At 74.4% G+C, this 57,128-nt stretch carries 51 protein-coding genes and 3 tRNA genes (1 of these 54 running past the window's edge); 33 read left to right on the forward strand and 21 right to left on the reverse strand.

Annotated features, from left to right (window positions below; genetic code table 11):
- Window positions 1-108: 108 nt before the first annotated feature.
- Complete coding sequence (locus AB0442_RS24915) at window positions 109-1,611, reverse strand: glycosyltransferase family 39 protein (protein ID WP_366165509.1); 1,503 nt, start codon at window positions 1,609-1,611, stop codon at window positions 109-111.
- A 198-nt stretch (window positions 1,612-1,809) separates the two neighbouring features.
- On the opposite strand from AB0442_RS24915, the gene AB0442_RS24920 reads away from it, so the two are divergent.
- Window positions 1,810-1,882: transfer RNA gene (locus tag AB0442_RS24920), tRNA-Arg, on the forward strand.
- A 209-nt stretch (window positions 1,883-2,091) separates the two neighbouring features.
- Here AB0442_RS24920 and AB0442_RS24925 read toward each other — a convergent pair.
- The 5 genes from AB0442_RS24925 to AB0442_RS24945 all read right to left on the reverse strand — a co-directional run bounded on the left by AB0442_RS24925 (window position 2,092) and on the right by AB0442_RS24945 (window position 9,350).
- Window positions 2,092-3,321, reverse strand: coding sequence for a serine hydrolase domain-containing protein (locus tag AB0442_RS24925; RefSeq protein ID WP_366165437.1), 1,230 nt, complete (start codon window positions 3,319-3,321; stop codon window positions 2,092-2,094).
- A 163-nt stretch (window positions 3,322-3,484) separates the two neighbouring features.
- A complete protein-coding gene (locus AB0442_RS24930; protein WP_366165439.1) occupies window positions 3,485-4,018 on the reverse strand; it encodes a hypothetical protein in 534 nt (177 codons plus the stop codon).
- A complete protein-coding gene (locus AB0442_RS24935) occupies window positions 4,015-5,670 on the reverse strand; it encodes an N-acetylmuramoyl-L-alanine amidase (protein WP_366165440.1) in 1,656 nt (551 codons plus the stop codon). The genes AB0442_RS24930 and AB0442_RS24935 overlap by 4 nt, the downstream gene beginning before the upstream one ends.
- A 433-nt stretch (window positions 5,671-6,103) precedes the next feature.
- On the reverse strand, window positions 6,104-8,116 hold the full coding sequence (murJ, locus tag AB0442_RS24940; RefSeq protein ID WP_366165441.1) for a murein biosynthesis integral membrane protein MurJ: 2,013 nt from the start codon (window positions 8,114-8,116) through the stop codon (window positions 6,104-6,106).
- A gap of 307 nt (window positions 8,117-8,423) precedes the next feature.
- The gene (locus tag AB0442_RS24945) at window positions 8,424-9,350 is read right to left on the reverse strand and encodes a phosphatase PAP2 family protein (protein ID WP_366165443.1); all 927 of its coding nucleotides are present in this window, start codon (window positions 9,348-9,350) and stop codon (window positions 8,424-8,426) included.
- A 453-nt stretch (window positions 9,351-9,803) separates the two neighbouring features.
- Here AB0442_RS24945 and AB0442_RS24950 point away from each other — a divergent pair, with 453 nt between their 5' ends.
- Window positions 9,804-10,685 (forward strand): sigma-70 family RNA polymerase sigma factor, encoded by an 882-nt coding sequence (locus tag AB0442_RS24950; protein ID WP_344625982.1) that lies wholly within the window; start codon window positions 9,804-9,806, stop codon window positions 10,683-10,685.
- 108 nt (window positions 10,686-10,793) lie between these two features.
- A complete protein-coding gene (locus AB0442_RS24955; RefSeq protein WP_366165445.1) occupies window positions 10,794-11,030 on the forward strand; it encodes a hypothetical protein in 237 nt (78 codons plus the stop codon).
- Window positions 11,031-11,083: 53 nt separating this feature from the next.
- Here the strand turns inward: AB0442_RS24955 and mscL are convergent, their stop codons facing one another.
- The 5 genes from mscL to AB0442_RS24980 form a co-directional block, all read right to left on the reverse strand.
- Window positions 11,084-11,500: a large conductance mechanosensitive channel protein MscL gene (gene mscL / locus AB0442_RS24960; protein WP_363548382.1), complete on the reverse strand. Its 417-nt coding sequence runs from the start codon at window positions 11,498-11,500 to the stop codon at window positions 11,084-11,086.
- A 77-nt stretch (window positions 11,501-11,577) separates the two neighbouring features.
- Entirely contained in the window at window positions 11,578-11,859 is a 282-nt protein-coding gene (locus AB0442_RS24965) for a hypothetical protein (RefSeq protein ID WP_366165447.1), read from the reverse strand.
- A gap of 305 nt (window positions 11,860-12,164) precedes the next feature.
- Entirely contained in the window at window positions 12,165-12,473 is a 309-nt protein-coding gene (locus tag AB0442_RS24970; RefSeq protein ID WP_363548384.1) for an FmdB family zinc ribbon protein, read from the reverse strand.
- A 119-nt stretch (window positions 12,474-12,592) separates the two neighbouring features.
- Window positions 12,593-13,915, reverse strand: coding sequence for an MFS transporter (locus tag AB0442_RS24975; protein ID WP_366165511.1), 1,323 nt, complete (start codon window positions 13,913-13,915; stop codon window positions 12,593-12,595).
- Window positions 13,916-14,331: 416 nt separating this feature from the next.
- Window positions 14,332-15,816 carry a potassium/proton antiporter gene (locus AB0442_RS24980; RefSeq protein WP_366165449.1) on the reverse strand — a complete coding sequence of 495 codons (1,485 nt, stop codon included), beginning with the start codon at window positions 15,814-15,816 and terminating at the stop codon, window positions 14,332-14,334.
- 221 nt (window positions 15,817-16,037) lie between these two features.
- Here AB0442_RS24980 and AB0442_RS24985 point away from each other — a divergent pair, with 221 nt between their 5' ends.
- The gene (locus AB0442_RS24985) at window positions 16,038-18,785 is read left to right on the forward strand and encodes a penicillin acylase family protein (protein WP_366165451.1); all 2,748 of its coding nucleotides are present in this window, start codon (window positions 16,038-16,040) and stop codon (window positions 18,783-18,785) included.
- A 26-nt stretch (window positions 18,786-18,811) separates the two neighbouring features.
- Here the strand turns inward: AB0442_RS24985 and AB0442_RS24990 are convergent, their stop codons facing one another.
- Window positions 18,812-19,417, reverse strand: a complete 606-nt coding sequence (locus tag AB0442_RS24990; protein WP_366165453.1) for a 5-formyltetrahydrofolate cyclo-ligase — start codon at window positions 19,415-19,417, stop codon at window positions 18,812-18,814.
- Window positions 19,418-19,475: 58 nt separating this feature from the next.
- Between AB0442_RS24990 and AB0442_RS24995 the strand changes: the two genes are divergently transcribed.
- The 8 genes from AB0442_RS24995 to AB0442_RS25030 all read left to right on the forward strand — a co-directional run bounded on the left by AB0442_RS24995 (window position 19,476) and on the right by AB0442_RS25030 (window position 25,912).
- Entirely contained in the window at window positions 19,476-20,414 is a 939-nt protein-coding gene (locus tag AB0442_RS24995; protein WP_366165455.1) for a GGDEF domain-containing protein, read from the forward strand.
- Between the two features lie 55 nt (window positions 20,415-20,469).
- A complete protein-coding gene (gene galU / locus AB0442_RS25000; RefSeq protein ID WP_366165456.1) occupies window positions 20,470-21,390 on the forward strand; it encodes a UTP--glucose-1-phosphate uridylyltransferase GalU in 921 nt (306 codons plus the stop codon).
- A 24-nt stretch (window positions 21,391-21,414) separates the two neighbouring features.
- Entirely contained in the window at window positions 21,415-22,737 is a 1,323-nt protein-coding gene (gene glp / locus AB0442_RS25005) for a gephyrin-like molybdotransferase Glp (protein WP_366165458.1), read from the forward strand.
- Window positions 22,738-22,791: 54 nt separating this feature from the next.
- Entirely contained in the window at window positions 22,792-23,289 is a 498-nt protein-coding gene (gene moaC / locus AB0442_RS25010) for a cyclic pyranopterin monophosphate synthase MoaC (protein WP_030270697.1), read from the forward strand.
- Window positions 23,286-23,822 (forward strand): MogA/MoaB family molybdenum cofactor biosynthesis protein, encoded by a 537-nt coding sequence (locus tag AB0442_RS25015; protein WP_363548395.1) that lies wholly within the window; start codon window positions 23,286-23,288, stop codon window positions 23,820-23,822. The genes moaC and AB0442_RS25015 overlap by 4 nt, the downstream gene beginning before the upstream one ends.
- Entirely contained in the window at window positions 23,819-24,436 is a 618-nt protein-coding gene (locus AB0442_RS25020; protein ID WP_366165512.1) for a GNAT family protein, read from the forward strand. The genes AB0442_RS25015 and AB0442_RS25020 overlap by 4 nt, the downstream gene beginning before the upstream one ends.
- A 160-nt stretch (window positions 24,437-24,596) precedes the next feature.
- Window positions 24,597-25,712, forward strand: coding sequence for a gephyrin-like molybdotransferase receptor GlpR (gene glpR, locus AB0442_RS25025; RefSeq protein ID WP_366165460.1), 1,116 nt, complete (start codon window positions 24,597-24,599; stop codon window positions 25,710-25,712).
- A gap of 123 nt (window positions 25,713-25,835) precedes the next feature.
- A tRNA-Ala gene (locus AB0442_RS25030) sits at window positions 25,836-25,912 on the forward strand.
- 71 nt (window positions 25,913-25,983) lie between these two features.
- On the opposite strand, the gene AB0442_RS25035 is transcribed toward AB0442_RS25030, so the two are convergent.
- Together AB0442_RS25035 and AB0442_RS25040 are read right to left on the reverse strand one after the other, a co-directional pair.
- A complete protein-coding gene (locus AB0442_RS25035) occupies window positions 25,984-26,394 on the reverse strand; it encodes a heme-binding protein (RefSeq protein ID WP_366165461.1) in 411 nt (136 codons plus the stop codon).
- Window positions 26,395-26,468: 74 nt separating this feature from the next.
- Entirely contained in the window at window positions 26,469-27,698 is a 1,230-nt protein-coding gene (locus AB0442_RS25040; protein ID WP_366165463.1) for an MFS transporter, read from the reverse strand.
- Between the two features lie 139 nt (window positions 27,699-27,837).
- Here AB0442_RS25040 and AB0442_RS25045 point away from each other — a divergent pair, with 139 nt between their 5' ends.
- Window positions 27,838-28,356 (forward strand): MarR family transcriptional regulator, encoded by a 519-nt coding sequence (locus tag AB0442_RS25045; RefSeq protein ID WP_366165465.1) that lies wholly within the window; start codon window positions 27,838-27,840, stop codon window positions 28,354-28,356.
- 92 nt (window positions 28,357-28,448) lie between these two features.
- Here AB0442_RS25045 and AB0442_RS25050 read toward each other — a convergent pair whose 3' ends face one another.
- Together AB0442_RS25050 and AB0442_RS25055 are read right to left on the reverse strand one after the other, a co-directional pair.
- Window positions 28,449-29,414, reverse strand: a complete 966-nt coding sequence (locus AB0442_RS25050) for a peptidase (RefSeq protein ID WP_366165466.1) — start codon at window positions 29,412-29,414, stop codon at window positions 28,449-28,451.
- Between the two features lie 2 nt (window positions 29,415-29,416).
- Complete coding sequence (locus AB0442_RS25055; protein ID WP_366165468.1) at window positions 29,417-30,736, reverse strand: VWA domain-containing protein; 1,320 nt, start codon at window positions 30,734-30,736, stop codon at window positions 29,417-29,419.
- Window positions 30,737-30,872: 136 nt separating this feature from the next.
- On the opposite strand from AB0442_RS25055, the gene AB0442_RS25060 reads away from it, so the two are divergent.
- From AB0442_RS25060 to AB0442_RS25090, 7 genes are all read left to right on the forward strand, one after another.
- The gene (locus AB0442_RS25060; RefSeq protein ID WP_366165469.1) at window positions 30,873-31,787 is read left to right on the forward strand and encodes an ATP-binding cassette domain-containing protein; all 915 of its coding nucleotides are present in this window, start codon (window positions 30,873-30,875) and stop codon (window positions 31,785-31,787) included.
- Entirely contained in the window at window positions 31,784-32,446 is a 663-nt protein-coding gene (locus AB0442_RS25065; protein WP_366165470.1) for an ABC transporter, read from the forward strand. The genes AB0442_RS25060 and AB0442_RS25065 overlap by 4 nt, the downstream gene beginning before the upstream one ends.
- A 144-nt stretch (window positions 32,447-32,590) precedes the next feature.
- Window positions 32,591-33,094, forward strand: a complete 504-nt coding sequence (locus AB0442_RS25070; RefSeq protein ID WP_363541422.1) for a DUF1269 domain-containing protein — start codon at window positions 32,591-32,593, stop codon at window positions 33,092-33,094.
- 55 nt (window positions 33,095-33,149) lie between these two features.
- Window positions 33,150-34,502 carry an FtsW/RodA/SpoVE family cell cycle protein gene (locus tag AB0442_RS25075; protein WP_366165471.1) on the forward strand — a complete coding sequence of 451 codons (1,353 nt, stop codon included), beginning with the start codon at window positions 33,150-33,152 and terminating at the stop codon, window positions 34,500-34,502.
- The gene (locus tag AB0442_RS25080) at window positions 34,502-35,998 is read left to right on the forward strand and encodes a penicillin-binding transpeptidase domain-containing protein (protein ID WP_366165472.1); all 1,497 of its coding nucleotides are present in this window, start codon (window positions 34,502-34,504) and stop codon (window positions 35,996-35,998) included. The genes AB0442_RS25075 and AB0442_RS25080 overlap by 1 nt, the downstream gene beginning before the upstream one ends.
- A gap of 180 nt (window positions 35,999-36,178) precedes the next feature.
- The gene (locus AB0442_RS25085) at window positions 36,179-37,516 is read left to right on the forward strand and encodes a hypothetical protein (protein WP_366165473.1); all 1,338 of its coding nucleotides are present in this window, start codon (window positions 36,179-36,181) and stop codon (window positions 37,514-37,516) included.
- Between the two features lie 113 nt (window positions 37,517-37,629).
- Complete coding sequence (locus AB0442_RS25090; RefSeq protein WP_366165474.1) at window positions 37,630-39,198, forward strand: N,N-dimethylformamidase beta subunit family domain-containing protein; 1,569 nt, start codon at window positions 37,630-37,632, stop codon at window positions 39,196-39,198.
- Between the two features lie 97 nt (window positions 39,199-39,295).
- Here the strand turns inward: AB0442_RS25090 and AB0442_RS25095 are convergent, their stop codons facing one another.
- Together AB0442_RS25095 and AB0442_RS25100 are read right to left on the reverse strand one after the other, a co-directional pair.
- Window positions 39,296-40,969: a penicillin-binding transpeptidase domain-containing protein gene (locus AB0442_RS25095; protein ID WP_366165475.1), complete on the reverse strand. Its 1,674-nt coding sequence runs from the start codon at window positions 40,967-40,969 to the stop codon at window positions 39,296-39,298.
- Between the two features lie 107 nt (window positions 40,970-41,076).
- A complete protein-coding gene (locus AB0442_RS25100) occupies window positions 41,077-42,954 on the reverse strand; it encodes a phospholipid carrier-dependent glycosyltransferase (protein WP_366165477.1) in 1,878 nt (625 codons plus the stop codon).
- Between the two features lie 132 nt (window positions 42,955-43,086).
- On the opposite strand from AB0442_RS25100, the gene rsmI reads away from it, so the two are divergent.
- From rsmI to AB0442_RS25130, 6 genes are all read left to right on the forward strand, one after another.
- Entirely contained in the window at window positions 43,087-43,932 is an 846-nt protein-coding gene (gene rsmI / locus AB0442_RS25105; RefSeq protein WP_366165479.1) for a 16S rRNA (cytidine(1402)-2'-O)-methyltransferase, read from the forward strand.
- Between the two features lie 200 nt (window positions 43,933-44,132).
- Window positions 44,133-44,576 carry a hypothetical protein gene (locus AB0442_RS25110; RefSeq protein ID WP_344622025.1) on the forward strand — a complete coding sequence of 148 codons (444 nt, stop codon included), beginning with the start codon at window positions 44,133-44,135 and terminating at the stop codon, window positions 44,574-44,576.
- Between the two features lie 98 nt (window positions 44,577-44,674).
- Window positions 44,675-46,294 carry a methionine--tRNA ligase gene (metG, locus tag AB0442_RS25115; RefSeq protein ID WP_366165480.1) on the forward strand — a complete coding sequence of 540 codons (1,620 nt, stop codon included), beginning with the start codon at window positions 44,675-44,677 and terminating at the stop codon, window positions 46,292-46,294.
- The gene (locus AB0442_RS25120; RefSeq protein ID WP_366165482.1) at window positions 46,294-47,172 is read left to right on the forward strand and encodes a TatD family hydrolase; all 879 of its coding nucleotides are present in this window, start codon (window positions 46,294-46,296) and stop codon (window positions 47,170-47,172) included. The genes metG and AB0442_RS25120 overlap by 1 nt, the downstream gene beginning before the upstream one ends.
- A gap of 57 nt (window positions 47,173-47,229) precedes the next feature.
- Entirely contained in the window at window positions 47,230-48,114 is an 885-nt protein-coding gene (rsmA, locus tag AB0442_RS25125; protein WP_344622021.1) for a 16S rRNA (adenine(1518)-N(6)/adenine(1519)-N(6))-dimethyltransferase RsmA, read from the forward strand.
- The gene (locus tag AB0442_RS25130) at window positions 48,111-49,037 is read left to right on the forward strand and encodes a 4-(cytidine 5'-diphospho)-2-C-methyl-D-erythritol kinase (RefSeq protein WP_366165484.1); all 927 of its coding nucleotides are present in this window, start codon (window positions 48,111-48,113) and stop codon (window positions 49,035-49,037) included. Before rsmA ends, AB0442_RS25130 begins: the two co-directional genes overlap by 4 nt.
- Here AB0442_RS25130 and AB0442_RS25135 read toward each other — a convergent pair.
- A complete protein-coding gene (locus AB0442_RS25135; protein WP_366165486.1) occupies window positions 49,018-49,596 on the reverse strand; it encodes a Uma2 family endonuclease in 579 nt (192 codons plus the stop codon). The genes AB0442_RS25130 and AB0442_RS25135 overlap by 20 nt on opposite strands.
- Window positions 49,597-49,736: 140 nt before the next feature.
- On the opposite strand from AB0442_RS25135, the gene AB0442_RS25140 reads away from it, so the two are divergent.
- Window positions 49,737-51,536, forward strand: a complete 1,800-nt coding sequence (locus AB0442_RS25140; RefSeq protein ID WP_366165488.1) for an ABC-F family ATP-binding cassette domain-containing protein — start codon at window positions 49,737-49,739, stop codon at window positions 51,534-51,536.
- Window positions 51,537-51,588: 52 nt separating this feature from the next.
- On the opposite strand, the gene AB0442_RS25145 is transcribed toward AB0442_RS25140, so the two are convergent.
- Window positions 51,589-51,786: a hypothetical protein gene (locus AB0442_RS25145; RefSeq protein WP_344622017.1), complete on the reverse strand. Its 198-nt coding sequence runs from the start codon at window positions 51,784-51,786 to the stop codon at window positions 51,589-51,591.
- Between the two features lie 144 nt (window positions 51,787-51,930).
- Between AB0442_RS25145 and AB0442_RS25150 the strand changes: the two genes are divergently transcribed.
- On the forward strand, window positions 51,931-53,268 hold the full coding sequence (locus tag AB0442_RS25150) for an MFS transporter (protein WP_366165490.1): 1,338 nt from the start codon (window positions 51,931-51,933) through the stop codon (window positions 53,266-53,268).
- Window positions 53,269-53,291: 23 nt separating this feature from the next.
- Here the strand turns inward: AB0442_RS25150 and AB0442_RS25155 are convergent, their stop codons facing one another.
- A complete protein-coding gene (locus AB0442_RS25155) occupies window positions 53,292-53,891 on the reverse strand; it encodes a flavodoxin family protein (RefSeq protein WP_344622015.1) in 600 nt (199 codons plus the stop codon).
- A 144-nt stretch (window positions 53,892-54,035) separates the two neighbouring features.
- On the opposite strand from AB0442_RS25155, the gene AB0442_RS25160 reads away from it, so the two are divergent.
- From AB0442_RS25160 to galE, 5 genes are all read left to right on the forward strand, one after another.
- Complete coding sequence (locus AB0442_RS25160) at window positions 54,036-54,485, forward strand: helix-turn-helix domain-containing protein (RefSeq protein ID WP_366165492.1); 450 nt, start codon at window positions 54,036-54,038, stop codon at window positions 54,483-54,485.
- Window positions 54,486-54,589: 104 nt separating this feature from the next.
- Window positions 54,590-54,665: transfer RNA gene (locus AB0442_RS25165), tRNA-Thr, on the forward strand.
- Between the two features lie 222 nt (window positions 54,666-54,887).
- Window positions 54,888-55,562: a LuxR C-terminal-related transcriptional regulator gene (locus AB0442_RS25170; protein ID WP_366165494.1), complete on the forward strand. Its 675-nt coding sequence runs from the start codon at window positions 54,888-54,890 to the stop codon at window positions 55,560-55,562.
- A gap of 84 nt (window positions 55,563-55,646) precedes the next feature.
- Window positions 55,647-56,750, forward strand: coding sequence for a galactose-1-phosphate uridylyltransferase (galT, locus tag AB0442_RS25175; protein ID WP_366165496.1), 1,104 nt, complete (start codon window positions 55,647-55,649; stop codon window positions 56,748-56,750).
- On the forward strand, window positions 56,747-57,128 hold the start of the coding sequence (galE, locus tag AB0442_RS25180) for a UDP-glucose 4-epimerase GalE (RefSeq protein WP_366165498.1). Its footprint extends 581 nt past the window's final position; 382 of the gene's 963 nt are visible here — the first part of the coding sequence; it begins with the start codon at window positions 56,747-56,749; its stop codon lies off the right edge, out of view. The genes galT and galE overlap by 4 nt, the downstream gene beginning before the upstream one ends.

A 57,128-nucleotide genomic window follows, 5' to 3' on the forward strand; every position in this document is an offset into this window, starting at 1 on the left:
GTTCTCGGCCTCGTTGTAGGTCGGGATGATCACCAGCACCCTGCCGAGATCGGCGAAGGTGGTCTCCTCAGGGGCAGTCACGGCACAGCCTTTCGGGTCGGCGGCGGGTCACGGACGGCCCGGCGCGGGTGCCGCACCGGCCGCCGGGCGGCGGACCAGGAGCGACACCGTCAGCCCGGGGACGTGCCGGACCTCGGCCGGGACGAACGCCGTCCGCAGGGCCCGGGCCTGGTCGCCCGGGAGTCGCTCGTACGGATCGTCGCCCGTGCCGATGGTAACGACCCAGACACGCCTCTCGTCACCGACGCAGGTCACGGGCACCGGGCACTCGACCGCGAAGAGGTCGTGGGCGGCCGCCGCGCTCTCCCGGACGAAGAGCTGCCGGGGGCGGACCCCGGCGGGCAGGTAGTAGGAGACGGCCGGGCCGACCATCATCCAGTTCAGGTCGCCGCCGACCGCGACCAGTGCGTCGCCCGGCGCGTACCCGGCCGCCACCAGCCGGGCCGCCCCGCGGTAGTCGGTGTCGGTGTGCGAGGCGGCCGTCCGCAGCACCCGCTGGTGGTCCAGGCCGAGCCAGGCCGGGACGGCGGCCGCCGCGGCCACCAGCAGCACCGCCGCCGCGGCCGACACCGCGGCCGGCGCCCGGCGGACGGGGACGGGCCGGTCGAGCAGCGCGGCCAGGGCGCCGATCCCGCCGCCGGCGAGGGCCGCCCAGAGCGGCACCGTGAAGAGCAGGTAGCGCGCCAGGAAGAAGGAGGTGCTGCCGAGCCGCGACACCACCCACACCGCGCCGACCGGGAGCGAGGCCGCGAGCAGCAGCAGCGCGGCCGGGCGCCGGGAGCCGCGCAGCAGCAGGGCCGGCAGCGCCATGGCCAGGAACGCGTACAGCACCTGGTGCGAGCCGAACAGGTCCTGCCAGACGAACCGCAGGTCGCGGACGGTCGGCGCGGCCAACCAGGACAGCTGGCGGCCCGACTGCAGCCGGCCGAGCGCCATCACCGGCAGGACGGGGGCCACCCCGGCGGCCACCGCGAGCGGCCACTGCCGGAGCACCCGGCGGGCGTCCGGCCGCAGGGCGGCGGCCGCCACCATCGGCAGCTGGCCGACCAGGCAGGCCAGCGAGACGAGGTGGAAGACCCCGGCCACGCCGGTCGCCAGCGCGTACCAGGCCCAGCGGTCGGCGGTCGGCCGCTCCAGTGCCCGCAGCAGCAGCCAGGTCGCGGCGGCCACCGCACAGGCCACCACCGCGTAGGCGCGGGCCTCCTGGGCGTAGCGGGAGATCTGCGGCACGGTCGCCAGCAGCAGGCCGCCGGCGAGTCCGGCGAGCGGCGAGGCGAACATCCGCCGGGCGATCAGCGCGGTGAAGCAGGCGGCGCCGGCGACCGCCAGGGCGGACGGCAGCCGCAGGGCTGCGGGCGAGTCGCCGAACAGGCCCGTCCAGGCGTGCAGCAGGACGTACGAAGCGCCGTTGCTGGCATCGACGTTGGCCAGCATCGCGAACAGTCCGCGCAGCGGTCGCCCGGCGGCGCTCCAACTCGACACCTCGTCGCGCCACAGCTCGGGCACGCCGATCCCGGCGAGGCCCACGGCGAGGGCGACCAGACCAGGCACCAACCAGAAAAGCTCTTGTCGGATTATCTGTACGTATCTACTCATCAGCTGCCAACCCGGACATAGCGGCCGGGCCAGAATAGCCAGTTCCCGTCCCCGGCACCTGCCACCGCACACGATCTCCGAGCGCCGGATCCGCTAGTCTGTCTGCCGTCGGCCGAACACCGCCCGCCCCACCGCAGGCAGTCGGCAGGCCCCGCCTCAGTAGCTCAGGGGATAGAGCACGGCTCTCCTAAAGCCGGTGTCGCAGGTTCGAATCCTGCCTGGGGCACAGCACCAGGAACACGAAAAGGCCCAGGCCAGAGGGTGAAGCCCTCCCACCTGGGCCTTCGCCGTTCCGCGCCGCTGGTCCCGCCGTGCCCCTCCCGTGCCCGTCGTCGGCGGCGCCGGGCTCGATGTGGTGGGCCGGGTACGTCCCGATCGGAAGGGGCGTCACGGGGTGCGGGAGCGGGTCGGTCTCGGCGCATCGGCCTCGGCGGGTCAGTGGGGCGGGACGGCGCCGGCGTAGACGTTGTCCGGGGTGACGATCGCGGTGATCGCCCGGGCGAGGAGGGTGGAGGGTTCCTGGCCCTGGCTGAGGACGTCGGTGTTGATCATGACGACCAGGGTGGCGCGCTGCGAGGGCAGGTAGACGGTCACCGTCTCGTAGCCGGGGATCGAACCGTTGTGGCCGATCCAGCCGTTCGCCTTGAAGATGCCGAGGCCGTAACCGGTGCCCGGGAAGCCCGTCGGCAGGGTCTTCAGCCGTTCCGCCTGGGTTCCGGGGCTGAGCAGCCGTCCGGTGGCGACGACCTCGGCCCAGCGGCGCAGGTCCTGCAGGTCGGAGATCATCGCCCCGGCCGCCCAGGCCCAGCTGGGGTTCCAGTCCGTGACGTCCTCGACCGCCCCGCTCAACGTCTGGTCGGTGTACCCGCGCGGGTGCGGCTCGGGGAACTCGGCGCCCCGCGGGAACAGCGTGCGGCGCAGGTGGGCCGGGCGGAGCACCCGCCGCTGGACGAAGTCGGCGAGCCGCTGCCCGCTGACCTTCTCGACGACCAGGCCGAGCAGGACGAGGTTGGTGTTGGAGTACTCGAAGGCCGCGCCCGGATCGAAGGTGTTGTCGTGCTCGAACCCGTACGCGAGCACCTCCCGCGGGCTGAACCGCCGGTGCGGGTCGCTCTGCAGGGCGTGGACGAAGTCCGGGTCGGAGGTGTACGGGAACAAGCCGCTGCGCATCTCGGCGAGCTGACGCAGGGTGATCCGCCCGCCGTCCGGCACGCCGTCGACGTAGGCGGAGATCGGGTCGTCCAGGCCGACCCGGTGCTGGTCGACGAGTTCGAGCAGCGCGGTGACCGTGAAGGTCTTGGTCTCGCTGCCGATCCGGACGTACGAGTCGACGGCCATCGGCCTGCCGGTGGCGGTGTCGGCGACACCGGTCGCGCGGACGTAGCTCCCCCTGCCCGGCATCCACAGCCCGACCACGACGCCCGGGATGCCCGCCTGCCGGCGGACGTCCTCGATCGTGCTGTCCAGACGGGCGGTCAGCTCGGGGCCGAGACCGTCCGGTGGGCACTCGTCCGGGTCGTACCGCCCCACGCCCGCGGCGCGGCCGGTCGGTGCGTGGAGGGTCGTGGCGTGGACGGTCGTGGCGGGGGCAGTTGTCATGGGAGCCAGCACGGACGCCGCGAACAGCGTTGCGGCGAACAGCCGGTGGTGGGGAGTGCGTCGCACGGCGCCTCTTCCGGATCACGGGTTCGAACGGCAACATCACCACCCCGGTCCGCTGCACCTCTCGCCCCACCGGCACCCGCCGCGGCGAGTCCACTCGTTCGGAGTCGGAGCAGGCGCCCCGGTGGCGCAGCCGGGGCGGAGGCCGGTCCGGGGCCCGCGGAGGTCACCGTCGGTGGCGCCGGTGCCCTCCGGGTGCACGCGGGTCGCCGGTGACGGTGCCTGCGGTGCCGGTGCGGCCGGTGCCGGGGTCGGGCAGGCGCTTCGGCGCCACCGGGGCGGAACCGCCCGCGGCCGTGGCCGCGGTGACCGCGACGACGTCGGTCGACCTCAGGAACGCCAGCCGGTGGTCGTACCGGATCGGGTAGTAGAGGTCGCGGCCGACGACCAGGGTGCGGTCGTCCGGTGCGTCGCCGTCGATGTTCCGCGCGTAGTAGTAGTCGCCGTGCACCGGCCGGTCCCCCGCCGCGAGGTAGCCCTGTCCGGCCGGGATCGCCGCGGTGTAGGGCGTCGGCGCGAGGCCGGCCGGGTCGAAGACCGCGGCGACGGCCGGGTACGGGGCGTAGGCGGCGCGCTCGGGGTACGCCCTGCCGTACACCGGAACGGAGGTCCGGCCGGCCCTGGGCACCAGGACCGTCCGTCCCGGCCGGTCGTCCGCGGCGGCGCTCCGGCCGTGCGGGTTGTCGAACCAGCCCTTCACACCCCGTACCAGATCGCCGTCCAGTCGCCCCGCCGGTCCGCGACCACGTAGCCGGTGCCGGCGACCGCCTTGGCCCGCCAGTCGGAGGCCCGGGTGGTGCCGCCGCCGATCAGAGGGGCGGTCGCGCTCGGGGCGGTGCGCAGGTAGACGAAGTTCTCCGGGCGGGCCGGGGCGCCGTCCACCGGGGGCGTGTTGCCGGAGTCGAAGGCAGGGGCGATCGTGACCGTGCCGCCGACCACGACCGGACCGCCGGTGCCGGCCCGCACGGGCGCGCCGACCAGGTCCATGTAGTGGTTCCAGTCCCAGAAGGTGCCGGGGTCCCAGTGCATGCCGGGGACGTCCTGCTGGCGCGGGCCCGGGACGTCGTCGTGCCCGATGACGTGCTGCCGGTCGAGCGGTACGCCGAACCGGTCCGCCAGGTACCGGGTCAGCGAGGCCGAGGACCGGTACAACTGCTCCGAGTACCAGGTCGCCTTGTCCGCCGGGAACGCGTACCCCTCGTGCTCGATGCCGATGCTGTGCATGTTGACGGTCTTGTTGCCGGCGTGCCACGCGACGTTCCCGGTGCTCACCAGCTGTGTGACGTGGCCGTCCGAGGACCGCACGATGTAGTGCGCGCTGGCCTGCGTGGCCGGCTGCCGGAACGCCGCGATCGAGCCCTCGAAGCCGCCCTCGGTGTCGTGGACGACGATGCGGTCGATCCGCTGGCCGTCGGCGGGGCGGTCGGCGACCGAGTAGTTGCCGAAGGAGGACGGGTCCGAGGCGTTGGTCAGTGCGTAGGCGGCGGGCCGGAAGTCGCAGCCGAGGCCGGCCGGGCACTCGACCCGGCCGGGTGCGTTCTCGTTCGACGGACCCTTGCGCCCGGCGCCGCCCTGCTCGGTGGAGGTCCCGGCGGACGGCCCGGTGGATGGCGCGGCGGAAGGTTCGGCGGGGCGCCCGGCGACCGGGGGAGCGGCGGCCACGGCCGGGGCGGCGGACAGCGTGACCACCTGCCCGTCGGAGGTGACCCGGGAGGCTCCTGCCCTCACCGTGCCGAGTACGCGGTCGGCGAAGTCGTCGCCGCCCTGCCCGGCCGGGGACCCGCTGAAGCGGGACACCGCCGCGAACCAGGCCGCCGGATCGCCCGACAGCGGCCTGCCCGCCTCCCGCTGGTACGCCACCAGCAGGGCCGCCGCCCCGCGGATGCTCTGCAACGGCTCCGTCCGCAGCCGCTCCGCGGGCTCGTGCAGGAGCTCCGCCGCCCGCTCCAGGGTGTGCAGGGCCGGGCCGTCCTCGACCCGGACCCCGGGCGCGGCCCGCCGCACGGGGGAGTCGTCGCCGCGGAGGTCCGCCTCGGGACCCGGCCCGGCGGCGAGGGCCCGGGTGACCGCGGCGGGGTCCACCCGGGTCAGGCCCATCACGTTGTAGTTGCCGGTGGTGCTCGGCTCGCCGTGGTGCGACTCCCAACGGGTCTGCTGGTACGACAACGCCAGCAGGACGCTCCGCGGCACCCCGAACTCGGCGGCCGCGTCGGCGAACCGGCGCTGCAGGACGCCGGACCCCGCTGCCGCCGTGACCGGCGCGGCGGCAGCAGCGGCAGGCGCGGCATCCGCACTGCCCCGCGCGGCTGCCGCACCGGCCGGCAGGGCCAGGCCGGCGGCGGAGACCGCCACCGCCGCGGTGATCGCCAGCGGCAGCCGCCGGCCGTGCCTGCGGCGGTGTGCGGTCCCGGCGGGCCCTCGACCGGCCCTGCGTGCGGCAGTCAACGGAGTCAGCGGCCTTCCCGTTCCCGTCCCGGCCGTGGGGGCCGGACCCGTCCGGAGCCCGCCGCGGCAGCACCCGTCGGGAGGTCCCGGTCGGGACTCCGCCGGTGCCGACGCGGGGCGGGCGACGCGGAACCGGGGCCCAGTGGGGTGTCCACCGGCCACCGGGGACCGCACCCGTCCAACGGGGCGGGCAGGGGCTCCGCAACGGGCATCCACCCGCCGGGGCGAACCGCCCTGCTCCGAACGGGAGACGGGCGTACGGCGACGGCCCGGCGCAGGAGTGCTGCGCCGGGCCGTCGGACCGGACGAGGACCCCGGCGCCGCCGGGATCGACAGGGCCTCAGCGGCGGTGCTTGCCGTTGCCCGTGGCGGCGGCCGGCTCCGGGTACGGGATGCGGAGTTTGCGGGCGAACGGGGCCACCGCCGCGCCCGCGCCGAGCGGACGGGCCAGGGCGAACAGCGAGACCAGGACGGCCAGCGAACCGGCGGCCAGGCCGACGACGCTGCTCAGCATCCCGCCGCCGGTGGCGTCCGAGATCCGGCCGGACAGCCACACCGCGGCCGCCGCGCCCGGCAGGCAGGCCGCCGTGATGGCCAGGTGCAGGGCGACGACCGAACCGCCGTCCAGTCCGCTGCGAGGCTTGCCGTTGCGGCGCAGGCCCAGCACCATCGTCGCGTCCGGGCCGGCCGGGGCCGAGGCGGGGACGGCGGACGGAACGGGCTTGCGCAGCCGGCGGCCGAGGGCCCAGCCGGTCAGGCCGACACCGACCAGGCAGGCGATGCTCTGCGCACCCGCCATGCCGATGATGATCCAGCGCGGGCTGAGCAGCCAGTACGCGACCGCCGACAGGCCCGAGTTGACCGTGGTCGACACCACCGTCAGCCAGAACGGGGTCTTGGCGTCACCCATCGCGTAGAAGCCGCGGGACAGCGCGTACTGCGCGCAGAAGGCCGGCAGTCCGATCGCGAAGGCGATCAGCGTCTGGGCGATCACCCACGAGTCGGCCGAGGTGACCTTGCCGTGCCCGTAGGCGATGTCGGCGATCTGCGGGGCCAGCGCGATGAACAGCACGGTGGCCGTGACGATCATGGCGGCCGAGGAGCGCAGCATGCCGGCCAGGTCCGAGCCGATCTTCGTCAGCTCGCCCCGGGTCGCGGCCCGGGACATGCCGGGCAGCAGCGCCGTCACCAGGGAGATGGTGATGACGCCCTGCGGGACGACGAACAGCTGGTACGCGTTGGTGTAGGCGAAGTTGCCGAGGCCCATCGTCAGACCGTCCTTCGCCGCACGGACGCCGGCGCCCGTGCTCAGCCGGCTGATCACGGCGAAGGACAGCTGGGTGACCACGACCAGCAGCAGCGCCCAGCTCGCCGCGCGGATCGGCTTGGTCAGACCGGCACCGCGCCAGTCGAAGCGCGGCCGGAAGCGGAAGCCGGAGGAGCGCAGCGAGGGCAGCAGGCCGACCGCCTGGACGACGATGCCCAGGGTGCTGCCGAGGCCCAGCAGCATGGTCTGGCCGGTCGTCATCTGCTCGGCCGTGTCCGCGTCGTTGCCGACCAGGATGTAGAGGCCGAAGACGGCGATCGCGACCACGTTGTTCAGCACCGGCGTCCACATCATCGCGCCGAAGCGGTCGCGCGAGTTGAGCACCTGGCCGAGCAGGGTGAAGACGCCGTAGAAGAAGATCTGCGGCAGGCAGTACCGGGCGAAGGCGATGGTCAGGTCGCGCTGCGCGCCGTCGAAGTTCGAGTAGAGGTCGACGATCGTCGGGGCCAGCAGCCAGGCGCCCACCGTCAGCACGACCAGGATGACGCCGCAGAGGGTGAGCAGCCGGTCGGTGTAGGCGACGCCGCCGTCCTTGTGCGTCTGCGCGGCGTGCACCAGCTCGGGGACGAAGACGGAGGCCAGCACACCGCCCATGAGCATCATGTAGACGACGTTCGGCAGCGAGTTGGCGACGTTGAAGGAGTCGCCGAGGCCGGCGGCGCCGAGCGCGGCGATGATCATCGCGCTGCGGACGAAGCCGAGGGCGCGCGAGGAGAGCGTGCCGAGGGCCATGATCAGCCCGCTGCGGCCGACCGAGGCGGCGGGCGCGGCCGGGGCCTCACCCTCGGCCTGGCGCTGCGCGGGGACGGTGGCGGGGGCCTGCGGCGGTACGCCGGGCTGCTGGAAGGCACCCGGCTGCGGCGGCACGCCCGGCTGGGCGGGGACCCCCGGGTACCCGGCGCCCGCGGCCTGCGACGGATCGCCGGTGTACCCGGCCTCCGGAGGCTGCGGCGGGATCTTGCGCAGGGCCATGGTGGGCGGGTCCGGGTGGGCGTACGAGTCGGGGGACTCACCCGTGGTGTTCATGGTCATCGGATCCCCGTCACTCGGTGCCTGGGCGGTGGGGCTGTGGGGCCTCCGCACAGGTGCACCCAACCGGAGCAGTCTGCCAAACCGCGGCACTCCCTGGGGAGGTCGGTGTCGCGGGCGGCAGCCCTGCGCCCACGGAGGATATCGGGGGCCGGAACGGCCCGGTGGCGTGAAGGGTGATGAATTGTGGCTCTATGTCCGGTTATGTCGGCGAGGCTTGCAATCCGTTCGGAGTGATCGGCCGTCATCGTCGTCCCTTCACCGCCGGGGTGGCGCCCGATCGTGTGAGCTTTATCACTGCACGTCAGCTGCGCCGGCGGGGTGCCGGGGCCTCGTCCGCGGCGCCGCGGGGGGCGTCGCGGCCACCGGGGTCGTCGAGGTCGTCCCCGTCGTCCCTGCTGTTCCTGTCGCCGCGTGCACGTCGGGCCGACCCGCCGCCGCTGCCGTCGCCGGAGTCGTCACCGTCCTCGTCGCCGGCCCCGTCCGCGTTCCCGGTGGGCGTGCCGCGGGCGAGCACGCGCTGCACGCGGGGCCTGGTCCGCCGGTCGACGCGGCGGAAGTCCCGGGCCAGCGCACCGGGCCGCCACAGCTCCACGGCGACCGTCGCCCAGCCCAGCAGGGCCGCGGCGGCGAGCCATCCGGCCAGGACGTCGCTCGGCCAGTGGACGCCCAGGGCGATCCGGCTCCAGCCGACCGCCAGGACCGCCGCGGCGGCCGCTCCGACGGCCCAGATCCGGCCCGCCCGCCCGGCCAGCGGCCAGACCAGGGCGACCAGGGCGGCGCAGGTGATGCCGGAGGCCATGGCGTGTCCGGAGGGGAAGGCCGCGCCGTCGGCGTGCGCGACCGGGTCGGCGAAGTGCGGGCGGTCCCGGCCCACGGCGTCCGCGAGGCCGATCGCCAGTGCCCAGCCGAGGGCGCCCTGGACGGCGGCCCAGGAGGCGAGGGTGCGGGCCCTGATCGCCCACAGCCAGACCGCGGCACCGAACAGCAGCACCCGCATGGTGACCGGCCCGTCGATGTCGCCCAGCGTCTGCATCGAGGCCGTCCACGCGGTGTGGCGGCGGGCATAGCCGTGCAGGGCGCCGGCCCAGTGCTGGTCGAGCCGGGACAGCGGCCCCCAGCCGCCCGCCACCAGCCCGAGCAGCGCCCCGAACAACAGAGTGTCACCGAGCGCCCACAGGGCGTGTCGGGCGACGGGCCGACGGGCGGCGGGAACGGCGGACGGGTGCATGGCAGACACCTTCCCAGTGGCGGTGTGCGGAGCGGACCCGGCGCGATCGCGATTCGGCATCTTTTGTGCGGAGAAGGTGCGATCGGGAGGTGTTGTTCGTTGGAAGGGGCGATAGCGCCCGCGACCGTTGCGCATGGTGGCCGCTCGATGGCGCAGCGTCGATCGCCTCGATGAAAATCGGCAGGATACTGCATGAGGCGCGAAAATCTGAGTGAGTTGGGAATGTTGTCCCATTTCTGCGCGTTGGATCGTTACGTGTGAGCCTCCAGGAGGCCCGCACTTGTATGAGCAGCGCAGCCCCGCGCGAGCCGCGCCGCCAGACCCGGTAGCCGCCAGACCCGGCAATCCAGCAAGGGAGCAAGCATGGCCACTCGTGCCGTCGTTCGCGACAGGGCCGACCGGACTCGCTCGGCCCGGCCGACCAACCTTGAGGCCGACCGCGACCTCGTCGGCATGTACCTCGACGAGATCGCCAGGACGCCGCTGCTCGACGCCGCCGAGGAGGTCCAGCTCTCGTTGCGCATCGAGGCCGGGGTGTACGCCCAGCACCTGCTGGACGAGGGCGCCCTGCCCGAGGGTGCGAGGCGCGAGGAGCTGGAGGCGATAGCCGAGGACGCGGAGCGCGCCAAGGACGTCTTCATCAGGTCCAACCTCCGGTTGGTCGTCGCCGTGGCCCGCCGGTACCCGCGCAGCGGCCTGCCCCTGCTGGACCTCATCCAGGAGGGCAACGCGGGCCTCGTCAGGGCGGTCGAGAAGTTCGACTACGCCAAGGGCTTCAAGTTCTCCACGTACGCGACGTGGTGGATCCGGCAGGCGATCACCCGGTCGATCGCCGACCAGTCGCGCACCATCCGGCTGCCCGTGCACCTCGTCGAGGAGCTCGGCCGGATCCGTCGGGTGCAGCGCGAGAAGTCCAAGGAGCTGGGCCGTGAGGCCGATCCCGCGGAGATCGCGGCCGAGCTGGACACCACCGAGGAGCGGATCAAGGACGTGCTCGACTGGGCGCGGGACCCGGTCAGCCTGAACATGTCGGTCGACGACGAGGGCGAGACCCAGTTCGGCGACCTCGTCGAGGACACCGGTGCCGTCTCGCCGGAGGACGCCGTCATGGTGATGCTCCGGCGCGAGGAGCTGGACGACCTGATCGGGCGGCTGGACGACCGGACGGCGTCGATCATCCGGTCCCGGTACGGCATGGAGGACGGCCGGGAGCGGACGCTGACCGAGGTCGGCAAGCAGCACGGGCTCACCCGTGAGCGGATCCGCCAGATCGAGAAGCACGCGCTGGCCGAGCTGAAGAAGATCGCCGACCATGCGGGCTTCGAGGCGGCCTGACCGCGGGAGCGGCGTTCGCGGGCCCCGGTCCGGGCAGTGCCCCGGGCCGGGGCCCGCGGCCGTCCGGCACCACCTAGGCTGGTGGAGAGGAGAGCGGGAGGCAGGACGATGGGCGAGCGGACCGTCGAGCAGGACGGGCAGCCGGGCGAGGAGCCGGGCGGGAAGCCCGGTACGAAGAAGCCGGGGCGGCAGGGGCCGTCCGCGGCGCGGCTGGTGTTCGGCGACCCGCTGGACCGGCAGACCGCCGACGACACCGACGCCGGCTGGGGCGAGCGCCCCGGCGGTGGTTCGGCCCGCGGGCTCGACTGGTACCTGAGCCAGCGGCCCCCGCACCACGGCGACTAGCCCCCGCGGGTGCTGCGGCCCGGCGCGGGCCCGTCCGGCGGCCATGCGGTCGGTCAGCCCCGGCGGACGAGGGCGTCGCGGATCTCGGTGAGCAGGACGACCTCCTTCTCCTCCGCCTCCAGGACCTCCTCCTCCGCGGTCTTCCGCTTCGCCATGAAGTGCAGCATCGGCAGGATGAAGACGAAGTAGACCACCGCGGCCGTGATCAGGAACTGCACCACCGCACTGAGCACCTCGCCCCACAGGATGAAGACGCCGGACGAGACGGACCCGTCCGCGGCGAGGGTGCACGGGCCTTTCAGGCAGGAGCGGTAGGATGCCAGGTCCTTGGTGCCGAACAGGCCGATGATCGGATTGATGATGCCTTTCACGAACGCATTGATGATGTTCGTGAAGGCCGCGCCGATCACCACCGCGACCGCGAGATCGACGACGTTTCCGCGGAGCAGGAATTCCTTGAAACCCTTCATCCCGCCACGACACCACAGCGGATCGGCGGGTCAGGAAATCGGCATGCCGGATGTCGGGGAGCACTCCCGCCCGCCGCTCAGTGCGGGGGCGGGGCGGTGCCCGTGCAGCGCGGTGCGGCCCCCGGCTCGGTGGTCGCCGTGGAGGCGGCCGCCATCGGCGGCGGGCCCGGCCGGAAGGGCCCGGCGGCGAGCGCGGTAGCGGCGGCGAGCAGCCCGGCGGCCACCACCCCGGGGCGGTGGCGCACCGCCTGCTGCAGTCGGTGGCGGCCGCCGGAGCCGCGGCGGATCGGCGGGAAGTCGGGCACGCTCCGGCGGGGCGGGACGGAGCACGGCGGCGGGGGAGCGAGGTGGGTGGTCACGGTGTCGGCGGCCTCCGGTCGGCTGTCCGCGGACCCGGCCGGGCCCGCGGACAGCAGAATGCGCCGAGCTCGGCACCTCCGGAATTGCCGACCGATTTCCTGTGGAAAACCCCGGCCTGTGGAAAACCCGCCTCACCCGAACGGCGCAATCAATTGCCGCACGCCTGCTCAGTCGCACACCGGGCACAGGCAGGACCCCTGGCACAGGTAGGACTCCTGGCGCAGCCGGAACCCCCGGCGCACGCGCAAAGGCCCGGTGCCGCTCTCCACGGGGGAGTGCGGCACCGGGCCTCCGGTGCGAAGACTCAGCTCGCGGCCGGCGCCGAGGCCGTCGACCCCGAGGACGCGGCAGCCGGTGCGGAGGACGTCGAGCCCGAGGACGAGCCGGTGGACGACGAGGTCGAGGACGACCCCGAGCTCACCGAGCTGCTGGAGGAGGAGCGGCTGTCCGTGCGGTAGAAGCCCGAGCCCTTGAACACGACGCCGACGGCCGAGAAGACCTTGCGGAGCTTCCCCTGGCAGTCGGGGCACGTGGTCAGCGCCTCGTCGGTGAACTTCTGCACCGCCTCCAGGCCGTTGCCGCACTCGGTGCACTGGTACTGGTACGTGGGCACTTGCTTCCTCCTGGCACTCTCGCCTGATGAGTGCTAACGATCGTCAATGATGCGGTATTCCGCTGGAACAGTCCAGCGATGCCGGGTGTGAGATGGGTCCGGGCCGCCGGGCCCGGGCCTCAGCGCCCGGTTCCCGCACCCACGAGCTGCCGCGGCCCGGTGCCGTCGGCGGCCCGGGAGGCCGTGTCGGCCGGGGCCGGCCGGCCCGCCCGGAGACCGTCGTCCGCGGCCTGCGCCCCGGACGCGGAGCGGGCCGGAGCGACCGCGGCGGCGTCCCGCGGAGCGACCAGCAGCCCCCGCAGGGCGAGCAGCGCGACCAGGCCGAGGCCCGCGCCGACGACCGGCACGAGGAATCCGGCGGACGGCCCGCCCGAGTCGATGAGCCGACCCGCGGCGGTGGAGCCGACCGCGAGGCCGAGGCCGATGGCGCCGGTCAGCCAGGTGAAGGCCTCGGTCTTGGCGCCGTCCGGGACGAGCGTCTCGACCAGGGTGTAGCCGGTGATCAGGGTCGGCGCGATGGCCAGGCCGCAGAAGAGTCCGGCGACGGAGAGCGCGGTGAGGTTCGGCATCGCCCAGAGGGTCGAGCAGCCGAGCACCAGCAGGGCGTAGCAGCCGAGCATCCGGCTGCGGGCCGAGCGGCGCCAGGCGACCAGGCCGTAGAGCACGCCGGCGAGCATCGAGCCGCCGGCGAAGATGCCGTACACGGTGCCGCTGGCGCCGGCGCTGCCGACCGACTCGGCGAACGCGGTCACCGAGACCTGCATGGCGCCGAAGACGGTGCCCACCCCGAGGAAGGCGCCGGCCAGCAGCCGGACGCCGGGGGAGGAGAGCGCGGAGGGTCCGCGGCCGCCGGCGGTGCGCGGGTGGCGGGCCGGGGCGGTGCGGCGCTGGGCCGCGAAGGCTAGGCCGCCGGCGACCGTCAGCGCGGCCTCGGCGATCAGCGCGGCGGAGGGGGTGACCGTGGTGGCGACGGCGGTGGCCAGCACCGGGCCGACCACGAAGGTGAACTCGTCGGTGACCGACTCGAAGGCGAACGCGGTGTTCAGCGTGGCCGGGGAGTCCGACAGCCGGGAGACCCAGCGGGCCCGGGCCATGGCGCCGATCTGCGGCACCGAGGCACCCGCGGGGGCGGCGGCTGCGAACAGCGCCCAGGCCGGGGCGTGGCCCAGTGCCAGGCCGATCAGCGCGGCCACCGACACGGCGTGCACGGCGACGCTGGGCAGCAGCACGGCCGCCTGGCCGTGGCGGTCGGCGAGCCGGCCGGTCTGCGGGCCGACCAGGGCCTGGGCGACGGCGGAGACGGCCGCGACCGCGCCGGCGGTGCCGTACGAGCCGTGGGTGTCCAGGACGAGCAGCACGATCCCCAGGCTCAGCATGGCGTAGGGCAGCCGGGCGGCGAAGGCGGGGACCAGGAACGTCCAGGCGCCGGGGGTCCGCAGCAGTTCCGCGTAGCCGACCCGGGCGGGTGCGGACGCGGGTGCGGCATCGGGGCCGGCAGGCGCGGGCGTGCCGGGGGACAGGGTGTCGTCGACCGTTCGGCGGGCCGTCACGGTCGGTCCTTCCTGCTGCCTGGTAGCGCGCCGGGGAACGGGTGGGCCCCGACGGCGCCGAGAGTCGTCCTCTCGCGCGTCGACCGGGGTAGATACCGGGTCCTGCCGGCTGTGGGGTGGTGCGGGTGCCGGCGTCAGGCAGGGTGCTGCGGACCGCGGCCGCCGAGCGGTCGCGCCAACTCTGCATCAGGCAGATGTTGCGGGTTTTCTAGGTGTAGATCTTCCGTATCGATCGATTATATGGCAGCCGGGCCCTGTGGGGCCGCCGATGCAAGGCAGGTCACATCCCGCCCCCGGCGGCCGCCGGTTCAGCGGCCGCGCAGCCAGCCCGCCAGCTTGCCGCCCCGGTCGACGGCGCGGAGCCGGCGTTCGGCGGCCTCGCCGACCTCCTCGGTGGTGACGACGAGGAGCTCGTCGCCGGCCCGCAGGATGGTGGTGCGCTCCGGCACGAAGCTGCTGCCCTCCCGGACGACCAGGGTGACCGCGGCGCCCCTGGGCAGCCGCAGCTCGCCCACCTCGACGCCGGACATCCTCGACTCCGGGGAGAGCGAGACGGACAGCAGGTGGCCGTGCAGCTTCTCCAGCGGCGCGGACTCGATGCCGAGGTCCTGGCCGAGGTCGCCCTCGCCGATCCGCAGTGCGCGGGCGACCGGCGGCAGGGTCGGCCCCTGCAGCAGGGTGAAGACCACGACCAGCACGAAGACGATGTTGAAGACCTCCTGGGCCCGCGGGGCCGCCGCCACCATCGGGATGGTGGCGAGCACGATGGGCACCGCACCGCGCAGGCCGGCCCAGCTGAGCAGCGCCTGCTCCCGCCAGGGCAGCCGGAAGGGCGTCAGGGAGAGCAGCACCGAGGCGGGCCTGGCCAGGAAGACCAGCACGGCGCCGCAGACCAGCGCAGGGACGATCGCCGAGCCCATCTCGCTGGGCGTGACCAGCAGGCCGAGGACGACGAACATGCCGATCTGGCCGATCCAGGCGAGGCCGTCGGCGAAGCCGCGGACGGCCGGCCCGTGCGGCAGCTTGGAGTTCCCGAGGATCACCGCCGCGGTGTAGACGGCGAGGAACCCGGAGCCGTGCAGCAGCGAGCCGCCCGCGTAGGCCAGCACCGTCAGGGCCATCACCGCGATCGGGTAGAGGCCGGAGGACGGCAGGGCGACGTGCTTGACCGCCCAGGCGCCGATCCGGCCGACGGCGAAGCCGACCGCGGCGCCCACGGCGAGCTCGCCGAGGATGGTGCCGACCATCACGTACCAGGGGTCGAGCGGTCCGGTGGCGGCGAAGGCGACGACCAGGATGACCACCGGGGCGTCGTTGCAGCCGGACTCGGCCTCCAGCAGGCCGGTGAGCCGGCGCGGCAGCGGCACGGTGCGCAGCACGGAGAAGACCGCGGCGGCGTCGGTGGAGGAGACGATCGCGCCGAGCAGCAGCGCGGTGCGCCAGTCCAGGCCGACCAGCCAGTGCGCGCCGGCGGCGGTGACGAAGACGCTGACCGCGACGCCGAAGGTGGCCAGCACGCCGGCGGCGGGCATGACCGGCCGGATCGCCCGCCAGCTGGTCTTCAGCCCGCCCTCGGCGAGGATCACCACCAGGGCCGCGTAGCCGAGGACCTGGGCGAGGGCGACGTTGTCGAAGGCGATGCCGAGGCCGTTGTGGCCGAGGGCGATGCCGATGCCGAGGTAGACGAGGAGGCTGGGCAGCCCGGAGCGGGTGGAGATGCGCACGGCGACCACCGCGACCAGGAGGATCACGGAGAACTCGAGCAGGAACGCGTTCAGGTGGTCGACGGTCACGCAGGGGCACCTCTGCGGCAGGAGGGGCTGATGAGTCGTTACTCAGTCTAACATTTTACTTGATCTTTGATCGAGGCCCCTCGGCCTTCCCTTCCGGTCATCCCTCCGGGGTATCGTCCCCTCTGATCCAACCGTGGGCGTCCCCGGTGCACGTCCGCCACCTGAGCCGACCTAATGTGGTGAGCTGTCACCGCCGCCACGTCCCCCAGTCAAGGACCCAGATGCCCCGCTCGAAGAAGTTCCGGCGCGCCCGTCTGATCGTGATCGTGCTGGTCGTGCTGCTGATCGCCGGGCTGGGCGGGAGCGGTTACTGGGCGGTCCACACCGTGCGTGCCTCCTTCCCCGAGCTGACCGGCACCGTCCGGGTCGCCGGCCTCGCCGCCCCGGTCGACGTGAAGCGCGACGACAAGGGCGTGCCCCAGCTCTACGCCGACACCTCCGAGGACCTCTTCCGCGCCCAGGGCTACGTCCAGGCGCAGGACCGCTTCTGGGAGATGGACGTCCGCCGGCACATCACCGCCGGGCGGCTGTCCGAGATGTTCGGCTCCGGCCAGGTCGAGACCGACGCCTTCCTGCGGACCATGGGCTGGCGCCGGGTCGCGCAGCAGGAGTACGACACCGTGCTCTCCGCCGAGACCAAGAAGTACCTGCAGGCCTACGCGGACGGCGTGAACGCCTGGCTCTCCGAGCACCCCGGCGGGGCCGACGCCTCCCTCGAGTACGCCCTGCTCGGCGCCGTGAACGGCGACTACAAGCCGGAGGAGTGGACCCCGGTCGACTCGGTGGCCTGGCTCAAGGCCATGGCCTGGAACCTCTCCGGCAACCGCCAGGAGGAGATCGACCGCGCGCTGCTGGCGCAGAACTTCGAGCAGAGCGAGATCGACCAGCTGTACCCGGCGTACCCGTACGACCGGAACGGCACCATCGTCAAGACCGGCAAGCTCGCCGCAGACGGCACCTACAGGCCCGCCGACGGCGGCGCCGCGCCCGGCACCGCCGCCGCGACGGCCGGCACCGGCACCGGCACCACGCAGGGCCGCGCCGCCACCCAGGCCGTCCTCAAGGACCTCTCCGACAAGATGGCCGCCGTGCCGCAGCTGCTCGGCCCGCAGGGCCAGGGCATCGGCTCCAACTCCTGGGTCGTCTCCGGCAGCCACACCACCACCGGCAAGCCGCTGCTCGCCAACGACCCGCACCTCGGCCCCGGCATGCCGTCCGTCTGGTACCAGATGGGCCTGCACTGCCGCACCGTCGGCCCCAAGTGCGGCTTCGACGTCGCCGGCTTCACCTTCGCCGGCACCCCCGGCGTGGTCATCGGCCACAACAAGAAGGTCTCCTGGGGCTTCACCAACCTCGGCGCCGACGTGACCGACCTCTACCTGGAGAAGGTCACCGGCCCCGACACCTACCTGCGCGACGGCCAGGAGGTGAAGTTCCAGACCCGCAAGGAGACCATCAAGGTCGCCGGCGGCGAGGACCGCACCATCACCGTCCGCACCACCGTCAACGGCCCGCTGATCTCCGACCAGTCCTCGGAGCAGCAGAACGTCGGCACCTACGCCCCGGCCGGCAACGCCGCCCCGGACCGCGCCAGCGGCTACGGCGTCGCCCTGCAGTGGACGGCCCTCACCCCCGGCCGGACGATGGACGCCGTCTTCGAGCTCGACGCCGCCGCCGACTGGAAGGGCTTCCAGAAGGCCGCCGCCGACTTCGCCGTCCCGGCCCAGAACCTGATCTACGCCGACACCGAGAACAACATCGGCTACCAGACCCCGGGCACCGTCCCCGTCCGCGGCAAGGGCGACGGCCGCTACCCCGCCCCGGGCTGGGACTCGGCCTACGACTGGAAGAAGGACCCGGTCCCCTTCAAGTCGCTGCCCTACAGCTACAACCCGGCCTCCGGCTACATCGTCACCGCCAACCAGGCCGTGGTCGACAAGGGCTACCCGTTCTCCATCACCACCGACTGGGAGTACGGCACCCGCGCCAAGGAGATCACCGACCAGATCGAGGGCCGGCTGAAGAACGGCGGCAAGATCTCGCCGGACGACATGCAGGCCATGCAGCTCGACAACACCAGCGTGATGGCCAAGACCCTCGTCCCGCTGCTGCTCAAGGTGAAGATCTCCGACCCCTACGTCCGCGAGGCCCAGGACCTGCTGAAGGACTGGAACTACCACCAGGACGCCGACTCCGCGGCCGCCGCCTACTACAACGGCGTCTGGCGGGCGCTGCTCACCCTCGCCTTCGGGCAGAAGCTGCCGGCCTCGCTGCGCGCCGAGGGCGACTGCCTGCTGGTCCGTCAGAAGTCCAACTCGACGCTGCCCGACGACGCGGTCAACGGCGAGGTGAAGCCCGTCACCGAGTGCGGCACCCGCAAGCCCGACCAGGCCCAGCCGGACGGCGGCGACCGCTGGACGGAGGTCGTCCGCACCCAGCTGGCGCAGCCCGACAGCACCTGGTGGAACTACATCGACTCCGACCACCTGCCGCAGCACGGCCTGAACAACCTGCTCGCCCAGGCGATGATGAACGCCCGCCAGGACCTCACCGCCTACCTGGGCAAGTCCATCTCCACCTGGAGCTGGGGCCGGCTGCACACCCTGACGCTCAAGGAGACGACGCTCGGCAGCGACGACTCCTCGATCGCCTCGGGCTTCGTGCACCGGCTGCTCAACCGCGGCCCGTACCGGCTCTCCGGCGGCAGCGCCGCGGTGAACGCCGCCGGCTGGAACGCCGCCGCCGGCTACCAGGTGGACTGGATCCCCTCGATGCGGATGGTCGTCGACCTCTCCGACTTCGACGCCTCCCGCTGGATCAACGTCGGCGGCGCCTCCGGCCACGCCTTCCACAGCAACTACAACGACCAGACCGAGCTGTGGGCCAAGGGCGAACTGCTGCCCTGGGCGTACTCGCCGGACGCCGTCACCAAGGCGACCGCGCACACCATGACGCTCACCAGCGGCTGATCCGCCGCGGGGGCGCCGCCGCGGCACTAGCCGGCGGCGCCCCCGCGGAAGCGGTGCACCCCCGAGGGCGTCACCACCGCGTCCACCGGCAGGTCGTGGGGCTCGCCGGGCACCTCGGGCAGCAGCTCCTCCTCGTACAGCAGGGTTGCCAGCAGCGGCTCGGCACCGGCCGCGGCCAGCCGGGCCAGCACCCGGTCGTAGCTGCCCCCGCCGCGGCCCAGCCGCACCCCGCGGCGGTCCACCGCCAGACCCGGCAGCAGCACCAGCCGCGCCCCGCAGACCGCCTCCGGCCCCAGCCGCGGCCCGGTCGGCTCCAGCAGGCCCCGGGAGGCCGGGGCGAGCGCCTCCCGCCCCTCGTACGGCGCCCAGTCCAGGTCGTTGTCGGCCAGCAGCACCGGCAGCAGCACCCGCACCCCGCGGGCCGCCAGCGCGTCCAGCAGCGGACCGGTGCCCGGCTCGCCGCCGACCGACACGTACGCCGCCACCGTCCAGCCCGGTTCGGTCAGCGCGGCGGCTTGCACGGCCAGCTCCCCGGCCGCCGATGCCCGCCGAGCGGGTGACAGTGCGCGGCGTCCCGCCAGCAGGCGTGACCTCAGCGCGGCCTTGTCGTTGTGCAATGGATTGGCAGTCATGGGTCCCCACAGCTCGGCACCGATCGGTGCCCCGAGCCTGACATGCGGAAGGCGCCACATGTCCACCCCGCTCCTGGTCCAGGCACTCGCCGCGCTGAGCGCCCCCGCGCTGGCCGGCGCCGGGCTGCTCGGCGCGCGGCTGCGCCGGGCCGCGGCCACCGCGGCCGAGCGCGAGGCGGCCCTGCAGGGCACCGTCGCCGAGCTGCGCCAGGAGCGCGACGAACTGCAGCGCACGGCCTCCTGCGACCCGCTCACCGGGGTGTGGAACTACCGGCACCTGCAGATCACCCTGGACAAGGAGATCGAGCGTGCCCGCCGCGCCGCGGCCGGCGACGAGAAGCGCCCGCTCGCCCTGCTGATGCTGGAGATCACCGGCTTCGACGCGGTCGTCGCCGAGCACGGCCGCAGCCGGGCCGGCGCCGTGCTGCGCGACCTCGCCCAGCGCCTCGCCGTCGAGATCCGCCGCTCCGACACCCTCGGCCGCTACGGCGGCGAGGAGTTCCTCGTCCTGCTGCCCGACACCGGCGCCGAGGGCGCCGCCCAGGTCGCCGAGCGGCTCGTCTGGACCGTCCGCCGGCACCGGCTGCTGGACTGGTCCGGCAGCGGCGCCGAGCCCCGCCCCGCCGACACCCCGGCCGGCCCCGCCGGGGCCCCCGCCACCGCCCGCGGCAACGGCCTCACCGCCGCCGTCGGCATCGCCGTCCTGCCGCGCGACGGGTCCCACGCCGCCCTGCTGCTGAGGGCCGCCGACCGGGCCCTCGCCGAGGCCCGCCGGGCGGGCGGCGACTGCTGGCGCGGAGCCCCGGTGGAGACCGTCCCCGCGGCGGCACCCGAGCCCGCACCTGCGGTGCGCTGCCGGCGGAGGTCCGACGGGCCGACGGAGGCGGCGGGAAAGCCGGGTAGTCTGTCCGCCTGTACCGGCACCGAGGCCACCCTCACCTCCGTCGGCCACGCCCGCACCGCTGCCACCACGGCCGCTGCTCGGGACGGGGTTTAACACCCCACTCACCTCGCTCTCACAGGGCGCTGAAACGCCTCAGTAAGGTCGACGCATGACGAAGACGCACGCCCGCACCCCCGTCACCAAGGCCGTCGTGCCCGCTGCCGGCCTGGGGACCCGCTTCCTCCCGGCGACCAAGGCGACGCCCAAGGAGATGCTGCCGGTGGTCGACAAGCCGGCCATCCAGTACGTCGTCGAGGAGGCCGCCGCCGCCGGCCTGTCCGACATACTGATGGTGACCGGCCGCAACAAGCGCGCGCTGGAGGACCACTTCGACCGGGCCTACGAGCTGGAGGAGCTGCTCACCCGCAAGGGCGACCACGACCGGCTGCGCCGCGTCCAGGAGTCCGTGCAGCTCGCCAACATGCACTACGTCCGGCAGGGCGACCCCAAGGGCCTCGGCCACGCCGTCCTCGTCGCCGAGCAGCACGTCGCCGGCCAGCCCTTCGCCGTCCTCCTCGGCGACGACCTGATCGACCCGCGCGACCCGCTGCTCTCCCGCATGATCGAGGTCCAGCAGGAGCTCGGCGGCTCGGTCGTCGCCCTCATGGAGGTCGACCCCTCGCAGATCCACCTCTACGGCTGTGCCGCCGTCAAGCCGAACGGCCTCGGCGACGACGTCTTCCGGATCACCGACCTGGTCGAGAAGCCCGACACCGAGGACGCCCCGTCCAACTACGCGGTGATCGGCCGTTACATCCTCGACCCGGCCGTCTTCGAGGTGCTCAGCAAGACCCCGCCCGGCCGCGGCGGCGAGATCCAGCTGACCGACGCGCTGCGCGAGCTCGCCGCCCGCGACGAGACCGGCGGCGGCCCCGTCCACGGCGTGCTGTTCAAGGGCCGCCGCTACGACACCGGCGACCGCGCCGACTACCTTCGCGCTATCGTCCGACTGGCGTGCGAGCGCGAGGACCTCGGCCCCGAGTTCCGGGACTGGCTCCGGCAGTTCGTCGCCACCGAGATGCACAGCTGACCCATCACGAAGGCGAGTGAGGCGATGACCGCGGGCCCCGCGCACGGCAGCAACGACCCCTGCTGCGAGGGCGCCGGGGCCCCGGCCGCCCCCCGGACGTGGACCGTCGACGAGCACCTCGCCGACGTCCTCGCCGCCGCCGCCCCGCTGCCCGCGGTCGAGGTCGACCTGCTGGACGCCCTCGGCCGCCGGCTCACCGCCGACGTCACCGCCGCGGTCGACCTGCCGCCCTTCGACAACAGCTCGATGGACGGCTACGCGCTGCGGGCCGCGGACACCGCGCCGGTCGCCCTCGCCGTGGTCGGCGACATCGCGGCCGGCGCCGCCGAACTCCCCGAGGTCGGCCCGGGGCAGGCCGCCCGGATCATGACCGGGGCACCGGTGCCGCCCGGCGCCGACGCCGTCGCCCCGGTCGAGTGGACCGACGGCGGCAGCGGCACCGGCGAGGCCGCCGACGCGATGACCGCCGCCGTCGCCGGCGAGACCGTCCAGGTGCTCCGCCCGGTCGCGGCCGGCGCCCACATCCGCCGCCGCGGCAGCGACATCACCGCCGGCACCACGGTGCTCACCGCCGGCACCCTGCTCGGCCCCGCCCAGCTGGGCCTGCTCGCCGCGATCGGCCGCGCCACCGTCGCCGTCCACCGCCGCCCGCGGGTCGCGGTGCTCTCCACCGGCAGCGAACTCGTCCAGCCCGGCGAGCCGATCGGCCCCGGCCGGATCAGCGACTCCAACAGCTTCGCCCTCGCCGCCGCCGCCCGCGCCGCCGGCGCCGAGGCCGTGCGGATCGGCGGCGTGCCGGACGACCCGGCCGTGCTCCGCCGGGTACTGCAGGAGCAGCTCGCCGACGCCGACCTGATCGTCACCAGCGGCGGCGTCAGCGTCGGCGCCTACGACGTGGTCAAGGAGGCCCTCCAGCCGCTGCCGGGCGGCGAGGACCTCGGCGGCGTCGACTTCCGGCGGCTGCGGATGCAGCCCGGCAAGCCGCAGGGCTTCGGCCGGCTCGGCAAGGACGGCGTGCCGCTGCTCGCCCTGCCCGGCAACCCGGTCAGCGCGTACATCTCCTTCGAGCTGTTCGTCCGGCCGCTGATCCGCACCATGCTCGGCGCCCCCGAGGTGCACCGGCCGGTCGTCTCCGCGGTCTGCACCGCGGACCTCTCCTCGCCCGCGGGCCGCCGCCAGTTCCTGCGCGGCCGGTACGGCACCGACGGCACCGTCACCCCGGTCGGCGGCGCCTCCTCGCACCTGGTCGGCGCGCTCGCGCACGCCGACTGCCTGATCGCCGTCCCCGAGGACACCACCGCGCTGCCGGCCGGCAGCCGCGTCGACGTGGTCCTTCTCACGGACTGACGCCACCGGGGTTGTACGGTAGCGCGGTATTCGACCCGCGCCACTGGAGCCCCCGTGACCGAGACACCCCCCGGCGACCGCCTCACGCACGTCGACGACACCGGCGCCGCCCGCATGGTGGACGTCTCCGAGAAGGCCACCACCGTCCGCACCGCGGTCGCCGCCGGGCGGGTCGCCGTCGCCCCGCGGGTGGTCGAACTGCTCCGCGGCGAGGGCGTCCCCAAGGGCGACGCCCTCGCCGTCGCCCGGATCGCCGGGATCATGGGCGCCAAGCGGACCCCGGACCTGATCCCGCTCTGCCACCCGATCGCCATCTCCGGCGTCACCGTCGACCTGGCGGTCACCGACGACGCGGTCGAGATCACCGCCACCGTGCGGACGGCCGACCGCACCGGCGTCGAGATGGAGGCGCTCACCGCCGTCGCCGTCGCCGGACTGACCGTCGTCGACATGGTGAAGGCGGTCGACAAGGCCGCCGCGATCACCGACGTCCGGGTGCTCACCAAGACCGGCGGCAAGAGCGGCGACTGGGCCCGCGAGGACGCCCGGTGACCGCCGACGGCCGTCCGGCCGCCGGCCGCCCCGTGCGCGCGCTCGCCGTCACCGTCTCCAACCGCGCCTCGGCCGGCGTGTACGAGGACAAGGGGGGCCCGCTGCTCGTCGAGGGCCTCGGCCGGATGGGCTTCGCCGCGGACGGCCCGCGGGTCGTGCCGGACGGAGACCCGGTCGAGGCGGTGCTCCGCGAGGCCGTCGAGGCCGGCTACGACGTCGTCCTCACCACCGGCGGCACCGGCATCTCGCCGATGGACCTCACCCCCGAGATGACCGCCCGGGTGATCGACCGGCAGATCCCCGGCATCGCCGAGGCGATCCGCGCGCACGGCCGCGACAAGGTGCCCACCGCGGTGCTCTCCCGCGGCCTCGCCGGCCTCGCCGGACGCACCCTGATCGTCAACCTGCCCGGCTCCACCGGCGGCGTGAAGGACGGCCTGGCCGTCCTCGAACCGCTGCTCGCCCACGCCGTCGACCAGCTCCGCGGCGGCGACCACCCGCGGCCGGACAGCACCGTCCGGAGCACGAGCTGAGCGCCGGCTGGCCGGTCGAGCTGACCGAGGGCGACGTGACGCTGCGCCCGATCCGGGCCCGTGACCAGCGCGCCTGGCAGGAGGTCAGCCGCCGCAACCGGGACTGGCTGCGGCGCTGGGAGGCCACCGTGCCCCCGCCGCCGGCCGGCCGCGGCGGGATCGCCCGGCCGAGCTACCGGCAGATGGTCCGCTACCTGCGCGGCGAGGCGGCGGCCGGCCGGATGCTGCCCTTCGTGGTGCTGCACCGGGGCCGGCTGGTCGGCCAGCTCACCGTCGGCGGCATCACCTGGGGGTCGATGTGCTCCGCCAACGTCGGCTACTGGATCGACGAGGAAGTGGCGGGCCACGGCATCATGCCGACCGCCGTCGCGCTCTCGGTCGACCACTGTTTCCGCACGCTCGGACTGCACCGGATCGAGGTGTGCATCCGACCGGAGAACCGGCCGAGCCGGCGGGTGGTCGAGAAACTCGGCTTCCGCGAGGAGGGAATGCGTCCGCGGTATCTGCACATCGACGGCGACTGGCGCGACCACCTGGTCTACGCGCTGACCGTCGAGGAGGTGCCGGAGGGCATGCTGGCGCGCTGGCGTGCCGTCAGGAGCGGTCGCTCCTGAATGAATTGAATATTTGTTCGAAATAGATATCGATCCGGCATCGGGCCCCGGGTCGAGTGGTGGCAAACACCGGCAAAATAGTCGGAGAATCAGCTTGATCACACGACACGCCGCGCCAAATTGCTGCCAGGCCTCACCGCGCCCCCGTACCGTGTGAATCGTGAGCAGTAGCGGCCTTATCTACGCGGTCATCGTGGGAGCCTGGGCCGCCTATCTGGTGCCGATGTGGCTCCGCAGGCAGGACGAGCTCAACGAGTCGCGTCCGACGGAACGCTTCAGTACCGCGATCCGCCTGCTGGCCGGCCGGTCGGCGCTGGAGCGGCGCGCTTCGAAGTCCTTCACCGACGAGTCCGACGGCGGCGAACCCGCCCCGACCGAGGACGGCGCCCCCGGCGACGCCCCGGCCTCCGGCGTGCCCGCGGCCGCCGACGGCGCCCAGGCCGATCCGGAGCCCCCGGCCGCCGGGCCGGCGGACGCCCCGGACGCCCCCGGGAGCGCCGAGGCCCCCGGGAGCGCCGAGGCCCCCGAGGTCCCCGAGATCCGGGCCCCGGGCGCCGAGCCGTCCGCGGACCGGCCGGTGCACCGCCCGACCGCCCAGCGCCGGGCCCGGCTGCTCGCCCGCCGGCGCCGCATGGTCACCCTGCTCTTCGTCGCCTTCGCCCTGGGCGCGGTGGTCGCGGCCGTCGCCGGCTTCGCCTTCATCTGGGTGCCCGCCCTGCCCGCCGTCCTGCTGACCTTCTACATCGGCCACCTGCGCCGACTGGAGCGCCAGCGGTACGAGGTCAAGCTCGACCGCACCCGGGCCGCCCAGGCCGCCGAGCGGCTGCGGGCCCGCGAGCGGGCGCGCGAGCAGGAGCGGGCCGCGGCGGACGAGCCGGCCGCCGAACCGGAGGAGGACGTGCGCGCCGCGGACGGGCCGGCCCGGCCGCACCTGCGGCTGGCCGCCGACCTGCCGGCGCACGGCCCGTCCGACACGGCCTCGACCGCGACGGCGCTCGCCGAGGCCACCGACCACGAGGAGTGGGTCGACGGGATGCGCGAGCGGGGGCCGGCCGGCGCCGACTCCTGGGAGCCGGTGCCCGTCCCGCTGCCGACCTACGTCACCGCGCCGGTCGCCCCGCGGGTCACCCGCGGCCTCGACCTCGCGGCCCCCGGCGTCCGCGACTCCGGCCGCCCGGCCGAGTCCCGCCGCACCCCGCTGTTCGACCAGTACGCGGAGAGCGCGGCGCCGCCCGAGGCGGACTGCCCGCCCAGGGCCCGAGCGGCCAACGAGTGACCTCCGGCGCCCCGCCCTCCGCCTCCCGCGGACGGCGGGGCGCCGCACGTCGGGGGCGGTTCGGGACCCGCAGAGGCAATGGTCACGAGGTGGTCCGCAGAGGTGATAGAGTTCTTTCTCGTTGGGGCTGTGGCGCAGTCCGGTAGCGCACCTCGTTCGCATCGAGGGGGTCAGGGGTTCGAATCCCCTCAGCTCCACCAACGAAATCCCGTCCGGTCGACGACCGGACGGGGTTTCTGTTTTCTGCGGTCGGGCCCGAACTGAGCGGGGGTCAGCCGAGGCCGGCCTCGGCCGCGGCGGCGAGGGCGAAGCCGTGGTCCTGGGCGGGAGCGCCGCCGCCGATGCCGAGGGCGCCGACGAGCCGTCCGTCGCGGTGCAGCGGGATGCCGCCGGCGAGGAAGAGCAACGGGCGGTCCAGGGCGGTCGGCAGGGTGTGGAAGACGCCGCCCGGCTGCACCGCCTCGATGAGGTCGGCGGTGGGGGCGTCCAGCTGGAGGGCCGTGTAGGCCTTGCGGGTGCTGGTCTCGCCGGCGATCAGCACGGCCCGGTCGTCGCGGCGGAAGGCCAGCAGGTGGCCGCCGGCGTCCAGCACGGTGGCGGAGATCCGGACGCCCTCGGCCCCGGCGGCCCGGTGGGCGGCGGTGATCAGGCGGTCGGCGTCGGCGGTGGTCAGCGGGTTCATCGGGTGCTCCGGTTCGGTTCGGTGGCGCGGGTGGATCGTGCGCCGGGTGCGGGCGAGGAGGGGCGGACGGTCGGTCAGTGGTGGACCGGCACCCGCGGGTCGGCGGGTGCGGCCACGGCGGCCGGGGCCGCTTTCGGGGCCGCGGCGGACCGGCGGTCCAGCGCGGTGGAGAGGACGGCGAGGCCGAGGGCGGCCGCGGCCATCAGCGCACCGACCCAGTTGGGGGCGGTGGCGCCGAAGCCGGCCGAGAGGACGGCGCCGCCGAGCCAGGCGGCGAGCGCGTTGCCGAGGTTGAAGGCGCCGATGTTGACGGCGGAGGCGAGGGTCGGGGCGTCGGCCGTCCGGTCCAGGACGCGCTTCTGCAGCGGCGGGACGGTGGCGAAGCCGAGCGCGCCGATCAGCGGCACGGTCAGGGCGGCCAGCACCTTGTCGTGCGCGGTGAAGGCGAACAGTGCGAGCACGACGGCGAGTGCGCCGAGGGCGGTCGTCAGCATCGGCATCAGCCGGCGGTCCGCGTACCGGCCGCCGATCAGGTTGCCGGCGACCATGCCGAGCCCGAACAGGACCAGCAGCCAGGTGACGGAGGACTCCGCGTAGCCGGCGGCGCCGGTCATCATCGGCGCGATGTAGGTGATCGCGGCGAAGACCCCGCCGAAGCCCAGCACGGTCATCAGCATCGCCAGCACGACCTGGACGTTGCGGAAGGCGGCCAGCTCGCGGCGGATCCCCGGCCGGTGCGCGCCGTCCGTGCCGGGCCGCGGGTCGGCCGGGACGAGGGCGGCGATGCCGGCCAGTCCGGCCACCCCGAGCGCGGCGACCAGGGCGAAGGTGGCCCGCCAGCCGACCTGCTGGCCGACCAGGGTGCCGAGCGGGACGCCGACCACGTTGGCGACGGTCAGGCCGGTGAACATCATCGCGATCGCCCCGGCCCGGCGCGCCGGGGCCACCAGGCCCGCCGCGACGATCGACCCGATGCCGAAGAAGGCGCCGTGGGCGAGCGAGGCGGTGATCCGGCCGGCGAGCACCAGGCCGAAGGCGGGGGCGAGGGCGGTGAGCAGGTTGCCGGCGACGAACAGCCCCATCAGCAGCATGAGCATCCGCTTGCGGCTGATCCGGGTGCCGAGGACGGCGAGCAGCGGGGCGCCGACCACCACGCCGAGGGCGTAGCCGGTGGTGAGGAGCCCGGCGGTGGGGACGGAGACGCCGAAGTCCTGGGCCACCTGCGGCAGCAGCCCCATGACCACGAATTCTGTGGTGCCGATGCCGAAGGCGCCGATGGCGAGCGCCAGGAGTGCGAGAGGCATGGGTGGCCCTCCGAATGGTTGCGTTCAGGTCTTACGGGCTTCGACATTAATTGCAGACGCCGATAGTTGCAAGCGCGGGCTTTTTCGGAGTTGGACTACCCTGGAACGGACACCGCAGCGAAGGGAGCAGTGGTCCCCCATGACGCGACCCGAACCGGGCCTGGCCCACGGCTGGTGCGCCCTCTCGGCCCTGCACGGCCGGATCGAGACGCACATCGAGCGCGCCCTGCAGGCGGAGCACGCACTGAGCGTGCGCGAGTTCTCCGTCCTGGACGTGCTCAGCGAGCAGCACGACGGCGAGGGCGGCCACTTCCGGATGGCCCAGCTCGCGGACGCCGTCGTGCTCAGCCAGAGCGCCACCACCCGGCTGGTCACCCGCCTGGAGGACCGCGGCCTGCTCGCCCGCTACCTCTGCCCGACCGACCGCCGGGGCATCTACACCGACGTCACCGAGGCCGGGCTCGCCCTGCTGGAGCAGGCCAGGCCCACCAACGACCACGCGCTGCGCGAGGCCCTGGACGCGGCCGGGCGCCGCCCCGAGCTCGCGCCGCTGGTCGCCGCCGTCCGCGGCCTGGAGCAGGCCCAGGCGGCAGCGCAGGCCGTGCAGCCGGCGCAGGAGGACGGGGCCGCGGCACCCGCCCCGGTCGCGGTCGGCTGACCGGGCGGACGGCCCGGAACGGCGCAGGGCCCGGCCGCGGCGACGGGGTGTCGCCGGGGCCGGGCCCTGCGCGGTGCTGCCGACCGGGAGGGTCAGCTGCGGTACTGCGGGTGCTGCGGCGCGGGCGCCTGCGGAGGCACCGGGGCCGGCCCGGCGGGCCGGCGCCCGCGCGGGTGGCGGGTGAGGGTGTAGCCCCACACGCCGGCCAGGGCGGCCAGGGCGCCGCCCGCGACCGTCCAGTACCAGCGGGTGTTCCAGCCGGAGAACAGGCCGCTGTACCAGTGCGACTCCGGCTCGGCCGGCGCCGCCACCTCGACCGTGCCCGGCGCCGCCGGGGCGGAGGCCGAGGGCTTGGCGCTCGGGGTGGCCGCGGTCGCGTCGGGCGCCGCGGTGGAGCCCGCGTTGACCGGCGGCACCAGCGGGGCCTTCAGCTCGCCGCCCTCCGGCTGGGCGTCGTCCGCCCCGCCCCTGGCGGAGACCTGCAGCTTCACCTGGGCCGCGAGGCCGAGGTCCTGCTGCGGCACGTCCGCCACGGAGAGCCGGACGTAGTAGGTGCCCGGCAGCGGGTCGCCCGACCACGGCTCGGCCCAGGAGCGGATCTGCCGCAGCGCGCAGCTCATCGACACCGAGGCGGTGCCGGTGTCCGCGGTGGCGTTCTGCGGACCGGCGGTGCAGGACTGCCGGCGGCGCAGGCCGTCGAACAGCTCCACCGACCAGGTCTGCGCGCCGTGCCGGTCACCGGACGGCGGCAGCGCCACCGTGACGTGCACGGTGTCGGTCTGGCCCTCGGAGGCGGCGAACGCCCAGTACAGGTAGTCGCCGGTGGAGGCGGACACCGCGGCCGTCCGCCCGGCGGGCAGCGGCGTCGCGGTCAGGAAGGTCGTCCCCGCGGTCGTCACCGGGGCGGTGTCGGCCGAGCCGGACGGCGCCGGCGACGGGGAGGCCGCGGCGGCGGACGGCGCGGCCGCCAGCAGGGCGCCGAGCCCGATCGGCAGCACGGCCGCGGCGCGGGCGGCCCGCGAACGCATCGTCAGGGAACGCATCATCGGTGCACGCATCGTCAGTTCTCCCGCCAGACAGCGATCCGCCAGCGTGCGACCCAGCCGAAGAGCAGGCCGGCCAGCAGGCCCGCGAGGGTCAGCACCAGCAGCAGGATCCAGCCGCGGCCGAGACCCATGGCCGGGCCGTCCGGCGACGGCGAGGCCTTGGCGACGTCCACCGTCAGCTCGACCGGCAGACCGGGCTCGGCCTGCACGCCGGCCCGGGCGGCGAAGGAGTTGCTGACGACCAGGCAGACGACGCCGTCGGTGGCCGCACCCTTGCCGGACGGCGAGGGCGTGGCGTCCTCGTCCGCCGCCGGGGCGGACCAGCGCAGACCGGTGGAGGCGACGTCGGTGCGGCCGCTGCCCGCGTCCGTGCCGCGCACCAGCTCCTGGCCGCGAACGTCGGTGGCCAGCAGCAGCACGCCGTAGTCACGGGCGACCGCCCGGTCCGGGGTGACGCTGACCGAGGCGCGCAGCTCCTCGCCCGCCTTCACCGGCACCCGGTAGACGCGGTGCTCGGAGAACTTCTCGCGGTCGCTGTACACGCCGGGCCGCAGCACCGGCGCGTTCGGGCAGGCGTCGGCGCCGGCCACCTTGGCGGGCGTCACCCGGTAGGTCTCGCCGGCCCGGTTGACCAACTGCTTGACCTTGTCGGTCAGCTGTTCCTTCGTCCGCACGTCGGTGTAGGTGCCGCCGGTGGCGTTGGCGATGCACAGCAGCTGCTGACGGGTCTTGTCGTCGTGGGCGAGGCCCAGCGTGTCGACCACCAGGTTGATGCCCTGCGAGGCCAGTTCGCGGGCCACCTCGCACGGGTCCGGCGGGGCGCAGGAGTCCTCGCCGTCGGTGATCAGCACCACCCGGCGGGTGGTCGGGCCGTTGCCGAGGTCCTGGGCCGCGCCGCGCAGCGCCAGGCCGATCGGCGTCCAGCCGGTCGGACGCAGGGTGGCGACGGCCGTCTTGGCCTCCACCTTGTTCGTCTTCCCGACCGGGTAGAGCTGCTTGGTGTCCTTGCAGCCCTCCGCCTTGTCGTTGCCCGGGTAGGTGGCGCCCAGCGTGCGGATGCCGAACTCGGTCTCCGCGGGCAGGGCGTCGATCACCTCGCCGATGGACTGCTGGGCGACCGAGATCCGGCTCCGGCCCTCGATGTCGGTGGCCCGCATGGAGCCGCTGACGTCGAGGACGAGGTCGACCTTGGGTGCCTCGGTGGTGGCGGCCGTGGTGCCGCCGGGTTCGTCGGCGTACGCCGGGAGGGTGCCGAGCAGCATGCCGGCGGATATCGCCAGTGCTGACAGCAGCCCCGCCGCGCGGGTCGCCGTTCGTCGTCGGGTAGTCGTCACGCGCGCATCCTATGGATCATCAATTCGGTTCTCCCAATGTGCAGGGCCTGTGCGAACCAAGCGGATTGTGCGGATCGGAGCACCGCGGCCCACCGGGTCGGAGCACCGTCTAGGCTTCCGCGGAGGGAGGGGGCGCATGCGGCTCGACGGGGTTGGACGGCGGTACGGCAGGCGCGGGCCGTGGATCCTGCGCGGAGTGGCGCTCGCGGTGGAGGCGGGCGCGCTGGTGCGGATCGGCGGTCCGAACGGCAGCGGCAAGTCCACCCTGCTGCGGATCGCGGCCGGGGTGGAGCGCCCCACGGAGGGCACCGCAGAGCTGCCCGCCCGACGGGCCTACGTGCCCGAACGCTTCCCGCCCGCACTGCCCTTCGACGCCCGCGGCTACCTGCGGCACCTCGGCCGCGTCCGCGGGCTGGACGCGGCGGAGGCCGACCGCAGGGCCGAGCACTGGCTGGACGCCTTCGGCATCGCGGACCGGGCCGGCACCCCGCTCGCCGAACTCTCCAAGGGCACCTGCCAGAAGGTCGCCGTCGCCCAGGCCCTGCTCGCCGACGCCGACCTGCTGGTGCTCGACGAGGCCTGGACGGGACTCGACCCCGCCGCCCGCGCCCGACTCGACGAGGCGGCCGCCGACCGGGCCGCCCGCGGCGGACGGGTGCTCTTCGTGGACCACGACCCGGCCCGGCTCGCCGGGCTCACCACCGCCGCGTACGAGCTCGACGACGGCGCCCTGCGGCCCGCCGGCACCGGGCCGGCCGGTGGTGCGACCGTGCTGATCGAGGTGGAGACGGCCGGTCCGGGCCCGCTGCCCGAGCGGCTGCCCGGCGCACCCCGCCGCACCGGCCTGCCCGGCGGGGCCGTCCGGCTGGAGGTGGCCGGGGCGCACTCGGACGCCCTGCTGCGTGCCCTGCTCGCGGGCGGCCGCGGCGTGCACGTGCGCAGTCTGGCGGCCGTCCCCGGGCCGGCCGCCGACGGGCACGCCCACGACGCGCGGGGCGATGCCGGACGGGACGCCGAGGACGCGCAGGCCGTTCCGGAGGAGGCCCGGTGACCGCCCTGATCCGCTATCAGCTGGAGCTGCTGCTGCGCTCCCACCGCCTGATGCCGCCCGCGCTCTGCTACGGGGTGCTGATGGTGCTCGGGCTGTCCGGCGGGGACGACCCGCTCGGCGGCCACGCCTGGAGCGCCGGTCTGCTGCTGCCGGTCACCGCCTGGCTGGTGCGCTGCGCGGTGACCGCCGAGCCCGCGGCCGCCCGGGCCTGCCGGGTGGCCGCGGCGGACGCCCGCCGGGTGCACCGGGCCGACCTGCTGGCCGCACTGCTGGTCGCCGCGGTGCTCGCGGCGGCCGGGGCGGCGGCGGTGATCGCCACCGGGGGCCGCTCCGCGGCCGGCCCCGGGCCGGCCCTGCTGGGCGGCCTGGCGGCCACGGCGGTCTGCGTGCTGCTGGGGCTGGCGGTCGGCGCGCTGTGCAACCGTCCGGTGACGTCCTCCGGGCCGTTCGGGATCCTGGCGGCGCTCGGCGCGGCGGTGCTGGTGCTGATGGTGCCCTTCGCGCCCGCCCACGTGGTGGTGCGGGCGCTCGTCCGGGCGGCCGAGCACGGTGAGCTCGACCTGACGGGTTCCGTGCTGCCGGCGCTGCTGGCCGCCGCGGTGTTCGCCGCCGGGGCGGTGGCCGTGGCGGCGGAGCTGGCGGTGCGCCGGGGGGAGTGACCGGGGTCGGCCCTCGTTCCGGCACCGAAAATCGGACACACCGCCACGATCCGCCATAAATATGGCAAATCCTCGTTAGGCTGCGACCACCAGCAGCGGTGCGGCACCGGTCCCGCACGCTCGAGGACTGGAAGGAACCCGCGCGTGAGCAACCTCTTCGCGATCTCCTACCCCGATGTGGCGACCGCCCAGCAGGTCCGGGACACCGCCATCGGCCTGCAGAAGCAGAAGCTGATGGACCTGGAGGACATCGTCGTCGTCGAGCGCCGGCTCGACGGCAAGGTCAAACTGCACCAGGCCGTCAACACCACCGGCATCGGCGCCGCCTCCGGCGCCCTGTGGGGCGGCGTCATCGGCCTGCTCTTCTTCATGCCGTTCCTCGGCGCGGCCGTCGGCGGCGCCACGGGCGCGGCGGTCGGCGCCGCGACCGACACCGGCGTCGACGACAACTTCATGCGCCAGGTCGGCCAGAAGATGGAGCCGGGCTCCGCCGCCCTCTTCATGCTCGTCCGCTCCGCCACCGCGGACAAGGTCGTCCCGCAGTTCGCCCAGTACGGCGGCGAGATCCTGCAGACCTCGCTCAGCGCGGACCAGGAGGAGCACCTCGTCGAGGCGCTCAAGGCGGCGAAGGCGCCCAGCGGCGTCTGACCCCGTCGCGGCCGCCCGCCCGGGCGGCCGCGCTCCGCCCGCCCAAGGACCGGCCGTGGCCACACCCACCACCCCGGCGGCCGCCCCGACCACCGCGCCCCCGGCACCGCCGACCCGCCGCACCACCGAGCTGCTGCTGGTCGTCGGCGCCGTGCTGATCGCGGTGTTCGGCTACATCGAGGTCGGCGCCAACATCGACGGCCGGCCACCGCCCGACGCCGCCTCCTACGGGGCGGCGCTCGGCGCGCTGGCCCTGGTCGCGCACGCCGCGGTGCGCTGGCGGGCCCGGTACGCGGACCCGCTGCTGCTGCCGATCGCCGTGCTGCTCAACGGCATCGGACTGGTCGTCATCTACCGGCTGGACCGGGCCACACCCGGCTCGGCCGCCGCCCCCGCGCAGCTGCTCTGGTCCGCCTTCGGGGTGGCGCTCTTCCTCGCCGTGGTCGTCGTGCTGCGCGACCACCGGGTGCTCCAGCGGTACGCCTACATCTGCGCGCTGGCCGCCCTGGTGCTGCTGGTGCTGCCGGTGTTCTTCCCGCCGGTCTACGGCTCCCGGATCTGGATCACCGTCGGTGCGTTCTCGATCCAGCCCGGCGAGTTCGCCAAGGTCCTGCTCGCGGTGTTCTTCGCCGCCTACCTGGCCGCGCACCGCGACGCCCTCGCCCTGACCGGCCGCCGGATCTGGTGGTTCCAGCTGCCCCGCGGCCGGGTGCTCGGCCCGGTGCTGGTGGTCTGGGCGGCCTTCGTCGGCGTCCTGGTGCTGGAGACCGACCTCGGCACCTCGCTGCTGTTCTTCGGCCTGTTCGTGATCATGCTGTACGTGGCGACCGCCCGCAGCGGCTGGATCGCCATCGGGCTGTTCCTCGCCGCGGTCGGGGCGGCGGGCGTCGGCCGGCTCTCCCCGCACGTGCACAGCCGGGTCACCGACTGGCTGGACCCGCTGGGCTCGATCGCCGCCGGCCAGGGGCCCAACCAGATCGCCCAGTCGCTGTTCGCGTTCGCCTGGGGCGGTCTGCTCGGCGCCGGCCTCGGCCTCGGCCACTCGATCCTCATCGGGTTCGCCGCCAAGTCCGACTTCATCCTCGCCACGATCGGCGAGGAGCTCGGCCTGACCGGGCTGACCGCCGTCCTGCTGCTCTACGCGCTGCTGGTCTCGCGCGGCTTCGCCACCGGCCTCGCCCTGCGCGACCCGTTCGGGCGGCTGCTGGCGATCGGCCTGGCCGCCATCGTCGGCCTGCAGGTCTTCGTGGTGGCCGGCGGCGTCCTCGCGCTGATCCCGCTGACCGGGATGACGCTGCCCTTCGTCGCCCAGGGCGGGTCCTCCGTCGTCACCAACTGGATCATCGTCGCCCTGCTGGTGCGGATGAGCGACACCGCCCGGCGCCCCCGCCCCGGGGCCCGCCCGTGATGACCCGCGGCGACTCCGCCGCCCGGCCCGGCATCTCCACCACCGGCCGCCGGGCCGGCACCTTCTGCCTGCTGCTGATCGTCGCCCTCGCCGCCCAGGCCACCCGGGTCCAGGTCTTCCAGGCCGACGCCTACAACCACAACAAGGCCAACCAGCGGCTCACCGTCGAACGCTACGACCAGCCGCGCGGCAACATCCTGGTGGCCGGCGAACCGGTCACCGGCTCCACGCCGACCGGCGGCCGCTACGACTACAAGCGGACCTACCCCGACGGCCCCGCCTGGGCCGCCGTCACCGGCTACGCCTCCCAGGTCTACGGCACCACCCAGCTGGAGGGCGTCTACGACGACCTGCTCTCCGGCGCCGACGACCGCCTCTCCGGCTGGGCGGTGTGGGACGCCGTCGCCCGTGGGCAGAACCCCGGCGGCGACGTCCACACCACCCTCGACCCGGCCGCCCAGCGGGCCGCCCTGCGCGGCCTCGGCCGCCAGCAGGGCGCCGTCGTCGCGATCGAACCCGCCACCGGCCGCATCCTCGCCCTCGCCAGCACTCCCTCGTACGACCCGGGCAGCTTCGCCGGCTCCTCCTCCGCCGACCGCGAGGCCTGGACGAAGCTGCGCGCCGACACCGACCAGCCGATGCTCAACCGGGCGCTGCGCCAGATCTACCCGCCCGGCTCCACCTTCAAGGTGGTCACCGCGGCCGCCGCGCTCGCCTCCCGCACGGTCACGGACATCCACGCCCCGACCGGCGCGCCCTACCCGTACGTCATGCAGGGCACCACCACCGAACTGGTCAACGACAGCCGGGCCTGCGACGAGGCCGGCCTGTCGCTCGACGAGGCGATGATCGGCTCCTGCAACAGCACCATGGGCTGGCTCGGCACCCAGGTCGGACTGCAGAAGATGGTGTCCACCGCCCAGTCCTTCGGGTTCAACGACGCCGCCCTCGACGTCCCGGTGCGGGCCGCCCGCTCCAACTTCGACACCCGGATGAACACCTCGCAGGTGGCGCTCTCCTCCATCGGCCAGTACGACACCGCCGCCACCCCGCTGGTCATGGCGATGGTCGCCGCCGGGATCGCCGACAACGGCACCGTCATGCACCCGCAGCTGGTGGACAAGCTGACCCGCAGCGACGGCACCGTCGTCCAGCTCATGCACCCGCAGACGTACCGGCAGGCGGTCAGCCCGGCCGTCGCCGCGCAGGTCCAGCAGCTGATGGTCGACGTCGTCGAGGAGGGCACCGGCAGCAGGGCGCGGATCCCCGGCGCCGTGGTCGGCGGCAAGACCGGCACCGCCCAGCACGGCACCGGCAACGGCGGCACCCCGTACGCCTGGTTCATCGCCTGGGCCCGCCCGGCGGACTCCGGCGGCGTGCCGCCGGTCGCGGTGGCCGTGGTGGTCGCCGACAGCGAGGCGACCGACGTCACCGGCGGCACCCTGGCCGCCCCCATCGCCCGTTCGGTCCTGCAGGCCGTGCTGGGCGGCGGCTGACCTGCCGCCCGCACCGGGTGGGGCCGCCGCGCCCCGCCGACACGCGCTCCGACCGGCCCGCACGGCGCCGAGCCCGGTGTCCCCGCCCCGCCCGCCGGCCGCCCCCGCTGTGGCAGGACGCACACCACCAACCGTCGAGGCACCGGGACACGGACCCGCCCAGCCCCTAACCTCTCTGCCATGGTGAGCCCCCGGATGCCCGACCGGCCCGTGCCCCGGCGCCGTGCGCGCGGGCGCCCCGCCGTCCCCGGCACCGGGGCGGCGCCCGCCGCCCGGGTGCCCCGCCCCCGGTCCGTCCGCCGCCCGGCCGCCCGCCGGCTGGCCGGCCACCGCGGCGTCCAACTGCTCGGCTGTGCGATCGCGGCCGGCTGGGCCGCCGCCTTCCCGCTCGTCTCGGACCTGCCCAACCAGGTCTTCTGGGGCACCCTGGCCGGCCCCGCCTACGGCATCGCCGGACTGCTCTGCCTGGTGCTGCCCCGGCGGATCGCCCCGCGCGCCGCCGCCGCGGTGGCGCTGGTCGGTGCGGTGCTGCTGCCGCTGGTGCTGCTCGCCGTGCACGGCCGCCACCAGTCCGAGGTGATGGTGGTCGAACGCTCCGCCCACCTGATGCTGCTCTCCGGCGACCCGTACCTGGCCGCACCCGTACGGGCCGCCGACTACAACCCGTACCTGCCCACGATGGTGCTCTTCGGCCTGCCGCGGGCGGTGCTCGGCAGCGCCGGGCCGGCGGCGATGCTGCTCGGCGACGCCCGGATCTGGTTCGCGCTGACCTTCCTCGGCTGCATGCTGGGCAGCTGGTGGCTGCTGCGCCCCGCCCACGACCGCGCCCCGCTGCTGCCGCTCGCCGTGCTCACCGCCTCCCCGCTGATCGGGCTGGCCCTCGCGGTCGGCGGCGTCGACCTGCCGCTGATCGGCGTCTGCTGCCTGGCGATGGCCCTCGCCGCCCGCGGCCGCGCCACCGCCGCCGGGGTGGTGCTCGCCCTCGCCTGCACCCTCAAGTGGACGGCCTGGCCGGCGCTGCCGGTGGCCGCCCTGCTGATCTGGCGGCTGTACGGCCGGCTGCCGGCCGCCCGGGCCGCACTGATCGCGGTCGGCGCCTCGGTGGCGGTGGTGCTGCCGTTCGCGCTGCTCGACGGGCAGGAGATGCGCGAGCAGGTCGTCCGCTTCCCGCTCGGCCTGGCCGCCGTGCAGACCCCGGCCGGCAGCCCGCTGCCCGGCAAGGTGCTGGCCGGCCTCGGCCCGACCGGCCACACCATCTCGCTCACCCTGCTCTGCCTGGGCGGCCTCGCCGTGGCGCTCTGGCTGCTGGCCTACCCGCCGACCTCGGCGGTCGCCGCCTGCGACCTGCTGGCGGCCGGCCTGGCGATAGCGTTCGTGCTCGCCCCGGCCGGGCGGTTCGGCTACCTGGCGCTGCCGGCCGTCCTGGTGATCTGGCCCCGGCTGGCCTCCCGGACGCTCTCCTGGCGGACGTCGGAGCGGGCCGCACTGCCGCCGCGCACCGGACTCGTCCAGGTCTGACCCCCGGGCCCGGACGACAGCCCGGACCCCCCGTCCGGCGCGCCCCGCGCACTGCGCCACGATGATCCAGAACACTCGTGCCGGGACGGCCGGCACCGCAGGGAGGACGGCGGATGGCGCACAGCGACGGACCGGCGGGCACCGACCGCCGGCGCTTCCTCGGACTCGCGGTCGGCGCCGCGGCGGCCGGCGCCGCCGCCACCGCGGGCTGCGCCTCCACGGCCGGCCCCACGCCCCCCGCCGCCACCGGGAGGTCCTCCGCGGCCCGCCCCGCGCCCTCCGCCACCGCGGCCGAGAACGCACTGCCCGGCGACCCGGACTGGCGGATCACCCGGCCGGGCTCCGCCGAGGCGATCGAGGGCTTCGCCGACCGGGTGAGCGTGCTGCCCGGCGAGCCCTTCGGCCTGTACGTCTCCACCACGGTGCCCGGGTTCCGGATCCGCGCCTACCGGATGGGCTGGTACGGCGGCACCCGCGCCCGGCTGGTCTGGCACTCGGACGCGCTGCCCGGCACCCGCCAGCCGGACCCGGAGGTGGACGCGGCCACCCGGCAGGTCCGCGCCGGCTGGCGCCGCACCGCCACCGTGCAGACCCGCGGCTGGCCCGAGGGCAGCTACCTGCTGCGGCTGGACGCCGAGGACGGCTCCGCCCAGCGGTACGTGCCGATCACCGTCCGCTCCCGGGCCGCCGCCGGCCGGACGGTGGTGGTCAACGCCGTCACCACCTGGCAGGCCTACAACGAGTGGGGCGGCCACAACCTCTACAACGGCCCCACCGGCGGCCTGGCCACCCGGTCGCTGCAGGTCACCTTCGACCGCCCCTACCGCTACGCCGACGGCGCCGGACTCTTCCTGGTGTACGAGGCGCCGCTGATCGCCCTCGCCGAGCGGCTCGGCCTGCCGCTGGCGTACACCACCACCGTCGACCTGGCCCGCGACGCCGAACTGCTGCACGGTGCGACCGCGGTGCTCTCGCTCGGCCACGACGAGTACTGGTCGCCCGAACAGCGCGCCCACGTCGCCGCGGCCCGGGACGCCGGCACCAACCTGGCGGTGCTCGGCGCGAACTGCTGCTTCCGCCGGGTCCGCTACGAGCCCTCCGCGCTCGGCCCGGACCGCACGGTGGTCTGCTACAAGGGCGCCTGGCAGGAGGACCCGGGCCGCAGGGCCGGGCACCCCGCGACCAACGACTTCCGGGCCGCGCCGGACGCCGACCCGGAGAGCTCGCTGCTCGGGGTGATCTACGACGGCTACCCGGTGGACGCCCCCTACGTGGTCACCGAACCCGGCCACTGGGTGTTCGCCGGGACGGGGACGAAGGCCGGCGACTCCTTCGCGCACCTGGTCGGCGTCGAGTACGACCGGGTGAACACCGCCTTCCCCACCCCGCGGCCGATCGAGGTCGTCGCGCACTCCCCGGTGGTCTGCGACGGCCGGCGGTCCTTCGCCGACACCGCCTACTGGACGGCCCCGGGCGGGGCCGGGGTGTTCGCCAGCGGCACCATGCGCTGGGTCGAGGCCCTGGACGCCCAGGGCCCCGGCGGGCACGGCAACCACGGCATGGACGGCCGGACGGGCGACCTGGTGCGCCGGGTCACCGAGAACGTCCTCACCGCCTTCGCCGCCGGCCCGGCCGCCCGGACCCACCCGGCCGTGGACAACGTCGCCACCGTTTACGGCTAGGCCGAAGCCGCGCCCCTGTGGTGCACCACCAGTGGGTGCACCACAGGGGCGCGGGGAACCGCGCAGCCCGCGGTGGTGCACCCGGCCCCCGGGGAGGTCAGCCGCCGTTGCCGATGCGGAGCAGCTTGGCGGCGGCCGGTGCGGCGGCCTGGGAGCCGTGGCCGCCGCCCTCGACCTCGGCGGACACCGCGAGGTTGCCGCGGTAGGCGGTGAACCAGCTGTTCGTCCCCTTGCCGTCGACCTCGGCGGTGCCGGTCTTGGCGTAGACGTCGCTGATCCCGGCCATGGGCTCGCGGGCGGTGCCCTCGGTCACCACGGCCCGCATCAGCGAGCGCAGGTCGGCCAGCACCTTCGGGTCGAGGGTGCGGGAGGCCTTGGCCACGTCCGTCTTGCCCGCCACCAGGACGGGCTGGCGGAAGGTGCCGCTCTGCACGGTCGCCGAGACGGAGGCCATCGCCAGCGGGTTGGTGCGGATCGCGCCCTGGCCGATGAACTCCGGCAGTGCGCCGTTGATGTTGGACGGCACCGGGATGTCGGTGTCGAAGGCCGGCAGGCCGGTGTGCCAGACGAGGCCGAGGCCGAAGACCTCCTTGGCGATCTTCGGCAGGCTGTCGGCCTGCAGCCTGTCGTGGCCGGTGTTGATGAAGGCGGTGTTGCAGGACTGCGCGAAGTCCTGCCGGAAGGTGAACTCCGGGTGGGCCTCGGGGAAGTCGTTGGAGACCTGCTGACCGCCGGCCGTGGTGCTGGCCGGGCAGGCGATCGGGGTCTGCGGGGTGACCCCGGCCTCCAGCAGGGCCGCACCGGTGACCACCTTCATGGTGGAGCCGGGCGCGGTGCCGCCGACGAAGGCCCGGTTCTGCCCGTCGGCGGGGGCGTTGGCGAAGGCCAGGACGTTGCCGGTGCTGGGCTCGATCGCGACCAGCGAGGCCTTGTGGGTGCCGGCCTTGGCCTGCTCCTTCACCGCGTCCTCGGCGGCCTTCTGCAGGGTGGCGTCGAGGGTGAGCTTCAGCGAGGGCACCGGCTTGGGCTCGGTGATCACGAAGAGCTGCTCGGGCTTGGCCTTGCCGGCGTCGTCCGAGATCACCACGCCGCTGCCGGCGTCGGCGGGGTCGCCGGCGGTGCCCTGCTTGAAGACGTCCAGCAGTCCGAGCAGCGAGGGGAAGCCGGTCAGCTGGCGGCCCTTGCGGTCGGTGACCTGCGCGGCCTGCGCGAAGACCGGCTTGACGTCGAGCGTCCTGCCCACCGCCAGGTGCGGGTGCACGACCGCGGGGCCCCACTGCACGGCGGCCCTGCCGTCGCTCATCTTCACCATCGGCAGCACGCCGCTGTACGTCCACGGCTTGCCGGAGCCGGCGAACTCGACCTTGGCGGAGAACGACAGGTTCACCGCCTGGGCCGCGTTGGCCGAGCTCTGGACGGGGGCGCCCGCCGGGGCCGCGGTCGGGCCGCCCGGCGTCATGGTGAGGGCCGTCGGCTTGAGTTTGCTGCGGAACGCGGCCAGGGCGGCGTCGGCGGCGTCCGGCCGGTCGGTCTCCTTGCCCGCCGCCTCCAGGTCGCCCTTGGACCAGGCGGCCAGGAAGGCCTTGGCGGCCTCGGCGGCCTGCTCCTGGGTCGGCGAACCCGCGACGACCGTGCGCGGCCCCTTCGGCTTGTCGCCGTCGCCGGTCAGCGCGGTGGCGATGTTGTAGGCGCCGTACCCGCCGACCCCCAGCATCGCCACGCACACCCCGCCGATGCCGATCTTCACGCCCTTGTGCACGGTGTCCCCCACGGTGTAGCCCCGACAGTGGCCGATCGCACCCACGGTAGAACACGGAACGTGTGTGCACCCACGACACTTCGGTCACTCGTGACACATCCGTCGTCCGCGGGCGGCGGTCAGATCCAGCTGGTGAACCACATCCTGGCCCGCCAGTCGTCCATCGGGATCGTCTCCCCCGTATACAGGGGGTGGAAGTACAGAAAGTTCCACATGACCGCGAAAACGAGCAGTCCGGCCGCCGCGCCGCCGACCAGCCGGCGGTCCCGGCCGGCGCCCGCCGGGCCGAGCAGGGCGCCGATCATCATGGTCACCGCCAGCACCAGGAACGGCACGAAGGCGACCGCGTAGAACAGGAAGATCGTGCGCTGCTGGTAGCCGAACCACGGCAGGTAGCCCGCGGCCACCCCGCACAGGACGGCCCCGGCCCGCCAGTCGCGCCGCACCGCCCAGCGGTACAGGCAGTACGCCAGCGCCGCGATGCCGGCCCACCACAGCACCGGGGTGCCGATGCCCAGCACCTCGCGGGCGCACTCGGTCGCCGTGCAGCCCGCCTGGCCGACCTTCGGCGACTCGTAGAAGAAGGAGACCGGCCGGCCGAGCAGCAGCCAGCTCCACGGGTTCGACTGGTAGGTGTGCGGGCTGGTCAGGTGGACGTGGAAGTCGTACATGGTGGCGTGGTAGTGCCACAGGCTGCGCAGGCCCGCCGGGACCCAGCTCACGTCGAACTGCGGCAGCGGCAGGCCCATCAGGTGGTCCGGCGACAGGCCGGCCCGGTGCTCCGCCCAGTCGCGGCCGTAGCCGCCCTTGCCGGGCACCGCGCTGCTGAGGAACCAGCCCGTCCAGGAGGCCAGGTACACGCCGACGGTGACCGCGAACAGCAGCGGCAGCGCCACCACCGCGTCGAACAGGCCCCACAGCAGCCACCGGTGGTTGCCCGCCGCCCGGCGGGTCGAGGCGTCCCAGAGCACGCCCATCACCGCGAACGCCAGCAGCGCGTACAGGCCGCTCCACTTGGTCGCGGTCATCAGGCCCAGCGAGACGCCCGCCGCCAGCCGGTACGGCCGCCAGCCGAGGAACACCCAGTCCGGGCCCGCACCGGCCTCCAGCCGCCGTGCGACGACGCCCCGCGTCCGGTCCCGGTCCAGCAGCAGGAAGCCGAACGCCGCCACGAACCAGAACATCACCACCAGGTCGAGCAGCGCCGTCCGGCTCATCACGAAGTGCAGGCCGTCGACCGCGAGCAGCAGCCCCGCCACGCAGCCCAGCAGCGTCGAGCGGAACAGCCGCCGCCCGATCCGGGCGATCATCAGGATCGACAGCGTGCCGAGCACCGCCGTCATGAACCGCCAGCCCAGCGGGTTCATCCCGAAGACCTGCTCGCCCAGGCCGATGATCCACTTGCCGACCGGCGGATGGACGATGTACGCCGGGTCCGCCCGGTACGGCACCGTCGGGTGCCCCGCGGTGATCAGGTTGTTGGCGTCGTCCGCCCAGCTGGTCTCGTAGCCGCCCCGCCAGAGCGAGTACGCGTCCTTGGCGTAGTACGTCTCGTCGAAGATCAGCGCCTTCGGCGTGCCCAGGTGCCAGAACCGCAGCAGACCGCCGAAGACCGCCACCGCCACCGGGCCGATCCAGCCCGACCAGCGGCACAGCCACGACCACAGCCCGTCCGGCAGGCGCAGCCCCAGCTGCAGCAGCACCGGCGAGGGCGGCACCACCGCCGGGGTCACCCCCGGGCCGTCCGGCATCGGCGGCACCAGCCGCTGCGCCACCGGCAGCGGCTCCGCCGCGCGGTACCCCGCGCGCTCCAGCCGCCGCCGCCAGAACGGCCGTTCCGGCTCCGGTTCCGGGCCGCGCGGCCCGGGCAGGCCCGGAACCGCGGGTGCGCCGCCGGGCGCCGCCGTGGACGCGCTCAGCAGCGCCACGCCGCCCTGGTCGGTGTGGTCCGCGCCCCCGGGCGCCTCGGATGCCGTGTCGCCGCTCACGCGCCACATCGTAGGGGCGCTCCCCCCGGAAGCAGGAGGGCCCCGGGGACCTCCCCCGCGAACCCGCCCGGTTCGTCACCGTTCGCCCCGCTGTCCCGGTGCCCGGCCCGGCACTCGCCCGGCCCTGGGAGGATGGTGTCCGTGACAGGTGTACTCGTGCTCGCAGGAACCCCCATCGGCGACGTGGGCGACGCCCCGCCCAGGCTGCTCACCGAGCTCGCCGGGGCCGACGTCGTCGCCGCCGAGGACACCCGGCGGCTGCGCCGGCTGACCCAGGCGCTCGGCGTCGCCCCGACCGGCCGGGTGGTGTCGTACTTCGAGGGCAACGAGGTCGCCCGCACCCCCGAACTCGTCGAGGCGCTGCGCGGCGGCGCCCGGGTGCTGCTGGTCACCGACGCCGGCATGCCCTCGGTCTCCGACCCCGGCTACCGGCTGGTCGACGCGGCCGTCGCGGCCGGCATCCGGGTCACCGCGGTGCCCGGCCCGTCCGCGGTGCTCACCGCGCTCGCCCTCTCCGGCCTGCCGGTCGACCGCTTCACCTTCGAGGGCTTCCTGCCCCGCAAGGCCGGCGACCGGGCCCGCCAGCTCGCCGCCGTCGCCGCCGAACCGCGCACCATGGTCTTCTTCGAGGCCCCGCACCGGATCGCCGAGACGCTCGCCGCGATGGCCGAGGCCTTCGGCGGCGACCGCCCCGGCGCGGTCTGCCGCGAACTCACCAAGACCTACGAGGAGGTCCGCCGCGGCCCGCTGGCCGAGCTGGCCGCCTGGGCCGCCGACGGCGTCAAGGGCGAGATCACCGTCGTGGTGGCCGGCGCCCCGCCCGCCGCGCCGGAGGAGGTCGGCCCCGCCGAGCTCGCCCGCCGGGTCGCCGTCCGCGAGGAGGCCGGGGAGCGCCGCAAGGAGGCCATCGCCGCCGTCGCCGCGGATCTCGGCCTGCCCAAGCGCGAGGTCTTCGACGCCGTGGTGGCCGCGAAGAACGCGGGCTGACCAGGCGTGCTCCCCGCGGGTGCCGGTCGTACCGTGGAGGGAAGCACCCCGGCAGTGCCCGCGTTGCACCGGCTGCGTACAGGTCTTCCCAACGCACGTCCAAGACTTGACAAGTCGGGTGGGAAACCCGCCCGCGCGGGAATCGTCCGGGATGAAGACCCGAGCCGGACGACCGTCCGGCGGGCACCTGGGAGACGGCTATGAGCGAGACGATCGGTAGCCCTCTGACTGGCGAAACGCCCAGCGGCGTCGGACTGACCACCCGGCGGCCCCCGAAGGTCGAAACCGTTCGGGAGGCGTACTCCTTCGCGTGCCTGAGCTGCGGCTACGGCTGGGAGCAGGCGTACGACATCGAGCACCACGTGGACCGGGAGGGCCGCATCGTCTTCGAGTACAAGGCGAACGGCGTCCGGGTCCCCTCGCCGCTGCGCGAGCCCACCTGCCCGGGCTGCGGCGGCCACAAGGTCCGGATCATGCGCGAGGGCCGGGTGGCCGGCGCCGAGGGCCAGGTGCACCACGCGCCCGGCTACCAGAGCCACCCCGAACCCGAGGAGCCGCGGCGCGCCGCGGCCGAGGAGCAGCACCCGGTGCCCGCCGGGCAGCGCCGCCGCTGGTTCGGCTTCTTCGGGCACCGGGCCGACTGATCCGGCCCGCCCGCCCGGCCCCGCCGACGCCGGAGGGGCCGGGCCCGGGCCGGTAATCGGTCGAGGGCGGTTCCTTCGCGCGACTAAGATTCGGTGGCATGGCGGCCACTGAAGACCACAGCACCACCGACGCCCCGCGCTCGGCGTACTACGTCACGACCCCGATCTACTACGTGAACGACCGCCCGCACCTGGGCCACGCGTACACCACGGTCGCGGGCGACGTCCTCACCCGCTGGCACCGCCAGCGCGGCGAGGACGTCTGGTACCTCACGGGTACCGACGAGCACGGTCAGAAGATCATGCGGACCGCCGAGGCCAACGGCGTCACCCCGCAGGAGTGGTGCGACAAGCTGGTCGAGGAGGCGTGGAAGCCGCTCTGGCAGCACCTGGACATCGCCAACGACGACTTCATCCGCACCACCCAGCAGCGGCACACCGACCGCGTGCAGGAGTTCGTCCAGGACCTCCACGACAAGGGCGAGATCTACAAGGGCGGCTACTCCGGCCCGTACTGCGTCGGCTGCGAGGAGTACAAGCTCCCGGGCGAGCTGCTCCCCGGCGCCACCGAGGACGAGAAGCTCTGCCCGATCCACAAGCGGCCGGTCGAGTGGCTGGAGGAGGAGAACTACTTCTTCCGCCTCTCCGCCTACGGCCCGAAGCTGCTGGAGTTCTACGCGGCCAACCCGGACTTCATCGCGCCCGCCTCCGCCCGCAACGAGGTGCTGCGCTTCGTCGAGCAGGGCCTGCAGGACCTCTCGATCTCCCGCTCCACCTTCAACTGGGGCGTGCCGCTGCCCTGGGACGAGAAGCACGTCCTCTACGTGTGGGTCGACGCGCTGCAGAACTACATCACCGCCGCCGGCTACGGCGCCGACCCGGAGCGCTTCGCCGAGCTGTGGCCGGCCTCCGTCCACCTGGTCGGCAAGGACATCCTCCGCTTCCACGCGGTCATCTGGCCGGCCATGCTGATGGCCGCGGGCCTGCCGCTGCCCAAGCGGGTCGTCGCCAACGGCTGGCTGATGGTCGGAGGCGAGAAGATGTCCAAGTCCAACCTGACCGGCATCGCGCCCACCGACCTCACCTCGCACTTCGGCGTGGACGCCTACCGCTACTACTTCCTGCGGGCGATCCCGTTCGGCACCGACGGCTCGTTCTCCTGGGAGGACTTCACCGCCCGGTACACCTCCGAGCTCGCCAACGACTTCGGCAACCTCGCCTCCCGCGTGGCCGCCATGGTCGGCAAGTACCACGGGGGCAAGCTGCCCGCGGCCACCGCCGCCGGCGCCGCCGAGCAGGCCGTCGTCGACGGCCTGGCCAAGGCCGCGGCCGAGGCCGACGCGAAGATCGGCGAGGAGCTGGACTTCGCCGGAGGCATCGCGGCGATCTTCGAGTTCGTCAAGCTGGTCAACGGCTACCTCACCGAGCAGGAGCCGTGGAAGGTCGCCAAGGACACCTCGGAGGAGGGGCAGGCCCGCCTCGCCACGATCCTCTACACCGCGGCCGAGGCGCTGCGCGCCACCGCCGTGCTGCTCAACCCGCTGATGCCGGCGACCTCCGCCAAGCTGTGGGACTCGCTCGGCGCGGAGGAGGGCCTCGGCGCCCTCGCCGACCAGACGATCGCCACCGTCGCCGACTGGGGCCGGCTGCCCGTCGGCGCCACCGTCACCAAGGGCGACATCCTGTTCCCCCGCCTGGAAGAGAAGCCCGCCTCCTGATGGCCAAGAAGGACGACGACCGGTCGACCCCGCCGCCGCTGCCGGAACCCCTGGCCGTGGCGGTGGCCGACTCGCACACCCACCTGGACATGCAGGACGGCACCCCCGCCGAGGGCCTCGCCAGGGCCGCCTCGGTCGGGGTGACCACGGTCGTCCAGGTCGGCTGCGACGTGCGCGGCTCGCGCTGGGCGGCGGAGCTCGCCGCCGAGTTCGAGGCCGTGCACGCGGCCGTCGCCCTGCACCCCAACGAGGCGCCGCGGATCTTCCTCGGCGACCCCGACGGCTGGTCCGGGCAGCACCGGGCCCCCGGCGGGGCCGCCGCCCTCGACGAGGCGCTCGCCGAGATCGACGCCCTCGCCGCCCTGCCGCAGGTCAAGGCGGTCGGCGAGACCGGCCTCGACTACTTCCGCACCGGTCCGGAGGGCGTGGACATCCAGAAGGAGTCCTTCCGGCGCCACATCGAGATCGCCAAGCGGCACGGCAAGGCCCTGGTCATCCACGACCGGGACGCCCACGAGGACGTCATCGCCCTGCTCCTGGAGGAGGGCGCGCCCGAGCGCACCGTCTTCCACTGCTACTCCGGCGACGCCGCGATGGCCGAGGTCTGCGCCGAGCACGGCTGGTACCTCTCCTTCGCCGGCCCGGTCACCTACAAGGCCAACCACGCCCTGCGCGGGGCCCTCGCGGTGACCCCGCTCGACCGCGTCCTGATCGAGACGGACGCGCCCTTCCTCACCCCGCACCCCTTCCGCGGCCGCCCCAACGCCCCCTACCTGATCCCGGTCACCCTCCGCGCCATGGCAGCCCACCGCGGCATCGGCGAGGACGAGATGGCCACCGCGATCGCCGCGAACACCGCCCGCGCCTTCGGTTACTGAGGCCCCACCGGGAGGCCGTCGAAGCCGGGGGCGCCGCGGCGCCCGTATCCTTGCGGGGTGAGCAGCACCGATCCCGCACCCGCCGCCGACCACCACCTGCTCGGCGCGGCCGACATCCGCGAGCTGGCGGCCGCCTTCGGCGTGAAGCCGACCAAGCAGCGCGGGCAGAACTTCGTCATCGACGGCAACACCGTGCGGCGGATCGTCCGCGCCGGCGGGGTGACCGCCGAGGACAGCGTGGTCGAGGTCGGCCCCGGGCTCGGCTCGCTGACCCTGGCGCTGCTGGAGGTGGCCGCGCACGTCACCGCCGTCGAGATCGACCCGCTGCTCGCCCGGCACCTGCCGACCACCGTCGCCTCCCGGATGCCGGAGAAGGCGAAGGACTTCGACCTGGTGCTGAGCGACGCCATGGAGGTCACCGAGCTGCCCGGCCCGGCGCCCACCGCGCTGGTCGCCAACCTGCCCTACAACGTGGCGGTCCCGGTGCTGCTGCACATGCTGCAGACCTTCCCGAGCATCGAGCGCACCCTGGTGATGGTGCAGAGCGAGGTCGCCGACCGGCTCGCCGCCAAGCCCGGCAACAAGGTGTACGGCGTGCCCTCGGTGAAGGCCAACTGGTACGCCGAGGTGAAGCGGGCCGGTGCGATCGGCCGCAACGTGTTCTGGCCCGCGCCGAACGTCGACTCCGGGCTGGTGTCGCTGATCCGCCGCGACCCGCCGAAGACCTCCGCCTCCCGCGCCGAGGTGTTCGCCGTGGTCGACGCCGCGTTCGCCCAGCGCCGCAAGACCCTGCGGGCCGCCCTGGCCGGCTGGGCCGGATCGCCCGCCGGCGCCGAACAGGCGCTCGCCGCCGCCGGAATCGACCACAAGCTGCGCGGCGAGATGCTGACGGTCGAACAGTTCGCCGCCATCGCCGAGCACAAGCCCGAGGCCCAGAAATGATCACGGTTCGCGTCCCCGCCAAGGTCAACGTCCAGCTCGGCGTCGGCGGCCTGCGCGCCGACGGCTTCCACGACCTGGCCAACGTCTTCTTCGCCGTCGGCCTCTTCGACGAGGTCACCGCCACCCCCGGCGAGGGCGTCACGCTCTCCTGCACCGGCCCCGACGCGGCGTCCGTCCCGCTGGACGACAGCAACCTCGCCGCCCGCGCGGCCCGGCTGCTCGCCGCCCACCACGGCCTCGCCGACCCGGGCGTCCACCTGCACATCGCCAAGGCCATCCCGGTGGCCGGCGGGATGGCCGGCGGCAGCGCGGACGGCGCCGCCGCCCTGGTCGCCTGCGACGCGCTCTGGGGCCTGGCCACCCCGATCGGGACCCTGCTGGAGCTCGCCGCCGAGCTCGGCTCCGACGTGCCGTTCGCCCTGCTCGGCGGGGTCGCGCTGGGCCGCGGCCGCGGCGAGATCCTGGACGCGCTGCCGGTCGCCGGCACCTTCCACTGGGTGTTCGCGGTCGCCGACGGCGGGCTCTCCACCCCGGCCGTCTTCCGCGAGTGCGACCGGCTCCGCGAGGAGGCCGGCACCGGCTCCTCGCAGGCCCACGTCCCCACCCCGGACGCCGACCCGGCGCTGCTCGCCGCCCTCGCCTCCGGCGACCCGGTCGCACTGGCGGCCGCGCTCACCAACGACCTGCAGGCCGCCGCCCTCTCGCTGCGGCCCTCGCTCGCCGACACCCTGCACGCGGGCACCGGGGCCGGCGCGATCGGCGCCCTGGTCTCCGGCTCCGGCCCGACCTGCGCCTTCCTCGCCAAGGACGCCGAGTCCGCCGAGGCGATCGCCGCCGCCCTGCGGACCTCCGGCACCTGCCGCACCGCCCACGCCACCCACGGCCCCGTCCCGGGCGCGGAGGTCAGCGCACCCAGGCCTTGAACGGCTCGGTGTCCAGGCCGATCCCCACCGGGTCGGGCAGCACGACGGTCTTGCCGAACGGCCGCCGCACCAGGCTCACGTACTGCCCGTCCTCGGGCTCGCTGAAGACCAGCACCTCGCAGCTGTCCCGGTCGACCAGCAGGTAGACCGGGATGCCGGTCTCCGCATAGGCCCGCGGCTTCTCGTCCCGGTCGCGGCGGTCGGTGTCGGTGTCGTACGAGGTCACCTCGACCACCATGACGGCACTGTCGGCGGAGGCCCACTCGCCCTGGCCGGCGAAGCTCCCCTTGGGGGACAGCACACCGTCCGGCTTGGCGTGGCCCTTGCGGTAGGTCTCCACCCGCAGCCCGCGCTCCGGGTAGAGCCACAGGTCCGGGCGCTGCTGCATGCACTGCTCCATCACCCAGCGGATGATCTCGTCGTGGTCGCCGTCCGGCACCGCCTTGACTCCGATCCGCCCGTGGATGAACTCCATCCGCACACCCTCGCGCTCGGCCGCCAGGGCGATGCGCTCGAACTCCTCGGCCAGCATCTGCGGCCGGTCCTCCACCGCGGTCACCGCACACCTCCCGCTCTCCGGTTCGCTGCTGCGACCCTCGCACGGTACCGCGCCGGAGCATCGGGCCGGGACGTTCCGGCCTCCCACTAGGCTGGGTGGCCGGAGACACCTCCCGACCCCCTCCCAGGAGCGCAGCAGCAGTGGCCGTCAACCTCGCCACCATCGAGTCCGTCACCAAGGTGTACGGCACCCGTGCCCTGATGGACGGGGTGAGCCTCGGCGTCAGCGAGGGGGACCGGATCGGCGTCGTCGGGCGCAACGGCGACGGCAAGACCACCCTGATCCGGATGCTCGCCAAGCTGGAGGAGCCGGACAGCGGGCGGATCACCCACTCCGGCGGCCTGCAGATGGCCGTCCTCACCCAGCACGACTCCCTCGACCCCGAGGCCACCATCCGGCACGAGGTGATCGCCGACCGGGCCGACCACGAGTGGCTCGGCGACTCCCGGATCCGCGACATCATCGAGGGCCTGTTCGGCGGCCTCGACCTGCCGGGCTTCGCCGACGGCCTGGACACCGTGATCGGCCCGCTCTCCGGCGGCGAGCGCCGCCGGATCGCGCTGGCCAAGCTGCTGCTCGGCGAGCCCGACCTGATCGTCCTGGACGAGCCCACCAACCACCTCGACGTGGAGGGCATCGCCTGGCTCGCCCGCCACCTGCAGGCCCGCCGTTCGGCGCTGGTCTGCGTCACCCACGACCGCTGGTTCCTCGACCAGGTCTGCACCCGGATGTGGGACGTCCAGCGCGGCGAGGTCCGCGAGTACGAGGGCGGCTACTCCGACTACGTCTTCGCCCGCGCCGAGCGCTCCCGGATCGAGGCGACCGAGGAGCAGAAGCGGCAGAACCTGGCCCGCAAGGAGCTGGCGTGGCTGCGCCGCGGCGCCCCGGCCCGCACCTCCAAGCCGCGCTACCGGATCGAGGCCGCCAACGCGCTGATCGCCGACGTGCCGGAGCCGCGCGACAAGTCCGAGCTGATGAAGTTCGCCAACGCCCGCCTCGGCCGGACGGTGTTCGACCTGGAGGGCGTGAGCATCAAGGCCGGCCCCAAGCACCTGCTGGACCACCTGACCTGGCAGCTCGGCCCCGGCGACCGGATCGGCCTGCTCGGCGTCAACGGCGCCGGCAAGACCTCGCTGCTGCGGGCCATGCAGGCCGCGTACGCGACCGAGGGCGACGTGCAGCCGGCCGGCGGCGTGATCAAGGTCGGCAAGACCGTGCGCCTGGCGTACCTCTCGCAGGAGGTCGCCGAGCTGGACCCGGCGACCCGGGTGCTGCAGGCCGTCGAGCAGGTCCGCGGCCGCGTCGACCTCGGCAAGGGCCGGGAGATGAGCGCGGGTCAGCTCTGCGAGCAGTTCGGCTTCGGCAAGGACAAGCAGTGGACGCCGGTGGGCGACCTGTCCGGCGGCGAGCGCCGCCGCCTCCAGCTGCTGCGGCTGCTGATGGACGAGCCCAACGTGCTCTTCCTCGACGAGCCCACCAACGACCTCGACATCGAGACCCTCAACCAGCTGGAGGACCTCCTCGACGGCTGGCCCGGCTCGATGATCGTGATCAGCCACGACCGCTTCTTCATCGAGCGCACCACCGACACCGTCTACGCGCTGCTCGGCGACCGGCGGATGCGGATGCTGCCGAACGGCGTCGACGAGTACCTGGAGCGGCGGGCCCGGATGGCCGAGTCGGCCGCGCCGGCCGCCGCCGCGGCCCCGGCCGCACCGGCGAAGCCCGCCGCGGACACCCGGGCGGTGAAGAAGGAGATGCAGAAGCTGGAGCGGCAGATCGCCAAGCTGGACGACCGGGAGTCCAAGCTGCACGCCCGGCTCGCCGAGCACGCCGCCGACTTCTCCAAGGTCGCGGAACTGGACGCCGAACTGCGGAAGGTCCGTGACGAGAAGGAGGAGCTGGAGATGGCCTGGCTGGAGCTGGCCGAACAGGTCTGACGTCCACGCCGAAGGGCGCCCCGCCGGGGCGCCCTTCGGCGTTCCGCGGCGCTCAGCGCCTGGGGCGGAACCGGCGGACGGTCTCCCAGCCGGCGGCGGGCAGCAGGGCCGCGGCGAGGAGCGCCCAGGCGGCCGAACCCCCGTGGCGGTACTGGGCGACGCCCAGGTCGAGCAGCAGCAGGGTGAGCGCGAGGCAGAGCACGGCGAAGAGCTTGTCGAACACGCCGTTGTCGTCGAACACGTTGTTCACGTGCGGCCTTTCGGAGGCGGAGGCGGCCACCATACCGCCGCGCCCCGGGCGGCGCACCACCCCGGCTCCCGTCCGGCCGTTCGCTCCCGAATCACCCGTGTGCCTGCTGTCCTCGCAGCTCAGCGCCTTGCCAGGGTGGGCGTCATGGCACATGACATCACATCAGCGGGCGATCCGGCAGCGCTGCGCCGGGTGGCCGCCGCGGCCCTCCTCGGCACCGCCGTCGAGTTCTACGACTTCTTCATCTACGGCACGGCCGCCGCCCTGGTCTTCGGCCGGGTCTTCTTCCCCGGGCTGGGGGCGGTCGGCTCGCTGCTCGCCGCCTTCTCCGTCTACGCGGTGGCCTTCGTGGCCCGCCCGCTGGGCGCGGTGCTGTTCGGGCACTTCGGCGACCGGCTCGGCCGGCGGGCGACCCTGGTGGTGTCGCTGCTGCTGATGGGCCTGTCCACCGCGGCGGTGGGCCTGCTGCCCGACTACGGCCGGTGGGGCGGCTGGGCGCCGGTGCTGCTCACGGTGCTGCGCTTCTGCCAGGGGCTGGGGCTGGGCGGCGAATGGGGCGGGGCGGCCCTGCTGCTCGCGGAGCACGCCCCGGCGGGCCGCCGCGGCCGGTACGGCGGCCTGCTGCAACTCGGGCCGTGCGCCGGATTCTTCCTGGCGACGGGGGTCTTCCTGGTGCTGGGCGCGGTGCTGGACGAGGCGGCCTTCCTCGCCTGGGGCTGGCGGGTGCCGTTCCTGGCGTCCCTGGTGCTGGTGGCGATCGGCCTGTTCGTCCGGCTGCGGGTGGCGGAGAGCCCGGTGTTCCGCGCGGAGCGGGCGCGCTCGCGGGTGCCGGTGGCGGAGGTGCTGGCCCGGCACGGCCGCCCGGTGCTGCTCGGTGCGGGTGCGGTGATGTCCGGGTACGCGCTGTTCTACCTGACGACCACCTACGCGCTGGCGCACCTGACGGCGGACCTGGGGGTGGCCAGGACCCCGGTGCTCGGCCTCCTGATGGCGGGCGCGGTGCTGAAGGGCGGCACGGTGGTGCTCGCCTCGCGGGCGAGCGACCGGTTCGGCCGGCGGCGGACGCTGGCCACCGCGACGGCCCTGGCGGCGCTCTGGTCGGCGGTGCTCTTCCCGCTGCTGGAGACGGGCCGGACGGCGTGGATCGCGCTCGCCCTGCTCGGGGCGATGGCGCTGCTCGGCGCGATGCTCGGGCCGGTCGCCTCGTACCTGCCGGAGCTCTTCCCGACCCGGGTGCGCTACACGGGGGCGGCGCTGGCCTACAACCTGGCGGGCGTGGTGGGCGGGGCGACGGCGCCGCTGGTGGCGACCCGGCTGACCGCCGCGTACGGGACGGCCGTGCCGGTCGGCTGGTACCTGGCGGCGCTCGGCGGGGTGTCGGTGCTGTGCCTGCTCGGCCTGCCGGAGACCCGCGGGGCGGAGCTGGACGCGGCCGGCCGCCGGACCCCCGTGCTGGGTGGGGGTGCGGCGGCCGGGCGGTGACGGCGCGTCGGGGTGCCGGTGCGTCAGACGGCCAGGGCGGCCCGGCCGGCCAGGGTGATCGCGGCCTGGTTGGCGACCCGCTCGCCGAGGTGCTCGGCGGTGGCGATGTCGGCCTTGTGGACGCCCTCCGGGCCCTGGTCGTTGTTGGTCTGGGCGCCGGCGCCGAGGAACAGGCCGAGGCGGTTGAGGTCGTTCTCCGAGGCGGTGGTGGAGTTCCAGCCCGGGTGCAGGCCCAGGTTCACCCAGTGCATGCCGTGCTGGGCGGCGAGCACCGTGAAGAACTGCAGGGTGTGCAGCTTGTCGCCGCTCTTCGAGGCGGAGTTGGTGAAGCCGGCGGCCAGCTTGTCCTTCCAGGTCTGGCCGAACCAGCGCTTGGAGCTGGCCTCGGCGAAGGCGTGGAAGGCGCCGGAGGCGGTGCCCATGTAGGTCGGCGAGCCGAAGACGATCGCGTCGGCGGCGTCGAGCTGCGCCCACTGCTCCTCGGTGATGGCGTCCACGGCGATCTGCACCGCGTCGGCGCCGGCCGCGGCGGCACCGCGGGCGACGGCCTCGGCCAGCACGGCGGTGTGGCCGTAGCCGGAGTGGTAGGCGATGGCGACGGTGGGACGGATGGCGGTCGTCATGCGGGATGACTCCTCGAAGAGGGCGGACGGATGCCCGGGCGGCCGGACGGACGGGCCGGCCGGGGCTTGACGGTCTCCAATGTAGACCAGGTTTCCGATGGTTACCAACTCCCGATTGGAGACCGCCGGCGCTACCCTTGCGGTATGGCCACTCCCCAGCAGACCGCCGACCCGCGCCCCGAGACCCCGGGCGCCTGTCCCGGCGGCGACCAGGGGTTCGACATCTTCGCCGCCGTCTGCCCCAGCCGGGACGTGTTCGCCGAGCTCGCCGACAAGTGGTCGCTGCTGCTCCTGCTGAGCCTGCACAGCTGCGGCGAGCAGCGGTTCTCCGAGCTCCAGCGCGCGGTCGGCGGGGTCAGCCGCAAGATGCTCACCCAGTCCCTGCGCGCCCTGGAGCGGGACGGGCTGGTGCTGCGCACCGTCCACCCGGAGACCCCGCCGCGGGTCGTCTACGGGCTGCTGCCGCTGGGCCGCACCCTCGCGGAGCGGATCGCCCCGCTCGGTGACTGGGTCGAGTCCTACGCCGGTCAGGTGGTGGCGGCGCGCGAGCGTTTCGACCGGGCGCACGGCGGGGCCTGCGCCCCGCAGGACTGATCCGGGGCCCGATCGAAGCGCCCGCGACCGATTTCCCTTTCCGGCCGCCCACCCTGTAATGTCTTCCTCGTTCGCGGGGAACACCGGGAACACACCGAGAACAAGCCCCTATAGCTCAGTCGGTAGAGCGTCTCCATGGTAAGGAGAAGGTCTGCGGTTCGATTCCGCATGGGGGCTCCACGGAGCTCGAAGGCCCTCGCCGCACGGCGGGGGCCTTCGGCGTTTCCCCGTATGTATTCCCCGGGCCTTTCCCGGATCTTCCCCGGACCGGCCCCGAGTCCCGTTCCGGGCCGCCAGGCGGCCTGGCGGACCCGCCGGGGATGCGCTGTGATGGTGCGTCACGCACCGGGCCGGGTGCGGAGGTCCCCGGCGGAACGGCGCGGGGGACTGGGGGAGGGCGCCGTGGGCGTTCGGCTCGTGATCGTCGACGACCACCGCCTGCTGGCCGAGGCCCTGGCGGCCGCCCTGCGGCTGCGCGGGCACCGCGTCCTCGCCGTGGGGGCGCCCGCCGCCGCCGTCGGCGGTCTGGTCGCCGGGCGGCGGCCCGAGGTCTGCCTGCTGGGGATCGCCGAGCCGGCCGAGGACGCCGACCCGTTCGGCCCGCTGCGGCAGCTGCGGGCGGAGCGGCCCGAGTTGGCCGTCGTGGTGCTCGGCCCGGTCGGCGACCCCGGGCGGGTGGCGGCGGCCTTCGCCGCCGGCGCGGCCGGCTACGTGCGCAGCGACGAGCGGATCGAGGTCGTCGAGCGTGCCGTCGCCCGGGTCCGGGCGGGCGAGGCCGCGGTCGCCGTCGACGTGCTGCGGGGTGCCTTCGAGGCGCTGCTGCGCCCGGCCGCCGAGCCGGACGACGACGCCGTGCGGCTGCTGCGGCTGCTCACCCGGCGCGAGGCCCAGGTGCTGGCGCGGATCGCCGAGGGCGAGGACACCGCGGCGATCGCCGCGGGGATGGGCATCGCCTCCAGCACCGCGCGCACCCACGTCCAGCGGGTGCTGGTGAAGCTGGGCGCCCGCTCCCGGCTGGAGGCGGCGGCGGTGGCCGCCAGGACCGGACTGCTGGACCGGGTGGACCGGTCCGCCTGACCCTTCGCGAACCCCCTCGGATGTTGACTTGTGGTCGGTGGTGTTCGAATATGTTGGAGAGCGAGGAGATCGGAGCAGTCCATCGTGAAGAAGACCGTCACCAAGCTCGCGGACGGCCGCGAGCTCATCTACTTCGACACGGACGGCTCCGTGCTGCGGGACTGTGCCGACCTGCGCCCGCTGGAGCCCGCGGCCAGCCTCTCCGAGATCCGCCGGGACCCGGTCAGCGGCGACTGGGTGACCGTCGCCGCCCACCGGCAGGCCCGCACCTACCACCCGCCGGCCGACGAGTGCCCGCTCTGCCCGTCCCGCGACGGCCGGCTCAGCGAGATCCCCGCCGCCGACTACCAGGTCGCGGTCTTCGAGAACCGCTTCCCGTCCCTGGCCGCCGACGCCGCCGCGCACGCGGCCGACCACCACCACCCGGTCGCCGAGTCCGCCGCCGGCACCGGCCGCTGCGAGGTGGTCTGCTTCACCGCCGACCACGCGAAGTCCTTCGCCGACCTCGACGAGCGGCACGCCCGCCTCGTCCTCGACGCCTGGACGGACCGGACGGCCGAGCTGTCCGCCCTGCCGGACGTGCGCCAGGTGTACTGCTTCGAGAACCGCGGCGCGGAGATCGGCGTCACCCTCGCCCACCCGCACGGGCAGATCTACGCCTTCCCCTTCGTCACCCCGCGCACGGCCCGCGCCGCGGCACGCGCCGCCGACCACCGGGCCCGCACCGGCCGCAACCTCTTCGAGGACCTGCTCGCCGCCGAACGCGCCGACCCCGTCCGGGTGGTGCTGGCCGGCGAGCACTGGACGGCCTTCGTCCCGTTCGCCGCCCGCTGGCCCTACGAGGTGCACCTCCACCCGAACCGCCGGGTGCCCGACCTGACCGGCCTCACCGAGGCCGAACGCGCCGAGCTCCCCGCCGTCCTCCTGGAACTGCTGCGCCGCTTCGACCGGCTGTTCATCGAGCCCGGGCAGAATGAGCAGGCCCAGCCGACGCCGTACATCGCGGCCTGGCACCAGGCGCCCGCCCTCGGAGGAGAGGAGCTGGCACTGCACCTGGAGCTGTTCACGATCCGTCGTACGGTGGGCAAGCTCAAGTTCCTCGCCGGCGTCGAGTCCGGCATGGACGCGTTCGTCAACGACGTGTCGCCCGAGACGGCGGCACAGCGCCTGCGGGAGGTCGCATCATGAGTAAGTACCTGGTCACGGGTGGTGCCGGGTATGTGGGCAGCGTGGTCGCCGCCCACCTGCTGGAGGCCGGACACCAGGTCACCGTGCTCGACGACCTCTCGACCGGCTTCGCCGAGGGCGTCCCGGCGGGTGCCGAGTTCGTCCGCGGCCGGATCCAGGACGCCGCCGAGGTGCTCGACGGCTCCTACGACGGCGTCCTGCACTTCGCCGCCTCCTCGCAGGTCGGCGAGTCCGTCGCCGACCCGGAGAAGTACTGGCGCAACAACGTGGCCGGCTCCCTGGAGCTGATCTCCGCGATGCGCAAGGCCGGTGTGCGCAAGCTCGTCTTCTCCTCCACCGCCGCCGTCTACGGCGAGCCCGAGGCCGTCCCGATCGCGG

Source organism: Kitasatospora sp. NPDC085895 (genome assembly GCF_040702125.1).
GTDB classification, from domain to species: Bacteria; Actinomycetota; Actinomycetes; order Streptomycetales; family Streptomycetaceae; genus Kitasatospora; species Kitasatospora arboriphila.

Bases quoted from the DNA above. Each gene is read 5' to 3' on its own strand.
- murJ (WP_366165441.1), bottom strand. From the start codon at position 8,116: ATGAACACCACGGGTGAGTCCCCCGACTCGTACGCCCACCCGGACCCG.
- AB0442_RS24945 (WP_366165443.1), bottom strand. From the start codon at position 9,350: ATGCACCCGTCCGCCGTTCCCGCCGCCCGTCGGCCCGTCGCCCGACAC.
- AB0442_RS24950 (WP_344625982.1), top strand. From the start codon at position 9,804: ATGTACCTCGACGAGATCGCCAGGACGCCGCTGCTCGACGCCGCCGAG.
- AB0442_RS24955 (WP_366165445.1), top strand. From the start codon at position 10,794: ATGGGCGAGCGGACCGTCGAGCAGGACGGGCAGCCGGGCGAGGAGCCG.
- mscL (WP_363548382.1), bottom strand. From the start codon at position 11,500: ATGAAGGGTTTCAAGGAATTCCTGCTCCGCGGAAACGTCGTCGATCTC.
- AB0442_RS24985 (WP_366165451.1), top strand. From the start codon at position 16,038: ATGCCCCGCTCGAAGAAGTTCCGGCGCGCCCGTCTGATCGTGATCGTG.
- AB0442_RS24990 (WP_366165453.1), bottom strand. From the start codon at position 19,417: ATGACTGCCAATCCATTGCACAACGACAAGGCCGCGCTGAGGTCACGC.
- AB0442_RS24995 (WP_366165455.1), top strand. From the start codon at position 19,476: ATGTCCACCCCGCTCCTGGTCCAGGCACTCGCCGCGCTGAGCGCCCCC.
- galU (WP_366165456.1), top strand. From the start codon at position 20,470: ATGACGAAGACGCACGCCCGCACCCCCGTCACCAAGGCCGTCGTGCCC.
- glp (WP_366165458.1), top strand. From the start codon at position 21,415: ATGACCGCGGGCCCCGCGCACGGCAGCAACGACCCCTGCTGCGAGGGC.
- AB0442_RS25035 (WP_366165461.1), bottom strand. From the start codon at position 26,394: ATGAACCCGCTGACCACCGCCGACGCCGACCGCCTGATCACCGCCGCC.
- AB0442_RS25040 (WP_366165463.1), bottom strand. From the start codon at position 27,698: ATGCCTCTCGCACTCCTGGCGCTCGCCATCGGCGCCTTCGGCATCGGC.
- AB0442_RS25045 (WP_366165465.1), top strand. From the start codon at position 27,838: ATGACGCGACCCGAACCGGGCCTGGCCCACGGCTGGTGCGCCCTCTCG.
- AB0442_RS25050 (WP_366165466.1), bottom strand. From the start codon at position 29,414: ATGCGTGCACCGATGATGCGTTCCCTGACGATGCGTTCGCGGGCCGCC.
- AB0442_RS25060 (WP_366165469.1), top strand. From the start codon at position 30,873: ATGCGGCTCGACGGGGTTGGACGGCGGTACGGCAGGCGCGGGCCGTGG.
- AB0442_RS25080 (WP_366165472.1), top strand. From the start codon at position 34,502: ATGACCCGCGGCGACTCCGCCGCCCGGCCCGGCATCTCCACCACCGGC.
- AB0442_RS25085 (WP_366165473.1), top strand. From the start codon at position 36,179: ATGGTGAGCCCCCGGATGCCCGACCGGCCCGTGCCCCGGCGCCGTGCG.
- AB0442_RS25090 (WP_366165474.1), top strand. From the start codon at position 37,630: ATGGCGCACAGCGACGGACCGGCGGGCACCGACCGCCGGCGCTTCCTC.
- AB0442_RS25100 (WP_366165477.1), bottom strand. From the start codon at position 42,954: ATGTGGCGCGTGAGCGGCGACACGGCATCCGAGGCGCCCGGGGGCGCG.
- AB0442_RS25110 (WP_344622025.1), top strand. From the start codon at position 44,133: ATGAGCGAGACGATCGGTAGCCCTCTGACTGGCGAAACGCCCAGCGGC.
- metG (WP_366165480.1), top strand. From the start codon at position 44,675: ATGGCGGCCACTGAAGACCACAGCACCACCGACGCCCCGCGCTCGGCG.
- AB0442_RS25120 (WP_366165482.1), top strand. From the start codon at position 46,294: ATGGCCAAGAAGGACGACGACCGGTCGACCCCGCCGCCGCTGCCGGAA.
- AB0442_RS25130 (WP_366165484.1), top strand. From the start codon at position 48,111: ATGATCACGGTTCGCGTCCCCGCCAAGGTCAACGTCCAGCTCGGCGTC.
- AB0442_RS25150 (WP_366165490.1), top strand. From the start codon at position 51,931: ATGGCACATGACATCACATCAGCGGGCGATCCGGCAGCGCTGCGCCGG.
- AB0442_RS25155 (WP_344622015.1), bottom strand. From the start codon at position 53,891: ATGACGACCGCCATCCGTCCCACCGTCGCCATCGCCTACCACTCCGGC.
- AB0442_RS25160 (WP_366165492.1), top strand. From the start codon at position 54,036: ATGGCCACTCCCCAGCAGACCGCCGACCCGCGCCCCGAGACCCCGGGC.